The organism is Cobetia sp. 29-18-1 (assembly GCF_029846405.1).
Classification (GTDB): Bacteria; Pseudomonadota; Gammaproteobacteria; order Pseudomonadales; family Halomonadaceae; genus Cobetia; species Cobetia amphilecti.
The window spans coordinates 1-57,671 of record NZ_JARWKS010000009.1; the positions used below are offsets into that span (position 1 = coordinate 1).

Sequence of the window (57,671 nt, forward strand, 5' to 3'; positions counted from 1 at the left end):
GGTGCATCGAGCGTTTTGAGTTCCCAAAGTGTCAACCTATTTCAGGACTAGACACAGCCAGTCACAGCCCTTGCTCACGCGCCATCTGCCGCGCGATACGTGGGGCATTCCACAGACTGGGCAACAGCACCAGCGAGACAGGCACCGCGGTCACCACGATGAAGGATTGCAGCGCATTGATGCCGCCATTGCCCATCGAGATCAGGATCGCCGCCACGACCCCCATGATGAGGCTCCAGAACACACGCACGCTGCGTGGCGGGTTGTCGTGCCCACTCATCACCATCGAGATGGCGTAGGTCATCGAATCCCCGGTCGTGGCCACGAACAGCGCCGACAGAATCAGGAACAGCACCGACATGATGAAGCCGAACGGCAGCTGCTGAGTGATGGCGATCAAGGCCGCCGACAGATTGAAGCCGCTGAACGGGCCGGAGACGCTGCCCGGGTTTTCCAGCTCGAAGGCCAGGCCGCTGCCGCCGAGAATGGTGAACCAGAGACAGGTCGCGAGCGGCGACAGGATGGTGATCAACAGCACCATCTGGCGCAGGGTACGCCCCCGCGAGATACGTGCGACCAGCATCGCCATCAGCGGACCGAAGCCGATGAACCAGCCCCAGAAGAACAGCGTCCAGCTATCCAGCCAGCCGCTGTCGCCGCGGAAGACCGCCATCGGCACGATATTGTCCAGGTAGTCGACCATGCCCAGCGGGAAGGCCTTGAGCAGGAATTCGGTCGGCCCGAAGAGCACGATGAAGAACAGCATCGCGCCGCCGATCAGCACGTTGGCACTGCTCAGGAACTGGATGCCACGCATCACGCCACTGACGGCGGACAGGGTGTAGACGAGGGTCAGGATGGCCAGCAGCACCAGTTGCGTCGCGTAGGTATCGGGAATGCCGAACAGCGCATTGAGCCCGTAACTGACCTGGATACCGAGGAACCCGACCGGCCCCACGGTGCCCGCGATGACGGCCAGTACGCAGCAGGCATCGACCAGCGCGCCGATCGGCCCACGCATCACGCGTTCTCCGAGCAGCGGATAGAGCAAGGTGCGTGGCTTGAGCGGCAAGCCCTTCTCATAGTGCAGGTGCATGAAGACGACGCCCGTCAGACTGCCCAGCACCGCCCAGCCGAGAAAGCCCCAGTGCATGAAGCTCTGCGCCAGCGCATTGTAGGCGGCATCGAGATTGCCGACCGGTGCCTCCGGCCCGAAGACGGGCGGCGGCGAGGCGAAGTGCGCGATGGGCTCTGCGGCAGCCCAGAACACGCCACCACCGGCGAGCAGGGTGCACAGAATGGTCGCCATCCAGCGCGGCGTGGAGATGTCAGGCGTCGCCAACCCGCCCAATACCACGCGCCCTGTGCGCCCGAAGGTCATGCCGACGGCGACGAGGAAGGTCACGATCATCAAGCCCTGCCAATAGGCACCGAAGTAGGTGGTCGAGAAGTCGAAGGCGTGATTGATCAGGGCCGACACGCCGTTCAGGTCGATGAGCGCGGCGGCGACGAACAGCGCCATCACGCCTCCACTGAGGAGGAAGACCGGCCAGTCCAGACTGCGGGAGCTGTTGAGCGCTGTGAGCTCGGAATCAGGAAGTGCTGCGGCTTGATCGGGAGAGGATGTGGTGTGATCAGCAAGAGATGCGGCGTGATCGGAAAGGGGAGCTGCTTGGGTTGCGGAGCCGGACAAGGCAGTCCGGGTGGTATCCGTCATTAGTCAGCCTCGGGGCATGATCTGAGTGACGGGGCAGTCTAACAGGCGAGAAAGCGCCGAATATGACACAAGTGATTGTTTTTACACCCATGTAACGCGACGTATCATCAAGCCAACAGCCTCATTACATGCCTGCCACCCCGTAACCGCCAGCGAGAGGCTCGCCGCGGGAGCGCGCAGCTGCGAGGATGGAGTCTCACGGTGGCCAGCCTGCCGGTCGCCTTCGATCCACTGCCGCTCGCGGCCCCTGCAACGAACGCAAGCCATGACCTCGCCCCGTCGCCGCGACTTCACCCCCGCGATGAAGCGTCGCAATCAGCATCTGCTCAAGGACGTGACCTGTGCCCAGAGCGCACCGCTCAATGTCGCTTTCATTCTCCTGGAGCATTTCTCGATGCCCGCCTTCACCAGCGCCCTCGATGTGCTGGTCACGGCCAATCTGCTCCGCGATATCCCCTTCTATCGCATTCACACCTTCGGGGTGACGGCGGGCAGCGTGCGCAGTGATCTGGGCATCGACATCATGGCCAGCGCCGGGCTCGAGTCGCTGGGGCAGGCGCAGATCGACATGATCATCGTGTGTGGCGGCTACCGGGTGCAGCTGGACGAGATTCCCTTGCTGAGCGAGGTCTTGCGGCGAGCCGACCACCAGGGCTGTCGCCTCGGCAGCCTGTGGAATGGCAGCTACTTCCTGGCGGCCGCCGGCGTGATGGCGGGCCATCGCTGCACCATCCATCCCGAGAATGCGGCGCTGTTCAGCGAGTCATTCCCCCAGCTGGAGCTGTCACGCGCCCCGCTGGTAGTGGAAGCGGCGCGCTTCAGCTGCACCAACGCCGGCAGCGCCCTGAACATGATGCTGGAAGCCATGCGCCAGCGTCACGGCGATGACCTGGCGCGCAGTGTCGAGGAAATCCTCGCCTGCGAGCGCCCCGCGACGCCCAGCCCCTGGCATCCGGACCAGACCCTGCCCGCGCCGGACAGCCAGCACCCGGAGGCACTGCGCACCATCCTCGAGCTGATGAGCAACAACCTCGAGGAGCCTTTGAGCATGAGCGAGATCTCACACTGCGTGACGCTGTCACGCCGCCAGATCGAGCGCCTGTTCACCCGCCATCTGGATACCACACCCTCGCGCTACTATCTGGAGCTGCGCCTGACCCGGGCACGCCAGCTGCTGACACAGGGCAACGCCAGCATCACCGAGGTCACCGTGGCCTGCGGCTTCGTCAGCACCACCCACTTCAGCCACTGCTTCCGCGATTACTTCGGCATGTCGCCGACCCGCGCGCGTCAGCAGCGCTGACGATGCCCCGTTGCTGACGTGCCGGTGCCGTTCCACAGACTTTCCGCCACCGAAACACAAAACGCCGCCCCGAAGGGCGGCGTCTTGCGTTTCGGCTTGTACTCACGGGGGGGCTTGCCCCGCTTCAGGCCCACATCAGGCAGAAGCCGTCTGCAGCTCGCGGCGCTCATGACGCTGACCGAGCAGGAAGACGATCAAGCCCGCGATGGCCATCGCCACCCCGACCAGGCCGATGGAGGAATGCGACGGGCCATAGGCGAAGGCCATGCCGCCACACCAGGCGCCCAGCGCATTGGCGATGTTGAAGGCCGCATGATTGAGCGTCGCCGCCATGGTCTGGGCGTCTTCCGCCACATCCATCAGGCGCATCTGCAGCGCCGGTGCCAGGCCAATGCCGGTACCGACCAGCCCGACGAACAGGATGCCGCTCCAGACACCATCGGCGGCGAAGTAGAAGCCGCCCTGCACCAGCGCGCTCCAGATCAGCACGGCAGGAATGGTGCGCATCAGGTCGATGTCCGCGGCACGGCTACCGATCAGGTTGCCGATGATGGTGCCCACCCCGAAGACGGCCAGCACCATCGGCACCAGATTCTGGGACAGCCCGGCCTGGACGTTGAGCGTCTCCACCGCATAGCTGTAGACACTGAACATGCCACCGAAACCGATGCAGGCGATGCCGAGGGTATAGAGCACCCGCGGCTTGATCAGCGCCGCCAGCTCGGTGAGCGGGGTCGCGTCCTGATTGCCGGCCTGATAGGGCACGAAGCCGCGCACCAGCACCGCCGTGGCCAGCGCCAGCAGACCGACGACGAGAAAGGCGGAATGCCAACCGAACAGGCTGCCGAACCAGGTCGCCGCTGGCGCCCCGATCAGAATCGCCACCGTCAGGCCCATCATCACGCGACCGACGGCCCGCCCGCGCTCGCCGGCGGGGGCAGCATCCGCCGCCACCAGGGCCGCGACGCCCAGATAGACACCATGCGGCAGGCCGGCGATGAAGCGCAGCGCGGCAAAGCTGGTCAGCGACGGTGCCAGCAGGCTGGCCACGTTGCTGACCGCGAACAGCAGCATCAGGCCGATCAGCAGCCCGCGACGCGGCAGGCGTGCGCCCAGCGCCGAGATCAGGGGCGCACCGACCACCACGCCCATCGCATAAGCACTGATGGCGTAGCCGACCTGCTGCGAGGACACATTGAAGTCCGCCGCGATGTTGGGCATCAGGCCCATGATCACGAATTCGGTAGTGCCAATGGCAAAGGCACCGAGCGCCAGCGCCAGTTCGGCGATGCGCGGATGGCGCGCAACGGGGGAGGCAGACATGTCCGGGTCTCCTGAAACTTGAAAAGGGGGTATCACCCGTGGCCGTACTCAGCCGTGGCGCCGCTGTCAGGGGCAGGCCACGGCTGACATTGCCCGCGCATGGCTGGCGCTACGCAGGGCAAAAGACCGCGCGCCATTCATCATCAGCCGGAAGGCGGGAATGAATGGCGCGCGGGACAGGTAACGGGTGATGCGCTCGTGCGCGGCCTCTCTGGCGGAGGCCTGCGGCACGTCTGGCGCTGCTCTATCGACTTATGTACGCGTCTGGCAAGGCGCGATGGGAATCACGGGAGTGCGCAAGCTCAGGCCAGCGTGGCGAGGCGGCGGCAAACCCTGTGTCCCTTCAAGCCCCCAGGCCGGCTCGAGAACTGGCCGACGCTTGAGTGATAACTGAAATATACGACCATTGTTGCAGATAACGCCACGCCAACCCAGCCACTTCGCGACGACAACTGTGATGCCCGAGCTGCAACATTGCATCACGGGACTGTCACGCGCGCGTGCAGCGGAAACGGGGTGGATTATGCGATAATACCGCGATTCAGCGACAGCAAGCGGATCACTTCCATGTCTTCGACTTCTTCAGCATCTTCCTCGGCGGCCAGCAACGCACGTGGCACGCTCTACATCATTTCCGCGCCGTCCGGCGCCGGCAAGACCACCCTGGTCAAGGCACTGCTGGAGCGCATGGACGGTATCGGCGTGTCCGTCTCGCACACCACCCGCGGCCAGCGCCCGGGCGAGCAGGATGCCGTCAACTACCACTTCGTGGATGTCGATCACTTCAAGACCATGATCGAGCAGGGCGACTTCTTCGAGCACGCCCAGGTCTTCGACAACTTCTATGGCACCTCGCGTCCGGCGGTCGAAGCTCGCCTGAGCAAGGGCGAGGACGTCATCCTCGAGATCGATTGGCAAGGCGCCCAGCAAGTGCGCGCCCAGGTGCCGGAAGCCGTCTCCATCTTCATCCTGCCGCCGTCACGTGAAGCGCTGCTCGAGCGTCTGTCCGGCCGTGGTACCGATGGCGAAGACGTGATCGCGCGTCGCATGCGCGATGCGGTCAGCGAGATGTCCCACTACGACGAATACGACCTGATCGTCATCAATGATGACTTCGAGCAGGCACTCGACGAGCTGTGCGGACTCGTCAATGCCCAGCGTGCGCGTCTGCCGCGCGTGCAGCATCGCCACGCGGCACTGCTCGATTCCCTGCTGGCCGACTGATGACGGTGGCGGGAATCCCGCTGCTCGCTCAGACGCTCAGTCAGCCGCGCGGCCGGCCGTTCTGACAGCAGTTCGGACAGCCTGACAGTCGGGCAGGACTTGCCGGCTTTCGTCCTGATCATGCGCGCTGTGGTCGCGTACGCCGCCGACAGACGCGCCAGGCGAAGGAGTTGATCGCGCCTGACTTGTCATGCAACAACGGCGTCGAGTAGACTCGATTCCCTTTCAGAATCATTGGCCGCTGAGCCGTCTCGCCCCTGGCGGGCCGGCTCAGCGGCATTGTGCTTGCGTCGTGTGCGAGATACTGTCAGATGATCAGGGTAAGTGACCCCTAGCGGTCGCGGCACTCTGCGCTGATTACACGCCGACAGCGAACCCCGAATATCCCGCTATTGATAGGTGCACCGCCATGGCTCGCGTAACCGTAGAAGATTGCCTCGAGAACGTCGACAACCGCTTCCAGCTGGTGATGATCTCCACTCGTCGTGCCCGTCAGCTGTCACGCGGCAGCCGCAACGCCCAACTGCCGTGGGAAAACGACAAGCCCACCGTCCTCGCCCTGCGCGAAGTGGCGGCCGGTCTGGTCGGTCGTGACATCCTGAACGAGCCGGTCGAAGCTCCGATCCAGCGCAAGCCGGTAATGCCGCAGATCGAAGACTGAGCCCACGCTCAACCTGCCGACTGCATGTGTGCTTCCGCACCTCTGCCACTCCCGCCCTCGTGGCCGGAGCACGGGGTGCGGGCCCGGAATCACTCTGAGCCAAGGCCGCTGAATGTTCACGATCGATGACCTGGCAGACCGCCTGGGCGGTTATCTTCCCGAGGAAGAGATCCGTCAGGTTAGGCGCGCCTTCTATTACGCCGAGCAGGCCCACGATGGCCAGCGCCGGCGTTCCGGTGAGCCCTATGTGACCCACCCGCTGGCGGTGGCGAACATTCTCGCCAACATGCACATGGACCATCAGAGTCTGATGGCCGCCATGCTGCACGATGTCATCGAAGACACCAGCGTGACCTTCGAGGCACTGGCAGGCCAGTTCGGCGAACCCGTCGCCCTGCTGGTGGATGGCGTCTCGAAGCTGACCCAGATCACCTTCGAGGACAAGGCCGTCGCCCAGGCCGAGAATTTCCAGAAGATGGTGCTGGCGATGTCCCAGGACATCCGCGTCATCATCGTCAAGCTGGCCGACCGTCTCCACAACATGCGTACCCTCGGCGCCCTGCGCCCCGAGAAGAAGCGTCGCATCGCCCGTGAGACGCTCGAGATCTACGCCCGCGTCGCCAACCGTCTTGGTATCAACACCATCCGCGTCGAGCTGGAAGACCTCTCCTTCCAGGCGCTGCACCCGATGCGCTCCGAACGCATCAAGCGTGCCGTCACCGCCGCGCGTGGCAATCGTCGTACCCTGATGCGCGAGATCCAGGCCAGCCTGCAGAACGCGCTGGAGCGCGATCAGCTGCCCGGCTCGGTGATCGGTCGTCAGAAGCATCTGCTGTCCATCTATCGCAAGATGCGTGACCAGCAGAAGCCCTTCAATGAATTGATGGACGTGTTCGGCTTCCGCATCATCACCGATGACGTGGACAGCTGCTATCGCATCCTCGGCGTGGTGCACAATCTCTACAAGCCGGTGCCGGGTCGCTTCAAGGATTACATCGCGATCCCCAAGGCCAACGGCTACCAGAGTCTGCACACCACGCTGTTCGGCATGAACGGCATGCCCATCGAGGTACAGATCCGTACCCGCGAGATGGAAGCGATGGCCAACAACGGCATCGCGGCGCACTGGCTGTACAAGGCCGGCCAGACCGACCGTCCCATCGGCGCCGGCAGCCATGCGCGTGCCCGCGAATGGGTGCGGGGTCTGCTCGAGATGCAGCGCCATGCCGGCAACTCGCTCGAGTTCATCGAGCACGTCAAGAACGACCTCTTCCCCGACGATACCTACGTGTTCACCCCCAAGGGCGACATCATGGAATTGCCGCGCGGTGCGACGGCGGTCGATTTTGCCTATGCGGTGCACACCGATGTCGGCAACAGCTGTATCGCCTGCCGCATCGATCGTCATCTGGCACCGCTATCCTCGCCGCTGGAGAGTGGCCAGACCGTCGAAGTCATCACCGCGCCGGGCGCCAAGCCCAATCTGGCGTGGCTCAACTTCGTCACCACGGCCAAGGCGCGCTCTGCCGTGCGCCATTACCTCAAACATCAGCAGCGCAGCGAATCCGTGACCCTGGGCCAGCGTCTGCTCAACAAGGCGCTCTCCGGGCTGGACTCTTCCCTCGAGCAACTGCCGCCCAGGCGTCTCGATACGCTGGCCGCGGAGCTGGAGCTGGAAGGCGGACGTGATGACCTGCTCGAGTCCATCGGACTCGGCACCCGCGCCGCCTACAGCGTCGCCCAGAGCCTTCTGAGCGACACGACCAGCACCACGGCGCAGCAGCCCAAGTTCTCGGCCAAGGACGGCAATGTCCAGGCGGAGAACAGCGGCAACAGCCCGATGCAGGTCAGCGGTGGCAACAGCATGGTCACCAGCTATGCGCGCTGCTGTCACCCGCTGCCCGGCGAGCCGATCATGGGCCATCTGTCGGCCGGCAAGGGGCTGGTGGTCCATCGTCAGGAATGCAGCAACATCACCGAACTGGCCAGCGACCCGGAACGCGTCTTCCCGCTGACCTGGGCCGATCAGGTCGAAGGCGACTTCACGGTGGCGCTGCGTATCGAGGCACAGACCCAGCGCGGCCTGATCGCCGAGCTTGCAGAACTGGTCACCGATGCCGAAGCCAATATCGAGCGCATCGGTATCGAGGAACGCGACGCCCATCTGGCCATCGTCAATCTGACGCTGGCCGTGCGTGATCGCATTCATCTGGCGCGCATCATCAAGCGCATGCGCAACCTGTTGCACGTGGAGCGAATCACCCGCGTCCTCAGCTGATCTACCGTACTGGCCGCGTCGTCCGCCACTGGCGGGCGGCGCGGTTTTTGTTTTCAAGGCTGCCGCAGAGCGGCCATCGGACACGTTCTTCTGAACACCCGTGTCGCGGTCAAGGCTGACTGCAGTGCAGGACCTTGACCGCGACCGAACTCGCCGTGGACGGCGAGGCCCTATAACCACAATCGCAACCCGCTGCTGAAGGCCGCCACCGCACAACACTCGCAACCGGCAAGGCTTGAGCGCAGTCACAAGGAGCATGTCATGAGCAATCGCGCGATCATCAACACCGACAAGGCCCCTGCTGCCATCGGTCCGTATTCCCAGGCGATCAAGGCGGGCAACACCGTCTATCTGTCCGGCCAGATTCCGCTGGACCCGCAGACGATGGAAGTCGTCGAAGGCGGTATCGAGGCACAGGCGCGTCAGGTCTTCACCAACCTGAATGCCGTGTGCGAAGAAGCCGCCGGCAGCCTGGGCGACATCGTCAAGCTCAACCTCTACCTGACCGACCTGGACGACTTCGCGCGCGTCAACGCGGTGATGGAAGAGTTCTTCACCGCGCCCTTCCCGGCGCGTGCCGCGGTCGGCGTCAAGGCGCTGCCCAAGGGCGTGGCCTTCGAAGCCGAAGGCGTGATGGTCATCGGTGACTGAGCACCCGCTCACTGACGATGGCAGGTCACCCGCGAGAAGTTGCTGACGCAGAGACGACAGTGCCCGCCCCGGGATTCCGGGGCGGGCACTGTCAGTTGGCGCTTCGCCTGGGCACTGCGTCACTCAATAACTGGCCGCTCGTCAGCCAGTCTCGGCGAGCAACTTATCCACACCCGGTCAGACAGCTCGATGAACAACCGGATGTGGATAAGTGAAAGCGGCGACGATCAGCGGCCCGACAATTCGCTCTTCGGCACCGTCACGCCGTGCTCCTTGAGCACCTCGGCATAGCCCTCGCGGAAGGTCGGGTAACGGAAGGTGTAGCCGCTCTCGAGCAACAGGGCATTGCCGCAGCGCTTGCTGGAACGCCGCCGCAGCGGTGATTGGATCACCTCTGTGGACTCGACCTTGAGCTGACGCGCCAACCAGGCCATCACTTCGTGCAGCGGTGCGCCGTCACAGTCGGTGGCCAGATAGATCGGCTCGACCGGCTTGCCCTCGAGGCTCAGCGCGATCAGGTGTGCCAGCACGCCCGCGCAGTCGTCACGGTGGATGCGGTTGGAGAAGAGTGGCGGGTTGCTGGCGGCGATGCGACCATCACGCGCCTGGCGGATCAGCATGTCGCGGCCCGGCCCGTAGATGCCGGAGAAACGCACCACGGTGCCGTTGAGCGAGGAATCGAGCAGTGCCTGCTCGCCTTCGCGCATCAACTGACCCGAGAAACTGGTGGCATCGGTGGGCGACTGCTCGTCGACTTCCTCGCCATCCTTCTGGGCGTAAACCGAGGTCGAGGACACGAACAGCACGCGGGTCGGCGGCTTGGCGCGCGACTCGAGCTCCGTCACCAGCGCCCGAATGCCGTCGACGTAAGCGGCGCGATAGGCCTCTTCGTCGAAACGGTCGGCGCTCAGCACATGTACCACCGTGTCGGCATCTGGCAAGCTGGCCAGTGCACCTTCGGCAGTGATGTCCAAGGCCAGCGTCTCGATGCCGAGATCCGCGAGCTTGGACACATCGCGCCTGACACCAATGACGTGCTGACCGGCCTTGAGCAGTTCGCGCGCCAGCGCGCTGCCAACGTCGCCACAACCGAGGATGAGACTCGTCTTCTTCACCTTTGCCGTGCTCCTTGGTAAAACGAATCGGTACCCACCGCATCCCAGGATGCCAGTTCCGGGCAGGAATCATGACTCTAACAGAACTCCGCTACATCGTAACCTTGGCCCAGGAGCGTCATTTCGGACGCGCCGCAGAGCGCTGCTTCGTCTCGCAGCCCACCCTGTCGGTGGCCGTCAAGAAGCTTGAGGAAGAGCTGGGAGTCGCACTGTTCGAGCGTTCCAAGTCCACCGTACAGGTCACACCGCTCGGCGAGAAGATCGTTCAGCAGGCTCAGCGCGTTCTGGAGCAGTCCAGCGTGATCAAGGAACTGGCCAATTCCGGCAAGGATCAGCTCTCCAGCCCGTTGCGCATCGGCGCCATCTATACCATTGGACCGTATCTTTTCCCGCACCTGGTGCCGGAACTGACGCGGCGTGCGCCGAAGATGCCGCTCTACATCGAGGAAGGCATGACCGGCGACCTGCGTCGCAAGCTGCGCAATGGCGAGCTGGACGTGATCATCGTCGCGCTGCCGTTCACCGAGACCGACGTGCTGACGAAGATCCTCTACGAAGAGCCCTTCGAAGTCCTGCTGCCGGCCGGCCACCCTCTGCTCGAGCAGGACAGCATCGCCAAGGAGCAGCTGATCAACGAGCGTCTGCTGATGCTCGGCGAGGGCCACTGCTTCCGTGATCAGATTCTCGAGGCCTGCCCGGCCATCGGCAACCAGATCAACAACCCCGAGAATACGCTGATCGCCGAAGGCGGCTCGCTGGAAACCATCCGCCACATGGTCGCCTCCGGCCTCGGTATCACCGTGCTGCCCTACTCGGCGACCGGTACCGGTCATTACGAGAGCGGCGTGCTCGAGACGCGTCCCTTCAAGGACCCGGCACCCAGCCGCAGCGTGGCGCTGGCATGGCGTGCCAGCTTCCCGCGCCCCAAGGCCATCGACGTGATCAGCCAGGCGATCGCCGAGTGCTCCAATCGTGCGCGCCAGAGCAACGAGAACGGCATGCAGGGCTCCGCTTCCCAGAGCCACGAACCGGCATGAGCAGGGCGGGCACGGAAGCCTCATCTGCCGGGCCCGCCAGCGCCGGTGTCTTCGCCACCGGCGCGCTGGCCCAACCGCTGGACAGCCTGAGCGGCGTCGGCCCCGCTCTGAGCGAGAAGCTGTCGCGCCTCGGGCTGGAGCGCGTCGCAGACCTGCTGTTCCATCTGCCGCTGCGCTATCAGGACCGGACCCGCGTCACGCCCATCGGCACGCTCAAGAGCGGCATGGAGGCGGTGGTCGAAGGCGAGGTGACAGCCTGTGACATCGTCAAGGGCCGTCGCCGCAGTCTGCTGGTGCGCCTGCGCGATGGCAGCGGCATCCTCAGCCTGCGCTTCTTCCACTTCTCCCCCGCCCAGCAGCAGCAATTCCAGCGTGGCCACAGCGTGCGCTGCTTCGGCGAGGCACGCGCCGGGGCCACCGGTCTCGAGATCTACCATCCGGAATACCGCCTGCTCGGCCAGGGTGCCGCGCCGGTGGAAGACCACCTCACGCCCATCTATCCGGCCACCGAAGGCCTCAATCAGGCACGCCTGCGTGCCCTGATCGCCCAGGCGCTCAAGCAGCTCGAGGAAACACCCCATGAGCTGCCGGATCTGATCCCCGAGGCGCTGCGCACGCGCTTTCGCCTGCCCGGCGTGATCGAGTGCCTGCGCTTTCTGCACGAGCCACCGCCGGATGCGCCGGTCGATCAGATGAGCGACGGCGTGCACCCGAGTCAGCGCCGCCTCGCCCAGGAAGAATTGCTCGCCCACCAGCTGAGCCTGCGTCAGGTGCGCGCGCGTATCCAGCAGGATGGCGCGCCCTCGCTGAGCGCCAGTGGCGGCCTCAGCACGCGCTTTCTCGCCCAGCTGCCCTTCTCGCTGACCGGCGCCCAGCATCGCGTGCTGGAAGATGTGCGCCGCGACCTGGCGCGCGAAGTGCCGATGCTGCGTCTGGTGCAGGGCGATGTGGGCTCGGGCAAGACGGTGGTCGCCGCACTGGCGGCGCTGATCGCGATCGGCGGCGGCTGTCAGGCCGCCTTGATGGCGCCTACCGAGATTCTCGCCGAGCAGCACTATCGCAACTTCCGTGAATGGCTGGAGCCATTGGGCATCGAGGTGGCGTGGCTGGCCGGCAAGCTCAAGGGCAAGGCGCGGCTGGATGCCAAGGCCGCCATCGCCGATGGCCGGGCCCGCATGGTGGTCGGCACTCATGCGCTGTTTCAGGCCGATGTGACCTTCCAGCGCCTGGGGCTGGCGATCGTCGATGAGCAGCACCGTTTCGGCGTGCATCAGCGCCTCGCATTGCGGGCGAAGGGGGAAGCCGGTGGCCTGACACCGCACCAGCTGATCATGACCGCGACGCCGATTCCGCGCACCCTGGCGATGAGCGCCTACGCCGACCTCGACCTGTCGGTGATCGATGAGCTGCCGCCGGGGCGCACCCCGGTGCAGACCGTCGCGGTGGCCGACCCGCGCCGCCCCGAGGTGGTCGAGCGCATCCGCGCCGCCTGCTCCGAGGGTCGTCAGGCCTATTGGGTGTGTACGCTGATCGAGGAATCCGAGGTGATGACCTGCCAGGCCGCCGAGGTGACGCGTGACGAGCTGACCGAGGCGCTGCCGGAGCTGTCCATCGGCCTGGTCCATGGCCGCATGAAGGCGGCCGAGAAGGCCGAGGTGATGGCGGCGTTCAAGGACGGCGAGCATGACCTGCTGGTGGCGACCACGGTGATCGAGGTCGGGGTCGATGTGCCGAATGCCAGCCTGATGGTGATCGACAATCCCGAGCGTCTCGGCCTGTCGCAGCTGCACCAGCTGCGTGGCCGTGTCGGGCGTGGCAGCACCGAGAGCTTCTGTGTGCTGCTCTATCATCCGCCGCTGTCGCAGCACTCCAAGCAGCGCCTGGCGGTGATGCGCGAGACCACCGATGGCTTCAGGATCGCCGAGAAGGACCTGGAGCTACGCGGACCCGGCGAAGTGCTGGGCACGCGTCAGACGGGGCTGGCGGGGATGAAGATCGCCGATCTCGAGCGTGACAGTGACCTGATCGCTCCGACCACCACGCTGGCCGATGCCATCCTCAGCGAGGCCCCGCAGGCCGCGGAGCCCTTGATTCGCCGCTGGCTGGGCGAGGCGGCCGGGCAATACGGCGCCGTCTGAGCGCGCCGTCCGCTGCTTCTCTGTTCATCCAGGTACTCGATCACCCAACCAGCCGCGCCAGTCGCTCAGACAGCACTTGTCTTATAGCACTTGTCTTTCAATACAGGTCAGTCAGTACAGGTCAGCTGGCGCGGCTGGCCTTGATCAGCTGGGTGCCGGCGCTTTCCAGCGGCTGCAACAGCCGCAGCACCAGAATCAGCTGTGACAGCGCCAGGCGCCCGGTAGTGGATTCGACCTGCTCGACCTCGGCTTCCAGTGCCGCGATCTCATCTTCGCTGTCCAGCGTGAGGGCGATCTCACCGCCCGCCTCCAATTGCTCTCCCAACGCCGTCAGCTGCTGACTCAGGCGCTCGCCATGACGCAGCAGCGTCTCGATGCCGCTGCTGGCCGAGGCGGTCGATTCCAGTTCGCCACGATGCGCTGCCAGTGCCGAGAGATAGCCGAGCACGGTGTGCGCGTGGAGCAGGAAGCCGAAGCCCGGCTCGACATCGCGCCGGAAGTGGCCGGGCTCCTTGCGGGCCGTGGCCAGCAGATTGGAGAAGGCCGCGTCGGCGTTGTGGGCATTGCGGCGTGCCAGGCGGTAGGCCAGATCATCACGCTTGCCGTGGCGGTACTGGGACAGCACCTCGCCCAGATAGCGACCGCTGGTCTTGAGGCTGACGCCGGCCTGACGATAGAGCTTGCGACCCTGCCAGTCCGGCAGGATCAACACCACCGAAAGCCCGGCCAGCAGGCCACCGACCAGCGTATCGAACAGCCGCGGCCAGATGAGATCGAAGCCATCGCCGACCTGATTGAAGCACGCCAGCACCATCAGCGTGATGGCGGCGGTGGCCAGGGTATAGCGCGAGCCACGCGTGGCGAAGAACAGCACCCCCGCGACCACGGCGATCCCGGCCTGGATCGTGGGCGCCGGGAACAGACTGATCAGCGCCCAGCCGGCGACCAGACCGATCAGCGTGCCCAGAATCCGCTGCGCCAGCGTACGGCGCGTATCGCCGTAGCTGGGACGGCACACGAACAGCCCGGTCAGCAGAATCCAGTAGCCCTGGGTCGGGTGCACCGCCAGCAGCACGCCATAGCCGGCCACCAGCGTCGCGGTCAGACGCAGCGCATGGCGGAAGATCGGCGAGCGCGGCGTCAGGTGGCTGCGGATACGCTCGAACATGTCGCGCGTGCCGTGGGGCGAGCGGTCCAGCAGGCTGTTGTCGCTTTCATTGCTGACGGCTTCGAGATCATTCAGGCGCGCGATCTGACCTTCGATCAGGCGCAGGTTGCTGGCGAGGGCTTCCAGCGCCTGCATCAGATGATGCCACTCGGGCCGCTGTTGTTGCTTGAGATAGACGAGCGAGGCGTTGAGGTCTTCCAGCGCCTGCTGGCTGTCACTGGCATCGAAGGGCTGGCGCATCAACAGCGCCTTGCCAAGCCCGCGACAGGCGCGCCCCTGCTGCTCCAGCAGGCGCTGACAGCGGAACAGGATGTCGTGATGGAAGAAGGCGTCGGTGAGCTGGCCGTAGGGATAATGGCTGGAGCTGGCGCGCTCGTGGAGGTCCTGGGCGATGAAGTAGAGCCGCAGGTAGCGGTCGAGCTTGGTGGTATCGCGCCGCCCGGCGAGGCGCCGGAAGACCATCTCCTTGGTCTGGTTGAGCGCCACCACCACGCGACCGTTCTGCTCGGCCAGCGCCAGACGCCGGGCAGACTGGTCGACATTGCGTAGCGGCTCGAACAGCTGCGCCTTGAGAATCAGGTAGCGCCCCAGCTCACGGTAGAGCGTCGCCATGCTGTGCTTGAGCGGCTGGCGCGAGAACAGCGCACACCACACGACCGAGAGCAGGCCATACCAGGACGCCCCCACCACCAGCAGCAACGGCTGAACCAGATTGATGCCCAGCCCCGGCTCCCGCAGCCATTCGGGCAGGCTGCGCTCCAGCACCGCGATCTGACCATCTCCATGCTGCTGCTCGAGGCTGATCATGGTGTAGACGGCCAGAATCAACGAGGCGCGCGCGATGGCGCCGTAGCGGGCATCGATGGCGCCCAGCATCGGCATCGCGAAGGTAGCCAGCGCCAGCCCGATCACGAAGGGCAGCGGCATGCCGAACAACAGCTCCACCGAGACGGCGGCGATGCTGAAGCAGGCCAGCGTCATGCCCAGCGCGCGCAGTCGGCCCCGCCAGTGATCATCGGTTTCCGCCAGCCCCGAGGCGATCACGCCCAGAAACAGCGGGATCACCACCGCCATCTCGTCGAGCCAGAACCCCACCGCCATCACGCCACCCAGCGCGATCAACATGCGCAGCGAATAGCTGAAGGCATCCAGCGTCCACAGACGACGCAGGGAGTGCATGAGGGAGTCCAGGAGAGAGCGTGTCATGAAGTGTTCCGTGACCAGGGCGCCGGGCAGCGCATTAGACTTTAGATTTATATCGCTAGCATAACACCCCGTTCTGCCGTGTCCGAGAGCCATGGCGCATGCAAGCGTTGGCGGGCGCGTCGAATGTCGAATCGCCGCGACGTGCCACTCTGAAGACTCCTGACCTCATTGGCTTTCATGGAGAATACCGATGCATCCTCTTATCGAACGCGTCACTGGCTCCCTCGGGCTGTCACCGGAAATCGCCGAGCAGGCGGTCGGCATGGTTCTCAAGTTCGTGCGTGAGCAGGGGCCGGATGGCCCGGCCGCCTCACTGCTGGGCGCCATCCCGGGAGCGGAAGGCCTGATCGGCAGCGCAGGCGAGGAAGCCGCCGAGTCCGGTGGCGGTGGCCTCATGGGCGGCCTGATGGGCGCCGTCAGCGCCTTCACCGGCGGCAGCGGTGGCGGTGCGCTGGAACTGGGCCAGAAGCTGATGGGGCTGGACCTGAACATGGACCAGGCGCGCGGCGTGGCCGATGAGACGCTGAGTTATGCCCGCGAAGAAGCCGGCGATGGCGTGGTCGACCAGGTGCTCGAAGGCATTCCGGGCCTCAAGCAGTTGCTGTGACGCCTCGAGGGCGTTGAGAGGGGCTTCTCCAACAACCCCTCGCAAGTAAAGGCTCGCAAGAAAGGCTCGCAAGAAAGGCTCGCGACAACTGCTCATGACAACTGCTCATGACAACTGCTCATGACAACTGCTCGTGACAAAAGAACGCCCCGCTGATTCTCTCAGCGGGGCGTCTTTCGTTCATGCAGGTACGGCACCGGGTCATTCAGCGAATGCGCTTGAGCAATGACTGCAAGCGGTTGAGCTGGGCCGAATCGCCGACCAGACGCACGCGCTGGTCCATCAGGCCTTGCAGGAAGGCACGCGGCGAGGGCTTGAGCAGAAAGGCCACCGCACTGTCGCTATCGGCGAAGCGCAGCTCAAGCTCGGTATCCACCGGCAGGCCACTGCCCGTGGTGACGCCCGCGTGGGACATGCGGTAGTGACGCGCGATGCTCATGTCTTCGGTCGCGACGCCCCAGTCCAGCGGACGCTTTTCCAGCTCGGCACGAAATTCGGGGTCACGCTTGAAGGCCCGCTTGAGCAGCAGACCCAGCACCCACAGCAATATCTTGAGCTTCATGGTGTCATTCCTTGAATCGCGAAGCGTCGGTCACGCAGGCCATATGAAAATGCCACCGGCCCCGCAGGGCGGAACCGGTGGCATCAGCATGACAGCCGACAGGGCTTTTGATGACGACGATTGAAAGCCATGGCGACAGCCACCCCGGGTCTGCGCTGAAGCACGAGCCGAGGTTACTTGGTCACTGCATCCTTCAACGACTTGCCGGGTTTGAAGGCAACGGTCTTGCTGGCCGGGATGGTCAGCGGCTTGCCTGTCTGAGGGTTCTTGCCGGTACGCGCCGCACGCTGGCGCACGGTGAATGACCCGAAGCCGATCAGTGAGACGTCATTGCCTTTGGCCACGGTATGAGTGATCTCGTCGAGAATCACGTTCAGTACCTGACTGGCCTTGTCCTTGGATAGATCCGCACGCTCGGCGATGGCCGCAGCGAGTTCTGGCTTGCGCATGAAAAGCCCTCCTGGTTTGGCATTCTGCACGGGCGGCCAAGCCGCCGTTTCCATTGTTGTTCTTGCACTTGCTAGCGGTGGCGTATGGCGGCGACGCAATCCGCTCCCGGCAAGCTTTGCCGTATCAAACCTGTCGATGACAGCATTCTGTCAGACTCCGCCCGCTGAGCAGCATGTCTGACGGAGCATTCACTATCGTGCCTGACCGCGCTGGCAGCAAGGGATTTACGACCATCGATCATGGCATCGCCTAGCCTAGCAACGGCGGCGCCTGCCGCGCTAGCTCGACTTTCCTGCGAACGGCGGCGCCTGTCAACGCATATCCAATCAAGCGTTCGTTCATATCCAGTGCACGCGCTTCGAGGTCATCGCCTTCACCGGTGATTTCCCAGCGCGCCACGGCCGAACGCGGCGGATAGGCCACCACCGGCAAGACCGGTGTCTTGACCAGCACCGGCCACGCCTTCCAGTCGAGCACGCTCGGCTCGCCACACAGGTTGGCCGCCAGGGTGCGCGCGGCCATCTGCAGCGGCTGGACATACATGGCATTGACGCCCTCGACACTGGCGCAATCGCCCAGCGCCCAGATATGCGGCTGTGAGGTGGCCAGGTGGCGGTCGACACGGATGCCATCACCGCCGGCGCTCAGACCCGCGGCCTGCGCCAGACGAATGCGCGGCGCCAGCCCGGTGGCCAGCAGAACCACGGAGCCCGTCAGGCGACGACCGCTCTGCAGGCGCACCTCGACCGGCGCGGCCTGGCGTTCGGCCTCCTCGCCTGAGTTTGCGGCGATGGTCTCGACCATCTCGCCCTGGCGACGCGTCACACCGAGCCCATCCAGCGCCGCGCCCAGACGCTGCCCCAGCGCTTGCGGCAGCAGTCCATCCAGCGGAGTTTCCTCTGGCGCGACCAGCGTGACGCGGTGGCCGGCGGCCGTCAGATCATTGGCGTATTCACAGCCGACCAGTCCGGCACCGACAATCACCACGTGCCCGCCTTCCCCACGCTCGCGGGCCTTCGCCAGCGTCGCGCAGAAGGCCGCATAGTCGTCAAGGTCATTGATGCTCTGCACGCGTGAGGCCACTTCTGCGGCGACGGGGAAGGGACGACGCGGCGCGGCGCCGAGTGCCAGCACCAGCTCGTCATAGGCCAGACACTCCTCGCCCAGCCATAGCTGGCGGGCATCACCGTCGATGGCGGTGACGCGTTGATGGATACGCAGCTCGGCATTCAGCTCGTCCACCAGCGCCACCGGCGCCTGACGCGACAGGTCGGTGGCCGACATCTTCTTGGCGAAGGCGGTGGACAGCATGGGCTTGGCGTAATCGTGGCCGCTGTCCTGGCTGATGAGAATCAGCCGGCTGTCCTTGTCACGCGCACGCAGCGCGCGCGCCAGACCAATGCCCGCCATGCCGGTACCAATGATGACAAGGGTGCGAGGGTCGCGCATGGCACCATCTCCTGAGATCGATCCGAGGGAAGCGCTGATGAAAGAGCGCCAGCAGCGTCCGTCATGAACGCCGATGAATGCGCCCAGCATACCAGCCCGCCAGCAGTGCAGGCATGCCTGAGCGGGAGGCCTGGCCGCCCGGCCATGCTAGACTCGCCATTTCGTCATCCTGACAGGGAATTCACCGTGGTCCGATGCCCAGCAGGCGAGCCTCATCGCGCAGCGCTCACGCCACAGACCTCCACCTGTGAGGCGCCTCATTCGTCAACCGAGCCCCTGTGCCAGCCTGCGCCTCGCTGGCCTTTGCCCACGCGCGCCGCACCCGCTGCTTCGGCGGCGGTGCGCCGTCATTGGCAGCCGGCTGCCGCGCTGCAAGGTGTCATGCCGGCCGGCTGGTGGGCGTGGCTCTCCTCGACGGACTCGCTGACCCAGCGTCTTGCCAGCGCCATGCAGCAGCAGGATGAACGCGATGGCCAGCCAATCCAGGGCCTGCGCGTGCGCCTGCTGCTGCAGGACACCGGCCCCGCGCGGCTGGATGAGGCACGCCTGCTGGGCATCGGCCCACGCCGGCATGTCTGGCGGCGCGAAGTGGCGCTCTGTCATGGCGATACGCCATGGGTGATCGCACGCTCGCTGGCGGCGCTGGACCTGGCCCACGGTCATCGCCTCTCGACGCTGGGCGAGCGCTCGCTGGGCCATTGGCTGTTTCGCCAGCCCGACCTGACCCGCAGCGCCATCGATGTCAGCCGCGCCCCGCTGGTGCTTTCGAGCCCCAGGCCGCTGGCCCGCACCACCAGCCTGTGGATGCGCCGCTCGATGTTCTCGCATGGTCGCTTCAAGGTGCTGGTGCAGGAGGGCTTCACGCCGGCCTTCCAGCACGCGCTGCAGCTGGCCTGAGCCTTGCGCCCGACTGGCCTCGTTTCCCTCTCTTCCCTTGCCCACTACCACCCGCCCAGGAGCCCCGATGACCGCGTCATCCACTTCCGCCGCTTCGCGTCCTTCCAGACTGGCCGACTACCTCGCCCTGACACGGCTGGACCGCCCCATCGGCACCTGGCTGCTGATGTGGCCGACCCTGTGGGCACTGTGGCTGGCGGCAGATGGCATTCCCGAGCGCACGACCCTGCTGATCTTCATCGCCGGGGTCTATCTGATGCGCGCCGCCGGCTGCGTCATCAACGACTACGCCGACCGCCATTGGGACAAGCATGTCGAGCGCACGCGTGACCGGCCGCTGACCTCGGGTCGCATTTCGGAGCGCGAGGCGCTGACGCTGTTCGGGGGGCTGGTCGCGGCCGCCTTCGTGCTGGTGTGCTTCACCAACCTGACCACGGTGCTGCTGTCGATCGTCGCCGTACTGCTGGCGGCCAGCTATCCGTTCATGAAGCGCTTCCATCATCTGCCCCAGGTGGTGCTGGGCGCCGCCTTCGGCTGGGCGATTCCGATGGCCTTCGCCGCGACGCTGGAGGAGGTACCGACCTACGGCTGGTGGCTGTTCGCGGCCAACCTGATGTGGACGGTGGCCTACGACACCGCCTACGCGATGGTCGATCGCAATGACGACCTCAAGGTAGGCATCAAGTCCACCGCCGTGCTGTTCGGGCGTGCCGACAAGCTGATGATCGGCCTGTTGCAGCTGGGCATGCTGGTGATGTTGATCGGCATCGGCCTGCACCTGGCGCTGGGCATCTTCTACTGGCTGGGGCTGGCTGCCGCCGCCGTCACCTTCGTCTGGCAGCAACGTCTGATCCGTGAGCGTGAGCGTGCGCCCTGCTTCCAGGCGTTCCTCAACAATCATTGGACGGGGCTGCTGATCTTCGCCGGTATCGCCCTTGCGACCTGGCCGATGAGCTGACTCCTGCATAAACATTAGTATTATTTAAATTAAAGCGACCCCTGCCCTCTGTTGCTTCCCAGCCCACGGATCATGCCTGCCTGCCGCGCCTCCAAGGTGGCTGGCAGGCTTGCGTGCAAGCTGCCATGCTGGCAGTTGTCATCTCGTTGTCATATAAGCGGGTTGTAATCGTCATCGACTTGTCATTCTGGCGCGTGCGCCGACTGCTGCATGGGATCTAGCGATGAGCTCCAAGACCGTACTGATTGTCGACGATGAATCCTCGATTCGCGAGATGATCGCCGTTGCCCTCGAAATGGCGGATTACCGCGTGCTGGAGGCAGACAATGCCCAGGACGCCCACGCCATCGTCGTCGATGAAAAGCCCGATCTGCTGTTGCTGGACTGGATGATGCCGGGCACCAGTGGCCTGGAGCTCGCGCGGCGTCTCAAGCGTGACGAGACCACCTCGGAGCTGCCGATCATCCTGTTGACCGCCAAGGGCGAGGAAGACAACAAGATTCAAGGCCTGGAAGCCGGTGCCGACGACTACATCACCAAGCCCTTCTCGCCGCGCGAGCTGGTCGCCCGTCTCAAGGCCGTGCTGCGTCGCACCACTCCCAAGGGAGTCGAGGAGGCGGTGGAAGTCGAAGGCCTGATGCTCGACCCGGCCAGCCACCGCGTCACCGCCCACGGCAACTCGCTGGATGTCGGCCCGACCGAATATCGCCTGCTGCAGTTCTTCATGACGCATCAGGAGCGTGCCTACACGCGCAGCCAGCTGCTCGATCAGGTATGGGGCGGCAACGTCTATGTCGAGGAGCGCACCGTGGACGTGCACATCCGTCGCCTGCGCAAGGCGCTGGGCACAGGCCATCAGCATCTGATCCAGACCGTCCGCGGCACCGGTTACCGCTTCAGCGCTCAGGCCTGAGGGATTCATGCGCTATTGGACCAACGAGCTATGGCGCCTCGGCTACCTTGCCGGTGGCTTCGGCCTTATCGGTGGCCTGCTGGGCCATCTGGGCTGGGGCCTGGCGCTGGGCCTTTCGCTGTATCTGTTCGTCCATCTCAAGCACTTGAAGAGCCTCTACACCTGGCTGATCACCAATCCCCATGAAGAGCCGCCGCCCGGCGATGGCGTCTGGGGAGACCTGCTCGATCGTCTCTACCGCTACCAGAAGGGCCAGCGTCAGGCTCAGGAGCGACTGCGCAGCATCCTCAACCGTATCCAGGAATCCTCCGAGGCCATGCGCGACGGCCTGGTGATGCTGGACAACCACGGTGACATGGAATGGTGGAACAGCGCTGCCGAGCAGCTGGTCGGTCTCAAGGCCAGCCACGACCGTGGCCAGCACATCACCAATTATCTGCGTGACCCCGTCTTCATCGACTACTTCAATCGGCTGGCCTACCGCGAGCCGCTGACGCTCCAGTCGCCGCTGTCTGACAACCTGACGCTGCAGATCTCCATCACCCTGTTCGGTGACAACGAGCGTCTGGTCATGCTGCGTGACGTCACCCGCCTCTATCGTCTGGAAGAGATGCGCCGCGACTTCGTGGCCAATGTCTCCCATGAGCTGCGCACGCCGCTGACGGTGCTGGCCGGCTATCTCGAGACCTACTCCGATTACGCCGATGACCTGCCACCTCGCTGGCAGCGTGGACTGGGCCAGATGCAGAGCCAGACCGACCGCATGCAGCACCTGGTCGAGGACCTGCTGACCCTGTCACGCCTGGAAACCGACGAACTGTCCGACAACGGTCGCTGCATCGACATGAGCGCCCTGCTCGGCCATATCCGCGACGACGCCGAAGGCCTGTCCCAGGGGCGCCACACCTTCTCCATCGAGGCCGATGCCAGCCTGTCACTGCGCGGTGAGGAGCAGGAACTGCGCAGCGCGATCTCGAATCTGGTCTTCAATGCGGTGCGCTACACCCCCGAAGACTGCCATATCACCCTGCGCTGGAAGGCGGATGACCCGGGCCTGCTGGTCGAGGTGGAAGATGATGGGGATGGCATCGACCCGGTGCACCTGCCGCGCCTGACCGAGCGCTTCTACCGCATCGACAAGGGCCGCAGCACCGCCACGGGAGGCACCGGCCTCGGGCTTGCCATCGTCAAGCATGTGCTGATTCGCCATCAGGGCCATCTGGAGATCGACAGCCACCCCGGCGAGGGTGCGCGCTTCCGCTGTCACTTCCCCGACGAGCGCGCCTGTCAGGCAAGCGCTCCCCAGGCCAGCAGTGCGCTAGCCCAGTGATGGGCTGACTCAGTGATGATCTGACCCGGACGCCAGCCCAACGCAGAACGCCCCGCAGCCACCTCGAAAGGAGGCGACTGCGGGGCGTTTCGTTTGGTCAATCAGACGACGCTGCGGCTATTTCAGCGACAGGCTGTCTCAACGACGCGGTGCCGGCAACTGACGGTAGTGGCTCTGCCACATCAGTACCGCCCCGGCGACGGCGCCCGGGATGAACAGCAGATTGGCCAGCGGCACCAGCGTCATGACGAACACCGCGGCGCCGAAGGTCAGTGAGGGCCACCAGCGCGCCTTGAGGCGCTGCTTCATGTCACCGAAGCTGACCTGATGGTTGTCCATCGGGTAGTCGAGGTACTGGATCGACATGCTCCAGGCCGAGAACAGTCCCCACAACAGCGGCGAGAGCAGGTTCAGGCCCGGGATGAAGCCGATGATGAACAGCGCGATCATGCGCGGGATGAAGTAGCCCAGCTTGGCCATTTCACGTCCCAGCGAATCGACGCCGATCTTCATCAGGCCGCGGTCATCATCGATCAGGGTGCCATCCAGACGATGCTCGACCTTCTCGGCCAGAATGCCGTAGAAGGGCGCGGCGATCAGGTTGGTCACCAGGCTGAAGGTGAAGAACACCACCAGCAACAGACTCACCACCAGCACCGGCCAGATCAACCAGCTGAGCCACTCCAGCCACGCCGGTACCTTGAGCATCCAGTAATCGATCCAGCCACCGAACTGGTTGAACAACACCCACAGCGTGATGCTGTAGAGCACCAGGTTGATCGCCAGCGGTACGAATACGAAGCGGCGCAGCCCGGGGGTATAGACCATGCGGGTCCCGCGGACCAGCGCCGATACGGCATCAATCATGCGACGTCCTCGTCATCTCAAAAGAACCGGCCAGCCAGCGGGCTGGCCGGAGCCACACCCTAGCACTCCCGCCTGCGCGGCGCAGCTGTCGGCCGCCTGACACCGTTCGCGCTCCCACGACGCAATCGCCCCGCGGCCTGCCGGTGGGCAGGTGCGGGGCGAAAGAGGCGCCACAGGGGCAGAGAAGCGCGTCAGCTCACTTCTTGTCCAGGTCCTGCGGCTTCAGGTCATGGGTATCGGTGTGACGCACGTCCACGCCCTTGACCAGGAAGATGACGTACTCGGCCAGGTTGTCGGCGTGGTCACCGATGCGCTCCAGCGCACGCAGAATCCACATCACGTTGAGCACCGGCGTGATCTGGCGCGCGTCTTCCATCATGAAGGTCATCAGCGAGCGCATCGCGCTCTGATATTCCAGATCCACCGAGGCATCTTCACGCAGCACCTTGAGGGCAAGGTCGGTATCGAAGCGCGCGAAGGCCGTCAGGGAGTCACGCACCATGCTGCGCACGTGCTGGCTGAGGTGACGCACCTCGACCATGCCGCGCGGGCTCTGGCCATTCTCGACCAGCGAGATGGCATTGCGTGCGATCTTGCTCGATTCATCACCGATACGTTCGAGATCGGAGGTGGCGCGGATGACGGCCAGCACCAGGCGCAGGTCGGAGGCCGCCGGCTGACGGCGGGCCAACACCCGGGTGCACTCGTCATCGATCTTGAGCTGCATGTCGTTGACAGCCTTGTCGTTGTCGCGCACCCGCGTGGCGGTTTCACTGTCGCCTTCCAGCAATGCCGTGACGGCATCCTGCAGCTGCTTCTCTACCAGTCCGCCCATGGCCAGCAGGTGTGTCTTCAGTGCATCCAGCTCGTGATTGAACTGCTCTGAGATATGCTTGCCGTGCGAATCGCTGGTGATATCCATTTCCCTCTCCCGGAAAGTCGCCCACCGAGTCAGGGGGCGTGACATGAATGACGTGACAAGTATGGCCCACTACTGACTGACACAGCGGGCTCCCCCTCAGCATGCCGACACTTGATTGCAGTTATGTTTCACCCATGGCGCAAAGGCGGTATCTGGCCGCCATCGTCAGCAATATCAGGGCGAAAAGGCTAACTGGCTGCACGTTCGCGCATGAGCGCGCTAACCGAAACGCCCCGTGATGTAGTCTTCCGTCTGGCGGCGCCGCGGGTTGGTGAACAGCTGATCCGTCGGGGCGAATTCCACCAGGCGGCCCTCATGCAGGAAGGCGGTATCGTCTGACACCCGCGCGGCCTGCTGCATGTTGTGCGTGACGATGATCAGCGTCAGACGCGAGCGCAGCGAACGGATCAGCTCCTCGATCTTGAGCGTCGAGATGGGGTCCAGCGCCGAGGCCGGCTCATCCAGCAGCAGCACCTCCGGCTCGACCGCCAGCGTCCGCGCGATCACCAGCCGCTGTTGCTGGCCACCCGAGAGCCCCAGCGCGCTGTCGTGCAGGCGATCCTTCACCTCTTCCCAGAGCGCCGCGGAGCGCAGACAGGATTCGACCTTGTCATCGAGGTGGCGCTTGTCATTCTCGCCGACCAGCCGCAGCCCGAAGGCCACGTTCTCGTAGACCGACATCGGAAAGGGATTGGGCGTCTGGAAGACCATGCCGATCCGGCGGCGCAGCATCGGCACGTCCACACCGCGCGCATGAATGTCCTCGCCCTCGAGCAGCACCTTGCCGGAAAGACGTGACTGTTCGTCGAGATCGGTCATGCGATTGAAGGTACGCAACAGACTCGACTTGCCGCAGCCGGAAGGGCCGATGAAGGCCGTCACGCGCTTGCGTGTGATCTGCAGGCTGACATCCTCCAGTGCGCGGCGCGTCTGGTTCTCCTTGCCGACACGTGCCTGATAATCGAGGCTCAGGTGGCGGGTTTCCAGGCAGATATCCTCAGCCGGCCGCGCAGGCGTCTCCTGAAGAAACAACTGTGGCTTGGGCTGTTCAGAGTCACGCCTCATTCGGTGGCTCCCTTGTAACGTTGTGCCAGCATGTGACGCAGGCGAATGGCACTCAGATTGAGGCATAGAATCACGACCACCAGCACCAGCGCGGTCGCGTAGACCAGCGGCCGACTGCTGAAGGCATCGCTGCTCTGGAAGGCCAGATCATAGACCTGATGCCCCAGATGCATGAATTTGCGGTCCAGATGCAGCCACGGGAAGCTGTCATCCAGCGGCAGGTCCGGGGCCAGCTTGACCACTCCGACCAGCATCAGCGGCGCGACTTCACCCGCCGCACGCGCCACGGCCAGAATCAGCCCCGTCATCAGCGCCGGCGAGGCCGCCGGGATCACCACGCGCTTGAGCGTTTCCAGGCGTGTCGCCCCCAGCGCCAGCGCGCCTTCGCGCAGACGACGCGGCACGCGCGCCAGCCCCTCTTCCGTGGCGACGATCACCACCGGCAAGGTCAGCAGGGCCAGCGTCAGCGAGGCCCACAGAATGCCGCCGGTCCCGAAGGTCGGCGTCGGCAGCCGCTCGGAATAGAACAGCTCATCGATTCCGGCGCCCAGTCCATAGACGAAGAAACCGAGGCCGAATACGCCATAGACGATGGAGGGCACCCCGGCCAGGTTGCGCAGCGCGATGCGCGTCAGGCGCGTCAGGCGTCCCTGATGGGCCACCTCGTGCAGATAAAGTGCCGCCATCACGCCGAAGGGCATCACCATGATCGACATCAGTACCACCATCAGCACGGTGCCGAAGATGGCGGGCCAGACGCCACCGAAGCCCTCGGTAGGCGCGCCGGCCACGAAGTCACGGAAGCGCTTGAAGGTCATCATCAGCCGGCCGCTGAAGCCCATCGCATTGGGCCGCCAGGCATTGCGGATATCATCGAGCGCGATGCGGCCTTCGTAGCCGCCATTGCCGCCCAGCAGCAACTGACCGCCCGCCAGGGCGTCACGCAGGGCACTCAGTTGACCTTCACGCTCGATGAAGGCGCTGCGCACCTCTTCCAACTCCTCCTGCATCTGCTGCTCGAGCTCAGCGTCCTCATGTGTCTGCGCCGCGTCACCGTCAGCAGTGGCACTGCGCCGGGATGCCAGAGACTGCTGCAGCGCCTGATAGCGACTGCTCAAGGCTTCACTGTCCAGGCGCAGTGCCTGCAGCTGGCGGCGCTCGCTCTCGATCATCTTCAGGCGGGCAAACAGTGGCTCGGCGTCCTCGGACAAGGGCCGGCCAGGCCCGTCGCCGACATCGGGCGTGTGGTCCATCTCCCCCGTCATCGGGTCACTCAGCGCCCGTGGCATGCCGTAGAGAGTGCGGCCGTCGCGCATTTCCAGCATCAGCGCCTGGCTGGGGAAGGTCATCCTGTCGAGCAGCGTATCCGGCAGCCACTGCCAGCTGGCCGCGGCCCCGTCACGTGAGGATGTCTGCAGCAACCACCATTGCTGGCGAGCGTCATCCCCCTCGCCCGAGGCGACACGGCGCATCTCCTCGTGCATCAGCTCGCCGAGCAGATGGCGATTGTCGGCCGCCGGCTCACCGCGCGTGGTGGTCAGCGCCGTGGGACTCTGGCCCGGCTGCGCCGTCAGCTCCACCTCGACCAACCGTGAGGGCCAGAAGTGACTGAAGGAGCCCACCACCAGCAGGCTGAGCAGGCCCAGCACCAGCACCAGCGAGACACTGACCGCCATGGCATTCAGCCAGCCCCACGGGCCGCCGTCGCGCCAGTAGCGCTGCAGGCGCCCGACCAGCGGCTCGCGCGGGCGCAGCAATGAGGAGCTGGCGCGATTGGTGTCAGGGTGACTCATCCCCAGCTCCCCTGATTGGGTGGCGTGAAGCGCTGTCGCAGCACTTCCGCCAGCGTATTGACCACGAAGGTGAAGACGAACAATGCCAGGGCAGCGAGGAACAGCAAGCGGTAGTGGCTGCTGCCGACCTCGGCCTCCGGCAGCTCGATGGCCAGGGTCGCGGCCAGTGAACGCAGGCCCTCGAACAGGCTGGCATCCACCAGCGGCGTATTGCCGGCCACCATCAGCACGATCATCGTCTCACCGACCGCGCGCCCCATGCCGATCATCATCGCCGAGAACAGCCCGACGGCGGCGGCAGGCAGGATGACGCGGCGCAGACTCTGCCATGGCGTCGCGCCAAGCGCCGCGGAGCCGGCGGCCAGACCGCGCGGCACTGATGAGAGGGCGTCCTCGCTGAGCGTGAACAGGGTCGGCATCACCGCCAGCCCCAGCGCCATGCCGGTCACCAGGGTGTTGCGCTGGGCGTAATCGATGCCGTAATGGCTGAACAGCCACTGGCGGAGGTCGCCGTCGAACCACCACTGCTCGACCTGGCCGGCGATGGTCACATCCAGCCACAGCAGCACGAACAGCAGCGGCAACAGCCCGAAGGCCGCCATGTTTTCCGGCAGCAGATTGCGCCATACGCGCGGCGACAGGGTCCACAGGAAGCCGGCCACCATGGTGCCCAGCGGAATCAGGACCAGCCCCAGCAACACCGCCATCAGCTCACGCTCGACGAAGGGTGCGACCACCAGGGCGGCGATGAAGCCGATCACCACGGTCGGCAGTGCCTCCATCATCTCCAGCAGCGGCTTGATGCGGGAACGCTGGCGCGGTGCCATGAAGCAGGCGACATGGATGGCACAGCCGAGCCCCAACGGCACGGCAAACAGCAGCCCGACCAGCGCCGCCTTGAGCGTGCCCCACATGATGGGCACCAGCGACAGACGGGGTTCGTGGGTGCCGGTGCTCTCCAGCTGCCAGATCCACTCCGGCGCAGCGCGCCCCTCATACCAGACCTTGCCGAAGATGGCGTCGAGCCCGACGGCCTGATGAGGATCGTGTATCGCAAGCCCGGCATAGGCCTTGCCGAGCGCCCCCAGCGGCGCGTCCTGAGCGAGCTGGCCGGGCAGCCTCGCCTCCCGGGCCGCCGATGCCAGCAAGCGGCGGTCATCATTGTCAAATTCCAGCGCCACGCCTGCCGCGACCCGGGTGGCATCCAGCCAGTCCAGCACCTGACGGCGACGCTCGCTGGTGGCCAGATAGAGGCCAAGGCGGCCGTTGGCGTCCAGCGCGGCAAAGCCGAGGCTGTGATGGGCGGCGGCCATCGTCACCACCGGCGCCGACAGGTCACTGTCAAAGACGCCGGCCTTGACCAGCGGCTGCGCGTGCGCCGGCAACAGGTAATGGCTCAGGCCACCTGCCGCGTCCCCGACGATCAGGCTTCTGCCGCCACGCAGGACGCTGATCGCGGTGATCGCCGGCGATGACGCGGAGGCAGAAGAGCTCACAGCGTGATGTGCCAGCTTGCGCGCCAGCGGCTTGGTTCCGGTGGAAGCCTCGCTCAGTTGCCACTGGGTGAAGCCATCGCGGTCAGCGGTGACCAGCAGACGCCCCTGCTGCGAAGACAGCCTGGCCGTGCCCGGCAACCACTGCTGCTGCCACTCGGAGTGCGGGGGCTGACTTGCTGCATCGTCATCCAGCGCGCCGGCGGAGGCGTGTGGAGATGACAAGGCCAGACGCGCCAGCCACAGGCCATCGCCCTCCTCGAACGGAATGCGCAGCCACAGCTGGCCACGGCTGAGCACCAGGCTTGCCTGGCGGCGCTCAAGCCCAGCGGGAACCTCGATGGCACTGCCGCGCAGTCGCACGCCAGCGGCGGACTGCTGAACCACCTGCAGGCGATCATCCGCGAGCCAGACACCCGCCAGCGGCGAGGTGCGCGAATCCGCCGTCGAATCATCACTGGCCAGCACGGGAGGCAGCCCGTCACGCGCGGCAAGCGGCATGTCAGGCAAGGCGCTCAGCCAGTCAGGGGCGGTCTGAGCGGCAGGCATCTGCTGGTCGCTCGCTTGCTGTTCGAGCGCCTGCTGAGGAAGCGACGTGACGCTGGCGGGCTTGAGCAGCGGCCACGACACGCTGACCAGATAGGCCAGCATCACGACGACGATGACCATCACGCCCAGCCCGGCCGCTGTCAGCCACAGACTGGCAAGACGGTCATGCCGCAGACGACGACGCTGCATTCGGGAGGCATCAACTGCCGACATGAAATATCACCACGAAAGGATGTGCGCCCTGGAGTGTCGACTCCGCAGACGCATGAAGCGGGTATGGCACCGAGATTATGTCCAAGTGATGACAGAGAGATGACAAAGGCGAATCAAAGGGCATCCACATCCTCCAGCCCCAATTGCTGACGCCAGTGCAGCAGCTGCTTTTCCGGCAGTGGCACATAGCCACCGCGCAGGATGGCCTGCTGGCCCTGGCGCGACATGATCAATGACAGGAAGGCCTGCTCCAGCGCCGGGAGCGGCTCGTCAGGCACGCGATTGACGTAGATGTACAGCGCGCGGGTCAGCGGATAACGGCCATCGCGAATGCTGGCCCGGCTCGGGAAGACGGCGTGGCCACCCGCCTCACGGCTGACGGACAGCTGCTTCACCAGCGGCGAAGAGGTGCTGAAGCTGGCATAGCCGATGCCATTGGGTGAGGAGCCCACCGCACCGATGATGGAGGCCGAGCCCGGCTGTTCGCTGACATCGAGGCGGAAGTCACCATCGCACAGCGCGATACGGCGGAAGGCGCCGTAGGTGCCCGAGGTGGCACTGCGCCCGAAGCGCGTGATCTGGCGGTCATTCCACTCATCGCTCAGCCCGAGCTGGCCCCAGCGATTGGCCGCCTGGCCACCACAGTTGTGCGTGGCGGAGAAGATGGCATCCAGCTGCGCGATGCTGATCTCCTCCAGCGGATTGCTGCGATGCACGATGATGCCCATCGCATCCAGCGCCACGGGCACACCCAGCGGCGGATAGCCGAATTCACGCGTGAAGTCCTGACGCTCCTGATCGCTCATCGGACGCGACATCAGGCCGATGCGGGTGGTGCCGGCGATCAATGCCGGCGGTGCCGTCGAGGAGCCCGCGGCCTGCAGCTGCACGCGCACCCCCGGATGATAGCGGCGCAGCTGGGCAGCCCAGCGTGTCACCAGCACCGACAGGGTATCCGAGCCCACCGCCGTCAGGTTGCCCACCACCCCGGACACCGGGCGATATTCGGGCACCTTGTCGGCCAGTGCCGGAGCCGAGAGCGCCGAGAGCCCCAGCAGGCAGGCAAGCGACATCAGCCGCAGCGACGGCAGCCCTGAGCGCAGGCGGAGCGCGCATGAGGAGGACACATATGAGGAGGACGCGGATGACCCGCGACGCGACGCGAACACGGCGCGAAAGCCTGAACGGACAAGCGACCCGACGGAAACTGACATGGCGACTTCCCACCAGAGAATGAACAAGATGACGATGCGACACGGAGCTGGCCACTGCTTGCCACGCCCGTGGCGACGGGCACGCGACGGTGCCTCAGGGCGGCCCGTGCAGCATGGCGAAAGACAGCGAGTATCCGTCATTGCTGCGTTGAGGAACGATACTCCATGCTGCAGCGCAAAAAAATCTCCTGACAGTCCCTTGTCAGTGAGGACAGTGCTTTGTCCGCCGGAGTAGGATACAGGAGATGATGAAGCCGCTGCGGCTCATCCGCCATGGTCTGCGTCGCGCTGATGCTATCGATGGCACCCGGTGACTTTCTTCGGCAATTGCCGAAGTGCCCTGTGCAAGGCAGCGCCCTGCGCCAAAAGACGCACCTTTTTCAGATGGAAGGGTGCAGAAATGAAATGACCATTTTATAACAACAAGATAGCGAGTCATGACATGCAAGCTCTGGATGATATCCCGACGCCGAACGGCACACTGACGCTCAAATTGATTGCCCAGCGCCAGGACACCAATCTCTATGGCGACATCAGCGGCGGCTGGCTGATGCACCGCATGGACGAAGCCTGTGAGCTGGCCGCCGGGCGCGTCGCCCACGGACGCACTGCCACCGTGGCCGTCGAAGGCCTCGATTTCCTGTCGCCGGTGCGTATCGGCTCGGTGGTCAATATCTTCACTCAGGTGGCCGAGGTCGGGCGCAGTTCGATCAGGCTCGCCGTCGAGGTCTGGATCCGCCCGCCGCAGGAGCGCAATCAACACGCGCTGACCAAGGTGACCGAAGCCTGCTACGTGATGGTGGCACTCGATGACAATGGCCGCATCCGCGCCGTACCGGAGCAGGCCAGCACCGCCATCATCGAGGAGCAGGACTGATCCTGAGCAGGACTGAGCCAGGCGCCTCGCCTCTCTTCCTGTCAGCCACACGCCAAGAAAAAGCCGCCCTCAGGGGCGGCTTTTTCGTCAACAATCAGTCACGCGCTCAGACAGTCAGACAGTCAGGCAGACAGTGCGGCAGGCAGTCGGAAAGAGGCACGCTCAGGCTTCGCCCAGCACCCGACCACGCGCATCCAGATAGGCTTGCTCACCGATACGCGACCAGGGCGCGACCTGCTGCTGGAAGGCGCGATAGGACTCATAGACGCGCCTGGCGTCCTCATCCTTGGCGATGAACTCGTCCAGCACCTCGTTGGAGGCATCGAACAGCGCCGCATAGACGTCCTGAGGGAATTCACGCAGCTCCACACCGTGCTCCTCGACCAGCGAGGTCAGCGCGGTGGCGTTGCGCAGCGCGAATTCATCCACCATGGCGTGATTGGCGATTCTGGCCGCCTGGATCACCACCTGCTGCAGGTCTTCCGGCAGTGCCTGCCAGGCCTCGAGATTGACGGTGCCTTCGAGGATGGCGGAAGGCTCGTTCCAGGCCGGCGAGTAGTAATACTTGGCCACCTGATGCAGGCCGAAGGCCAGATCATTGTAGGGGCCGACCCAGTCGGTGGCATCGATCACGCCGGTTTCCATCGCGGTGAAGATCTCGCTGCCCGGCAGATTGACCGCGCTGGCGCCGATGCGATTCATCACTTCGCCCGCCAACCCCGGCAGGCGGATCTTCAGGCCCTTCATGTCCTCGAGACTGTTCACTTCCTTGTTGAACCAGCCGGCCATCTGGGTGCCGGTGTTGCCCACCGCCAGCGGCTTGAGGTTGTGGCGCGAGTAGATCTCGTCCCACAGCTTCATGCCATCGCCGTGATACAGCCAGGCGTTGGTCTCGGTGGTGTTCATGCCGAAGGGCACCGCAGTGAAGAACTGGGCCGCGGGCACCTTGCCCTTCCAGTAGTAGGAGGCCGAGTGGCCCATCTGGGCGGTACCGGAGGACACGGCATCGAAGACTTCCAGCGCCGGCACCATCTCGCCGGCGCCATAGACCTTGACCTGCAGGCGACCACCGGAGAGCTGACCGATCAGGCTGGCGAATTCATTGGCGCCGGTGCCCAGTGCCGGGAAGTTCTTCGGCCAGGAGGTGACCATCTTCCAGTGGATGGTCTCGCCCTCGGCGGCATTGGCGGTGGACACGAAAGGCGCGGCGGCGAGACCGGCAGCACCGGCCCCCAGAGCAGAGAGAAAACGGCGGCGTTGCATGGGACTTTCCTTGTTCGAGTTGTGGGCAATGCATGACGCGGCATCAAGACAGCTGATTGTCTGCCACTATGCCGCGACCCATGGATGGCCCACAACTGCACCAAGGCCGTAATGGCGCACGAATACCGCGCCCCCTGCGCCGCTTTTCACCTCTTGCCAGCGCCCGCTGTCAGCGCCTCATGGCTGCGTCTGCCATCAATGCAGGTTCAGCTCAGCACTTCCAGCTTGGCAAAGCCCAGCACCAGCCACTTGTCGCCTTCGCCCTCGAAGCTGATCTGCACACGCGCGCGCTCGCCCTGGCCTTCGGCATTGATGACCACGCCTTCCCCGAACAGCGGATGCCGCACCAGGCTGCCGAGCGAAAGTGCCGGCATGTCGCCATTGGCCTCGACACTCTCCTGACGCGGTCCGGAAGGACGGCGATTCGGCGTGGCGCGCTGGGTCGAGACCGGACGCGAGACCTGGCCACGCAGACGCACCTCTTCCATCAGCTCTTCCGGCAGTTCACGCAGGAAACGCGACGGCCGCTGGAAGGTCTCCTTGCCGTGCATGCGACGCAGCTCGGCGTAGGTCAGGTAGAGGCGCTGCATGGCGCGGGTGACACCGACGTAGCACAGGCGACGCTCTTCCTCGAGACGCCCCGGCTCTTCCAGCGACATCTTGTGCGGGAACAGCCCCTCCTCGACCCCGGCGACGAATACCACCGGGAATTCGAGCCCCTTGGCGGAGTGCAGCGTCATCATCTGCACGCATTCCTCGCCTTCGGCGGCTTCGTGATCGCCGGCATCCAGCGCGGCTTCGGCGAGGAAGGGTTCCAGCGCCTCGGCCCCTTCACTGGGGGCTTCCGGGTCCATGCGTTCGCCCTGACTGAAGGCGCGGCAGGCGTTGACCAGCTCCGAGAGGTTCTCGAGGCGCGCCTGGCCCTTCTCGCCCTTCTCGGCGGCGTGATGCTCACGCAGGCCCGAGACATGGATGACATGCTCGACCAGCTCATGCAGCGCCATGCCGGCGGTGTCGTTGTCGAGGCCATCGATGATGTCGGCGAAGGCTCGCACGGCGGTGGCGGCGCGTCCCTTGAGGGCGCCATCGGAGACCGCATCGCTCATCGCTTGCCACATGGTCAGGTTGCCGTAGCGTGCGCGCTCGCGCAGCTGCTCGACGGTGCGCATGCCGATGCCACGCGCCGGCACGTTGATCACGCGCTCCAGGGCGGCATCGTCCTCGCGGTTGTTCATCAGACGCAGGTAGGCGAGCGCGTTCTTGATCTCGAGACGCTCGTAGAAGCGCTGGCCGCCATAGATGCGATACGGCATGCCCTGGCGGATCAGCGTCTCCTCCAGCACGCGTGACTGGGCGTTGGAGCGATACAGGATCGCGATCTCGTCGCGGCTGTAGCCATGCTCATTGACCAGTTCACGGATGGTATCGGCGATGTAGCGCGACTCGTCGATGTCATTGAAGCCGGCATAGACACGAATGCGCTCGCCGCGACCGCTGTCGGTCCACAGCTCCTTGCCCATGCGCCCGCCATTGTGGCTGATCAGGGCGTTGGCGGCCTCCAGAATGGCGCTGGAGGAACGATAGTTCTGTTCCAGGCGCACCACGCGGGTGTTGGCGAATTCCTCGGTGAAGCGCTGGATATTCTCGACCCGCGCGCCACGCCAGCCGTAGATGGACTGGTCATCATCGCCGACCACGGTCATGCACTCGCGATCACCGGCCAACAGCTTCAGCCAGGCGTACTGCAGGGTGTTGGTATCCTGGAACTCGTCGACCAGCAGGTGGGCGAAGCGCTCGCGGTAATGCGCCAGCAGGTGCGGCGTATCGCGCAGCAGCTCCAGCGAGCGCAGCAGCAGCTCACCGAAATCGACCAAGCCGCCGCGTTCACAGGCGAGCTGATAGAGCTCATACATCTCGACCATCTTGCCCATGTAGGCATCGCCGTGGGTCTGCACCTGATGGGCGCGCAGACCTTCCTCCTTGCAGCCGGCGATGAAGTACTGGACCTGCTTGGGCGGCCAGCGCTCGTCATCGACGTTGTGCTCCTTGAGCAGCCGCTTGACCATGCGCAGCTGGTCATCGCTGTCGATGATCTGGAAGTGCTCGGGCAGGCGCGCCTCCTGCCAGTGGGTGCGCAGCAGACGGTGACTGATGGAGTGGAAGGTGCCGACCCACATGTGGCGCAGGCTGCTGCCATTGAGCGCCTCGAGACGCGTGCGCATCTCCCGCGAGGCCTTGTTGGTGAAGGTCACCGACAGGATGGCGTAGGGCGAGAACTGGTATTGGTCCATCAACCAGGCGATGCGGTGAACCAGCACGCGGGTCTTGCCGGAACCGGCCCCCGCCAGTACCAGCATGTTGCCCGGCGGCGCGGACACGGCCTCACGCTGATGCGTGTTGAGGTGATCGAGGAGGGGCGATTCGGACATGCAGGGCTCACCACAGGGCAGAGGAGTCGAGGAGCGGAGCAGCGTGAGATTCGCTGCCCCTGTTCAGGCATCCACCTTATCACAGCGGCCTGCCCTGCTCTTCCCCGCGCCGGCCTTCCTTGCACATACGTGCCTTGCACTTGCCTTCAAGACAGATGATGCCCGGGCGGCGCTCAGTGGGTATCGAAGTCGTGGTCGTCGATGCGCAGGGTGGCGAGGCTCTTCTTGACCGCCTCCAGCTGCTCCTTGAGCTTGGGTCCACGCGCCTTGGCGACACCGACCGCCAGCGTATCGACGATCACCAGGTGCGCGATACGCGAGCTCATCGGGGTGTAGATCTCGGTGTCTTCGTGCACATCGATGTGCAGCGGCAGCGTGACTTCATCCGCCAGTGGCGAGCCACTCGGACACAGCCCGATGACGGTCGCGCCGGCGTCCCGCGCCAGACGCACGCTGGCGATCAGCGCCTTGGTGCGGCCGGTCTGGGAGATGGCCACCACCACATCGCGCGGCCCCAGCGTCACCGCTGACATGTTCTGCATATGCGGGTCGGTGTAGGCGGCGGTGGAGATCTGCAGGCGGAAGAACTTGTGCTGGGCATCGTGAGCCACGGCGCCCGAGGCACCATAGCCGTAGAACTCGACCCGGCTGGCGGAGGCCAGCGAGTGGATGGCGCGCGCGACGGCTTCGGCATCCAGGCGGTCACGCACCGACAGCAGGGTGCCGATGGTGGAATCGAACAGCGAGTGCGAGAACTCGGCCACGCTATCGGAGTCATTCATGGAGAACTGGGCGAACTGGGTGCCGGTGGCGAGGCGTTGCGCCAGCTGCAGCTTGAAATCCTGGAAGCCGGCGAAGCCCATTGCCCGACAGAAACGCACGACCGTCGGCTCACTGACCGATGACTCGCTGGCCAGATCGACGATCCGCATGTGAATCACTTCCTCCGGATGGCGAAGGACATAGCGTGCGACCTTTTGTTCAGAGCGGCGGAAATTCTCCATCCGGCTCCTCAGGTCGTCGAAGATGGCATGGCTCACGGCACACTCCTTGCAGACTTCATGGGCATGCCTGAGCTTACGTCATCCCCCCAGGGGTGTCGCCTGCACAGGCAGGCGATAGTCACAATTTTGTCAAGTGAGCTATAGTAAAACGGTGTGGCGCCAGTGAAAGCCCACATCCTTTGGATGCCATGGAGGTCGAATCATGCGTAATTCAGAGCAGGTAGATACGCTCAAGAAAGAGCTTCTCGATATTTTCATGACTCTCGGTGCCGACGAACATCAGGCCCGCAAGAAACAAAGCGCAGTCCGCCATCTCCGCGCCCGTCGTGGAATAGAATTGCACAACGAAATCAAGCGCCTAAGCGAGGATTTAAGCGACATCGAAGTGCTGGAAATGGATACTGAAAGCGATATCGACACCCACTGATTCCAGGCGGGGAGGCGATACGCTCCCCGCCGATCAGTGATGTTTTCACGCTCTGATCCGACAGGGTTCGGGCTCCATGCGACACCTTCCACCATCTCTTTCGAGCATGGTCGTACCCCCCTCTGGCGCAATTTCAGCATCATCCCCCCCTGACTGAAGTGCCTTCTGCGCTGTCATGCCCGGTGTCCTGCTCATCAATCCCGAAATATTCGTTTTTTCTCACCTCATTTTCCGCCCCACCGCTCTTCTTTTGTTTGTCACATTTCTCCTCTATCGCGTGCCGCCATCATCCTTGATGCACCATTTCAGTGCGTATCCGCCGCCATGCGCCTCTCAATACCTGAAACCAGGCTCACGCCTGATGCCGACTTTCCCTCTCGGAAAGGATGAATCTTCTACGTCAAACGCATGACAGACGACGGCCACGCAGCGCAGCGCTACCCAGCCATGACGCCTGCCAGGCAAGCACGCGACCGGGTCGAGATTCTCCAGGCTCAGAAACAGGAAAGGCCCGCCGGATGGCGGGCCTTTCGCATTGCCTGCCATGACAGGCCTGAGACAAGTCATGGCAAGTGTTTCACAAGATCTCTCGAGATCTCACTAGACCTACAGGCTGGACGCGAACACCACGACCACACCGATCGGGGCGATATAGCGCGCCACGAAGCTCCACAGCGAGAAGGCCGAGTCGCTCATGTTGAGCTGGCTGCGCACCTCGTCACGGCCCATGAACCAGCCGACGAAGACGATGGTCGCCAGACCGGTCAGCGGCAGCATCAGCTTGCTGGTCGCGTAGTCGAGCAGGTCGAAGATGGTCATGCCTTCGAACTTGGCGAACATGCCCAGCGGCGCCACGTCACTCCACAGGTTGAAGGACAGGATGGTGGCGATGCCCAGCAGCCAGGTGGCGATACCCGCGACCCAGGCCGAGCCGACGCGCGACATCGGCGTCTTCTCTTCGAGCCATTCGACGATGGGCTCCAGCAGCGAGATGCCCGAGGTCCAGGCCGCGAATACCAGCAGCACGAAGAACACCACGCCGAAGACTTCACCGCCCGGCATGTGACCGAAGGCCAGCGGCAGGGTCTGGAAGATCAGGCCCGGGCCCGCGGCGGCGTCGAGGCCGTTGGAGAACACCACCGGGAAGATGGCCAGACCGGCCAGCAGGGCGATGACGGTATCCAGCACCACCACGACCAGCGCGGTACGTCCGATATTGACGTCATCGGACAGGTAGGAGCCGTAGGCCATCATGATGCCCATGCCCAGTGACAGGGTGAAGAAGGCATGCCCCATGGCCGCCAGCACGCCATCCTTGTCGAGCTTGGAGAAGTCCGGCGTCAGCAGCCAGGCGGCGGCATCAGCGAAGCCATCCGTGGTGGCGGCGTAGCCGACCAGCACGATCAACATCACCGCCAGCAGCGGCATCAGGATCTTGGCGGCACGCTCCAGGCCACCGGCGACCCCGCCGGCCACGACCAGGATCACCATCAGCATGAAGGCACTGTGCCAGGCCAGCAGTGTGGTCGGGTCCCCCAGCAGACCGCCGAACAGGCTACCGGCCGTATCAGAGGTCAGGGTTTCGAAACTGCCACTGGCCGCGTCGGCGATGAAGGCCAGCGCCCAGCCGCCGATGACGCTGTAGAAGGACAGGATCAGGTAGGCGCCGAGCACGCCGGCCACCCCGATCAAGACCCAGGCGGGACTGCGTTTGAGCCGGGCACTGATGTGGCTCATGGTCGAGATGGGGTTCTTCTGCCCCAGACGACCCAGCAGCCATTCCGACATCAGGATCGGCAGACCGATCAGCAGGATGCAGATCAGATAGACGAGGACGAAGGCACCGCCGCCGCTCTCACCTGTCATGTAGGGGAATTTCCAGATATTGCCCAGACCGACAGATGAACCGACGGCAGCCAGGGTAAAGGCCAGGCGAGAAGACCACTGTGCGTGGGAATGCGGTTTGGATGACATGTGAATCCCTGATTCGTCGCGAGGGTGCCAGTCGCTGGTAGCGACTTCGGGCACCTTGTTGTGCTTGTTGCATCATGCTGCCAAGGCGGACGGATCATCCGTGGCCAACACGATGGCGTCGCAGGATCACTGCTGTGGTGCTCCCGGCATTCACGCTGACCGGGTAGGTCGTGGGGAATGACAGGCAAGTGCCGATAGGCACGCCGGAACGGGCAGACTGCCCATCTCCGGTAAATATCGCCGCGGTAACGGCAACATGTGGCTAAAGCTACTCGATTGAGAGGCCATCTGCCAGCAAGCCACCATCAGACCATGGCCTCACAGGAGAAACCTCACGGCCAGGTGGAGCGTCAGAACAGGCTGCCCTGCCCCTCTCCCGGAAAGGCCCCGATCAAGGGGCGGTCCAGTTTCGCCAGCACCTGGTTGGCCAACAGGCGTGCCAGCGCGGGCGCTGCCTTGTTGTCCGGTGTATGTACAAAGAGAAACGGGCTTTTCCCCTGACTTATCCACAAGAAAAGTCGCTCTACCCAGGGAGCGAACAGTGCCCGGTTGGTGACTTCATCGTAATGACCGATGAAGCGCACCACGGGATGTTGTCCGCTGGAGAACACATGCAATGGGCGGTGAGGCTTTTCCGAGCGCGCCACCGCAAGGCCCGGATGCGCGGTGGTGGGGCCACTGAAGAGTGGACGCACATCCAGCATCACGCGATCGACTGCGTGAGTTATCAACAAGCGATTCAACTGTCGTTCCGCCTCGCCCTTGGCGAAGAATACCGGGTCGCGGGGCTCCACCGACCAGGCAAGCCCTGCTCCCTTCACCGACTGCAGGAATTGCTCGAGGCGTGGCAGGACTTCCGCCCCGAGGTCACGCGGTAGCTGAATCATGATCGGACCGAGGCGGTCCTTTATCGGCGCCAGGCAATCGAGAAATTCCGCCAGCTGGTGCTCGATGCCCTGAAGGCGCAATTCATGAGTCAGTCGACCCGGCAACTTGAAGCAGAAGCGAAAATTGGCCGGCGCCTGACGAGCCCAGCTGGCGATGGCAGCAGGCGTGGGTTGGGCATAGAAGCTGGTATTGCCCTCGACGCTATCGAAGACCCGGGCGTAATCCGCCAGATGTTCCCGCGGGCCGCTGCCCGGCAACAGGCTGCCGCGCCAGTCGTCATTGGCCCACATCGCGAGCCCGAGATGAAGATGCCCCGCCGAGTGCGAGGCATCCGACGGTGCGGAGGCTGCATGAAAATGGTGCATGAAGAGGCCAGAGCTAGAGGAATATAAGGGTCAAAGAGCCAACAAGCCGAAGAATATCGTCTGCCAGAGCGACGTAAGCACAATAAAAACTGTCATCACGGCGTGCTATGGTCCGCATCCTGCATGACACGTCAGCAGGCGGTCCACCCACCGCCCTGACTCCGCTTCCTGCCAGCCACAAGCCGCGCCGGAAGACACTCTTGTTGACTGCCCATACCCCGGAGCCTGTCATGACTGCTTTCCAACGACTCATTCTGCGCGCCAGCGGCAGCCGCTCACGCGCGGCAAATGCCATCACCCTGCGCAGCCTGATCACGCTCATCGAGGGCTGCCTGCTGGTGGCGCTCGGCGTACGCCTGCTGCAGGCCGGTGGCCTGCTGGTCAGTGGCACTGCCGGCATGTCGTTGCTGGGCGCCGACCTGACAGCACTGAGCTTCGGCAGCCTGTTCTTCCTGATCAACCTGCCTTTCTACGGCCTGGCCTGGAAACAGCTGGGGCTGAATTTCACCCTGCGCACGCTGGGCTGCGTCAGCCTGCTCTCCGTACTGTCCGATGTGTTGGCAGTCAGCTTGCCGCTGGGCGCCGTCAGCCTGCCGGTCGCGGCGATTGCCGCAGGCCTGTTGATCGGCCTGGGCATCACGCTGCTGTTTCGCGAGAACGCCTCGCTGGGCGGCCTGAACATTCTGGCGCTGCATCTGGAGCGACGCTTCGGCATCCATGCCGGTCGCACCACCTTCGCCTTCGACCTGCTGCTGATCGCGATCGCCGCGCTGGTCTACCCCTGGCCACAGGTCATCTGCTCGGCGCTGGCATTCGCGACACTGTCCTTCGTGCTGGGCCGCTACCATCGCCGCACGCCTCAGACCGCTCAGCCTGCCTCACCGGCGCATGACAAGCAGGTGCAGACGGCTCACTAGCGGCGACCGCGTCCCCCGTTGGAAGAACCGCCACCCTTGTACGAGGCGCCCTTGCCAGCCGGGCTGTTTTTCCCCGAGCTCGTGTTGCCGTAACTCTTGCTGCTGCCGCCCTTGTTGGCAGAGGTCTTGCTGTTGGCCGCGCCACGCTCATTGCGGCCATCGCTGGCATTGCCACGCGTGCGCGGCTTGAGGCCGCTGGCGAGCTTGCCGGCGCCGCCCGCACTCTTGGTGGCATTCCTGCTGGAATTCCTGCCGTCGCTTCTGCCTTCCTGATTGCCACGACCCGTGGTGCGCTCATCTGAACGCTCGCGACGCCCTGCACCCTCTTGCTTGGCTCCTGCCTGAGGAGCACCTGAACGCTGGCCCGGATGGCGTTGATCAGCGCCGCGCTGACGTGTCTCGCGTTTATCAGGGCTGCGCTGGCCGGATCCGCTCTTGCCGCCCTCATGACGTCGAGTGCCGCTATGCCGGCCAGCGTCCGTATCCTGGGCGGCGCGCTGATGGCGCGCCGCCGTCGCATGCTGGGAAGGAGGCGGTGCCGCCGCCAGGCGCGAGGCTTCCTCAGTACCGCTGGAGCCCTCGATCATCTGCTGGATATCCGCCATCTCGCGCTGGGTGAGATACCGCCATTCGCCGACTCCCAGCCCGTCCAGGCTGACATTCATGATGCGCACCCGCTTGAGCTTGAAGACCTCATAGCCCAGCGCCTCACACATGCGACGGATCTGGCGGTTGAGGCCCTGGGTCAGGATGATGCGGAACACATAGGTCGAGATCTGCTCGATGCGACACGGCTGGGTGATGGTGTCCAGAATCGGCACGCCAGCGGCCATGCGCTTGAGGAAGTCGCCGTTGATCGGCTTGTCGACCCGCACCACGTATTCCTTCTCGTGGGCGTTGCCGGCACGCAGGATCTTGTTGACGATATCGCCGTCACTGGTCAGGAAGATCAGGCCATCGGAGGGCTTGTCGAGGCGACCGATCGGAAAGATCCGCTTGGGATGACCGATGTAATCGATGATGTTGCCATCGACATGGCGCTCGGTGGTACAGGTGATGCCCACTGGCTTGTTGAAGGCCAGGTAGACCGCTTCCTGCTTGGCTTTCAATGGCTTGCCATTGACCAGCACCTCATCGCCCGGCGCGACCTTGGTGCCCATTTCGGGCACGACACCATTGATGGTCACTCGTCCTTCGGCGATGTAGCGATCCGCCTCGCGCCGCGAGCAGAAGCCCGTTTCGCTGATGAACTTGTTGAGGCGGGTAAGCGATGCGTCGCGATCAGTCATGGCAGGTCACGTGCGTGCGCCGGGCGATGAACGCGCAGCGGACGGAAGGGGATAAGAAGGCAGGCGCACAGGATACCAAAAACGGCAGCCCTGAGGCTGCCGTTGGCACAATGAGACTGGGCTCATCTGCTGCTGCGCCAGACATGGCGAAGCAGTCTTGCATCGCAGATCACTCGACCGTGACACTCTTGGCCAGGTTGCGCGGCTGATCGACATCGGTGCCCTTGAGCACGGCGACGTGATAGGACAACAGCTGCAGCGGCAGGGTGTAGAGAATCGGCGCCAGCACTTCGCTGACATGCGGCATGCGCAGCACGCGCACGCCTTCGCTCTCTTCAAGGCTGATGTTCTCGTCAGCGAACACATAAAGCTCGCCGCCACGCGCACGCACTTCCTGCAGGTTCGACTTGAGCTTCTCGAGCAGCTCGTCGTTCGGTGCCACCGCCACTACCGGCATGTCGGCATCGACCAGTGCCAGCGGGCCGTGTTTCAGCTCACCCGCCGGATAGGCCTCGGCGTGGATGTAGGAGATTTCCTTGAGCTTGAGCGCGCCTTCCAGTGCGATGGGGAACTGGGTACCACGCCCGAGGAACAGCGCATTGTGCTTGTCGGCGAAGGCCTCGGAGAGACGCTCGATCTCGCTGTCCATGGCCAGTGCCTTGGTAACCAGCGACGGCAGCTGACGCAGCTCGCGTACCACCTCGGCTTCACCGGCCTCATCACCGCCACGCACACGACGCAGCGACAGTGTCAGCAGCATCAGGCCGACCAGCTGGGTGGTGAAGGCCTTGGTGGAGGCGACGCCGATTTCCGGGCCAGCCATGGTCATCAGGCTGAGGTCTGATTCCCGCACCAGCGAGCTGCCCGGGACGTTGCAGATCGCCAGGCTGCCGAGGAAGCCACCCAGCGACTGGGCATAACGCAGCGCGGACAGCGTATCGGCGGTCTCGCCGGACTGGGACAGGGTGACGAACAGGGTGCCATCGGCGACCACCACCGGACGGTAGCGGAACTCGGAGGCGACCTCGACCGCCGCCGGAATGCCGGCCAGACGCTCGATCCAGTAACGCGCGACCATGCCGGCGTGGTAGCTGGTACCACAGGCGACGATCTGCACCTGCTTGACCTGGCGGAAGAGGTTTTCCGCCTCGCTGCCGAAGCTGCGCACCAGCACGTGATCACCGTTCAGGCGGCCTTCCAGCGTGGCGGCCAGCACACGCGACTGCTCATGGATTTCCTTGAGCATGAAGTGACGATAATCGCCCTTGGAAGCGGCATCCTGCGAGTGCTCGAAGGTCTGCACCGGACGCTCGTTGGCCTCGGTGACCAGACGCTCGCCCTGCTCGAAGATCTCGATCTGCTCGGCGGTCATGCGCACCAGATCGCCTTCCTTCAGGTAGATGAAGCGATCGGTGACCTGCAGCAGCGCCAGCTGATCGGAGGCCAGGAAGTGCTCGTCGATCCCGACACCGATCACCAGCGGGCTGCCCTGACGCGCGCCGATCAGCACGTCCGGCTGGGCACGATGCACCACGCCCAGCGCGAAGGCGCCATCGAGCAGCGCCACGGCTTTCTGCACCGCGGTCAGAAGGTCCTGACTCAGGGTGTATTCCCGCGCCAGCAGGTGAGCGACGACCTCGGTGTCCGTCTCGGAGGTGAAGACGTAGCCCTGGCCTTCCAGCTCGCGCTTGAGGGTCTCGTAATTCTCGATGATGCCGTTGTGGACCACGGCCAGGCTATCGCCGGACTGGTGCGGGTGGGCATTGGCTTCGCTCGGTGCGCCATGGGTGGCCCAGCGGGTGTGCGCGATGCCGACACGACCCTTGAGCGGAGCTTCCTCGAGGCGGCTCTGCAGCGCCCCGACCTTGCCCAGCGCGCGCACGCGGTTCAGGCGACCCTCTTCGGAGAGGACGGCCATGCCCGCACTGTCGTAGCCACGGTATTCGAGGCGATGCAGGCCCTCGAGCAGGATGTTCTGGACGTTACGACTGGCGACGGCGCCGACGATGCCACACATGAGCGATCTCCTTATGCAGTTGCTGGCTCGATGAGCGGGGCGATCAACACCTCGACGCCATGAGCACGAATCTGGTCACGCGCAGCATCAGGCAACGCGTCATCGGTTATCAGGGTACTGACGCTGGACCAGGCCAGCTCCAGGTTGGGAATGCGGCGGCCCAGCTTGTGGGATTCCGCCATCACCACCACTTCACGCGACACCTCGGCCATCACGCGCGACAGGCCGATCAGCTCGTTGAAGGTGGTAGTGCCACGCTCGAGATCGAGACCATCCGCGCCGAGAAACACCTGATCAAAGTCATAGCTGCGCAGCACCTGCTCCGCCACCTGACCCTGGAAGGAATCGGAGTGCGGGTCCCAGGTGCCACCGGTCATCAGCAGCACCGGCTCGTTTTCCAGCTCGCGGATGGCATTGGCCACGCTCAGCGAGTTGGTCATCACGATCAGGTCATCCCGGCCCTTGAGCTCGGGAATCAACACCACCGTGGTGGTGCCGCTGTCGATGATGATGCGCTGGTGCGCGCGGATACGGCTCGCGGCGAGACGGGCGATGGCCTGCTTGGCGGCGCTGACCGGCTCGTCATGCACCAGCAGCTCACGCGGTATGGCCACGGCGCCGCCATAGCGTCTGAGCAGCAGGCCACTCTTCTCGAGGAAGGCCAGGTCCTTGCGGATGGTGACCTCCGAGGTGGCAAGCTCCCGCGCCAGTGCCTCGACACTGACCTCACCGTCACGCGCCAGCTGATCAAGGATCTGGTGACGCCGTTGTGGTGTCAGTCGCTTTGACATCGGGGACTCCCATAAAGTTTCGAACCGAAAGATAAGAGAGATGAATCGAAACATCAAGTGAAAGACGCTAGAGGATGAGGCGATTCACTCCCGGCAGGCCGCCCAGCACAATCGGCCGTGACGAAAAACGGGGAGACACCTGTCGGTGCCTCCCCGCCGGTGATGCTCATCTCCCCTCAGGGGCAAGCATCACTACCACAACTGCCGATCACTTCTTGGTCGGACGCGGCCATTCCGGCTTGTCGATACGCTTGCCACGCGCCACGCTCAGAGCGCCCTCGGCGACATCGCGGCTCAAGGTAGAACCGGCACCCACGGTGGCACCGGCACCGATCTTGAGCGGTGCCACCAGCGCCGAGTTGGAGCCGATGAAGGCATTGGCGCCGATTTCGGTGCGGAACTTGTTGGCACCATCGTAGTTGCAGGTGATGGTGCCGGCGCCGACATTGACGGCCTCACCGAGGGTCGCATCGCCGACATAGCTCAGGTGATTGATCTTGGCATCGACGCCGACCTGGGCATTCTTGGTCTCGACGAAGTTGCCGATGCGTGCGCCACGCGCAAGCTCGGTGCCCGGGCGCAGACGCGCGAACGGGCCGACATTGTTGTCGCCTTCCAGCACGGCGCCGTCGATGACGCTGTGCGGCGCGATGTTGGCGCCGGCACCGATGGTGGCGTTGCGGATCACGCAGTGGGCGCCGATGACCACATCATCCGCCAAGGTGACGTCGCCTTCGAAGATGCAGCCGACATCGATGCTGATGTCAGTGCCGATGGTCAGCTTGCCGCGCACGTCGATGCGTGACGGATCGGCCAGGCTGGCGCCTTCGGTCATCAGGCGGTTGGCCTCACGACGCTGGAAGGCACGCTCGAGATCGGCCAGCTGCAGGCGGTTGTTGACGCCCTGCACTTCCTCGACCGCCGCCGGCTGGGCGGTGGCGATGTTGACGCCTTCGCTGGCCGCCATGGCGATGATGTCGGTCAGGTAATACTCGCCCTGGGCATTGTCGGCGGACAGCGCCGGCAGCCAGCGCTTGAGCTGGGCACCAGTGGTGGCGAGGATACCGGTGTTGCCTTCCTGGATGGCCAGCTGCTCCGGCGTGGCATCCTTGTGCTCTACGATGGCGCTGACGCGGCCTTCGGCGTCACGCACGATACGGCCATAGCCTGTCGGGTCTTCCAGAATCACCGTCAGCAGGCCCAGGGTCTGCTCACTGACTTCGGCCAGCAGCGCCTCGAGGGTCTCGCGACGAATCAGCGGTACATCGCCATACAGGATCAGCACCTTGCCATCACCGATGGCGTCCAGTGACTGGGCCACGGCGTGGCCGGTGCCCTTCTGCTCTGCCTGCACCGCGAAGCTGGCGCCGGTATCGGCCAGCTGCTGCTGGACGCGCTCACCACCATGACCGATGACGACATTCAGATGCGCACCGTCCAGGCCAGCAGCGGTGTCAGCCACATGACGCACCATCGCCTTGCCTGCCAGCGGGTGCAGCACCTTCGGCAATTTGGAACGCATGCGGGTGCCCTGGCCTGCGGCAAGAATGACGACGTCGGTACGCTCTGCGCTGCTCATCGGTGAACTCCTGTAGAAAGCGGGTCTTCATACCTGAAGCCCTGAAAATAGTGGCGCCATGATAGCAGCTGATCCGTGACCTGCCAGTGACGAGGTTTACCCACGGGACTGTCGCCGAGAACAGACCCGAGAAAGTAGCAGTGCTCCCGCAAGGGCTCTCAGCCAACCGGCTCAGCGCTCAATGTGCTGACGGATGAGCACGCTCAACCTTGAATCGCGCCAGGCTGCCCCAGCGGCAAGACTGTCCATTCCCGGGTGATGAGCACAAAAAAAGGCGACCCGAAGGTCGCCTCTTTCCTGTCACTGGCCGTCATGGCCCAGTGCATCTCAGCGCGTGTGACGACGCATCTGCTGCACGGTGCGCAGCTTGGCCATCGCCTCGGCCAGTTCGGCCGTGGCGCGTGAGTATTCCAGTTCGGAAGCCTGGTCGTTCATGGCCTTCAAGGCCACTTCCTTGGCTTCCTGGGCTGCCGCCTCATCCAGATCGTCGGCACGTACTGCGGTGTCGGCGAGGACTGAAACGAGGTTCGGCTGCACTTCGAGGAATCCGCCACTGACGTAGTAGATTTCCTCGGCCCCACCCTGACGCTGAACGCGAATCGGGCCGGGTTGCAGCTCGGTCAGCAGCGGAGCGTGACCCGGCATGATGCCGAGGTCACCTTCGCTGCCGGCAGCCACGAGACGCTCGACCAGGCCGGAAAAGATGCCTTTCTCAGCGCTGACGATGTCGCAATGGACGCTCATAGCCATACCTGTTTCCTCATGCCTGAACAGGGAAATTACATGCCCTTGGCTTTCTCGACAGCTTCGTCGATGGTGCCGACCATGTAGAACGCCTGCTCCGGCAGTGCGTCATATTCGCCGTCCAGGATACCCTGGAAGCCGCGGATGGTGTCCTTGAGGGACACGTACTTGCCCGGCGCGCCGGTGAAGATTTCCGCAACGAAGAACGGCTGTGACAGGAAGCGCTGGATCTTGCGCGCACGTGCCACGGTCTGCTTGTCTTCGTCAGACAGCTCGTCCATCCCGAGGATGGCGATGATGTCTTTCAGCTCCTTGTAGCGCTGCAACACACCCTGAACGTTACGGGCAGTGTTGTAGTGCTCTTCGCCAACGACCAGCGGGTCGAGCTGACGAGAGGTGGAGTCGAGCGGGTCAACGGCCGGATAGATACCCAGCTCGGCAATCTGACGGGACAGTACGACAGTCGCGTCAAGGTGCGAGAAGGTGGTCGCCGGAGACGGATCGGTCAAGTCATCCGCGGGGACGTAGACGGCCTGCACGGAAGTGATCGAGCCAGTCTTGGTAGAAGTGATGCGTTCCTGCAGGACGCCCATCTCTTCCGCCAGAGTCGGCTGATAACCTACCGCGGACGGCATACGACCCAGCAGTGCGGACACTTCGGTCCCCGCCAGGGTGTAACGATAGATGTTGTCGACGAACAGCAGAACGTCACGACCTTCGTCACGGAACTTCTCGGCGATGGTCAGACCGGTCAGTGCCACGCGCAGACGGTTACCCGGCGGCTCGTTCATCTGGCCATAGACCAGGGCAACCTTGTCGAGAACGTTGGATTCCTTCATTTCGTGGAAGAAATCGTTACCTTCACGAGTACGCTCACCCACGCCCGCGAACACGGAATAACCGCTGTGCTCGGTGGCGATGTTGCGGATCAGCTCCATCATGTTGACGGTCTTGCCGACACCGGCGCCGCCGAACAGACCGACCTTGCCGCCCTTGGCAAACGGGCAGACCAGGTCGATGACCTTGATGCCGGTTTCCAGAAGCTCGTTGGACGCTGCCTGTTCCGCGAAGCTCGGGGCTGCACGGTGAATCGGCATGTGCTCTTCAGCACCCACGTCGCCAGCTTCGTCGATCGGCTGACCCAGCACGTTCATGATGCGACCCAGAGTCGCCGTGCCGACCGGCACGGAGATCGGAGCACCGGTGCTCTCAACTGCGAGACTGCGCTTGAGGCCTTCGGTCGAACCCATTGCGATAGTACGGACCACGCCGTCGCCCAGCTGCTGCTGGACTTCGAGTACGGTCTCGCTATCGGCGACGTTCAGGGCGTCGTAGACCTTGGGCACTGCGTCCCGCGGAAACTCGACGTCAATCACCGCGCCGATGATTTGTACGATACGTCCGCTCATTCCTGGTTCCTCTTAAACCTGCGATTGAAACCTGCTTGCCTGTTGCCACGCTGTCATCAGACGGCGGCGGCACCGGATACGATCTCGGAGATTTCCTGAGTGATCGCTGCCTGGCGGGCCTTGTTGTAGACCAGCTGAAGGTCGTCGATCAGGTCGCCGGCGTTATCGGTCGCACTCTTCATTGCGATCATTCGCGCTGCCTGTTCGCAGGCGATGTTCTCGACCACGGCCTGGTAGACCTGGGCCTCGACATAGCGCTTGAGCAGCTTGTCGAGCAACGAGACGGCATCCGGCTCATACAGGTAGTCCCATGTAGTGGGACCGGTTTCTTCGTCATTCAGATCAGCTTCGAGAGGAAGCAGCTGACGCACGACCGGCTTCTGCGTCATGGTGTTGACGAACTCGTTGAACACCACGTACAGACGGTCGAGGCTGCCCTCGTCGAATGCGTCCAGCATGGCCTTGACGCTACCGATCAGATCCTGGGTACCCGGGGAATCCCCGAGACCGGACTTGGCGGCAAGCAGGTTGCCACCGTAGTTGCGGAAGAAGGTACCGGCCTTGGAGCCGAGGGCACAGAAGTCCACCTCGACACCCTGGTCGCGCCAGCTCTTCGCATGCTTGGTGACAGCCTTGAACAGATTGGCGTTCAGGCCACCACACAGGCCGCGATCACTGGAGACCACGATATAACCGACACGCTTCACATCGCGTTCCATCAGATACGGATGGCGATATTCCGGGTTGGCCCGGGCGATGTGTCCTACAACCTTGCGGATCTGATGAGCATAAGGCTGGCTGGCCGCCATGCGATCCTGCGCTTTACGCATCTTGGACGCAGCCACCATTTCCATGGCGCTGGTGATCTTTTGCGTATTTTTGATGCTCCCGATCTGGGAGCGAATCTCTTTTGCAGCTGCCATAGCGATCTGCCTTATTCATGCCACCCGAAGGGAAACGACAGGGCCCGGACTGGCCGGGCCATGCCACTTACCAGCTTTGAGTCGCCTTGAACTTCTCGACGCCAGCCTTGAGACCATTCTTGATCTCGTCATCGTAGCCGCCGGACTGATTGATCTTGTCCAGAAGATCCGCGTGCTCGGAGCGCATGAAGTCCAGCAGCGCCTTCTCGAAGCCCAGCACCTTGGCGACGTCGACGTCGTCCAGGTAGCCTTCGTTGGCCGCGAACAGCGAGATCGCCATGTCGGCCACGGACATCGGAGAGTACTGCTTCTGCTTCATCAGCTCGGTGACACGCTGACCATGCTCGAGCTGCTTGCGGGTCGCTTCGTCCAGATCAGAGGCGAACTGGGAGAAAGCTGCCAGCTCACGGTACTGAGCCAGTGCCAGACGCACACCACCACCCAACTTCTTGATGATCTTGGTCTGAGCAGCACCACCGACACGGGAAACAGACAGACCCGCGTTGATGGACGGACGGATACCGGAGTTGAACAGGCTGGTCTCGAGGAAGATCTGACCGTCGGTGATGGAGATCACGTTGGTCGGAACGAACGCAGACACGTCGCCACCCTGGGTCTCGATGATCGGCAGCGCAGTCAGGGAGCCGGTCTTGCCTTTCACTTCACCCTTGGTGAACTGCTCGACATAATCGGCGTTGACGCGTGCGGAACGCTCAAGCAGACGGGAGTGGAGATAGAAGACGTCACCCGGGTAGGCTTCACGGCCCGGCGGACGCTTGAGCAGCAGGGAGATCTGACGATACGCCCATGCCTGCTTGGTCAGATCGTCATAGACGATCATCGCGTCTTCACCGCGGTCACGGAAGTACTCACCCATGGTGCAACCGGCGTACGGTGCCAGGAACAGCATGGCAGCCGGGTCGGAAGCGCCAGCCGCGACGATGATGGTGTGTTCCATCGCGCCGTGCTCTTCGAGCTTGCGCACGACGTTGGCAATGGTGGACTGCTTCTGGCCGACGGCGACGTAGACGCAGGTAATGCCCTTGCCCTTCTGATTGATGATGGCATCAATCGCGATGGCGGACTTACCAATCTGACGGTCACCGATGATCAGCTCGCGCTGACCACGGCCGATCGGCACCATGGCATCGATGGACTTCAGACCTGTCTGCACCGGCTGGTCGACCGGCTCACGGGCGATGACGCCCGGAGCGACCTTCTCAACCGCGTCAGTCAGCTTGGCGTCGATCGGGCCTTTGCCGTCAATCGGGTTACCCAGCGCGTCGACCACACGGCCGACCATTTCCGGGCCTACCGGCACTTCGAGGATACGACCGGTGCACTGCGCGGTCATGCCCTCTTCGAGCTGGAGGTAGTCACCCAGAACGACAGCACCGACGCTGTCGCGCTCAAGGTTAAGCGCCATACCAAAGACGCCACCCGGGAATTCAATCATCTCACCGAACATGACGTCTGCGAGGCCGTGGATCTGCACGATGCCGTCGGAGACGCTGACGATGGTGCCCTGATTACGGGCTTCGGATGCGACGTCAAGCTTTTCGATACGCTGCTTGATGATGTCGCTGATCTCGGAAGGATTCAGTTGCTGCATGCCATGTCCCTCGGACTCAGGAGTTCAGTGCTTCGGAAAGCCGGGCCAGCTTGCCGCGCACGGAGCCGTCAATGACGGTATCTCCGGCACGGATGATGACGCCGCCGAGCAGCGTACTATCCACCTGAGTGGTAATGGAGATGTCGCGGTTCAGACGCTTGCGCAGGGCAGTGGCGAGCTTTTCTTCCTGCTCACTCTCCAGTGCAAAGGCAGACACCAGGGTCACCTCGACACGCTGTTCCTGCTCGGCCTTCTGGGCCTCGAACAATTCGGCCACGGAGGGCAGGGCCGCAAGGCGGTCCTGCTCACCGAGAGTCCGGATGAAGTTGCGGGCGCTGTCATCCAGCGCCTCACCGCACACGTCCAGGAAGGTGCCAACCTTGTGCTCGGTGGAGAGCTTGGGGTTGTCGAGCACCGCCTTGACGTTTGCGTCGACAGCGACGAGCGCCGCTGTCGACAACATGCCGGACCAGGCCTCTAGCGCCTGCTGGCCGCGTGCAAACTCGAACGCCGCCTTGGCGTACGGGCGAGCCGCGGTGGAGGTAGACGTTTCAGCCATGGAATCAGTCTCCTCAGAGCTCGGCAGCGAGCTTGTCAATCAGCTCGCGGTGCTTGGCTTCGTCGATGGAGGATTCCAGGATGCGCTCGGCGCCGACCACTGCAAGAGCAGCGACCTGACCACGGAGCTCGTCCTTGGCCTGGTTGATCTCCTGGGAGATTTCGGCACGGGCCTGCGCAACGAGACGCTCGCCTTCCGCACGTGCAGTTTCACGTGCTTCCTCGATCATCTGGTTGGAGCGCTTATGGGTCTGCTCAATGATGCGTGCTGCTTCATCCTTGCTTTCCCGCAGAGTCTCGGTGGCTTTTTCCTGCGCCAGTTCGAGGTCACGGGTAGCACGGCTGGCAGCATCCAGACCATCTGCAATCTTCTTCTGACGTTCTGCCAGAGCCTGTGTGACCGGCGGCCAGACATACTTCATGCAGAAATAAACGAAGACCGCAAAGGCGATGGCCTGACCAATCAGGGTTAAGTTCAGATTCACGCCAGCACCTCTCGCTTCACGATTGTTGGGTCAAAAACACGGTAGGCCGGAGGCCAGCCGATGTTTAACCGACAAACGGGTTGGCGAAGGTGAAGAACAGCGCGATACCAACACCGATCATGGTCACGGCATCCAGCAGACCAGCGACGATGAACATCTTGACCTGCAGCTGCGGGATCATTTCCGGCTGACGCGCTGCGCCTTCCAGGAACTTGCCACCGAGGATACCGAAACCGATGGCGGTGCCCAGGGCGCCCAGGCCGATCAGCAGGGAGACGGCGATAGCGGTCATGCCAAGAACTTGTGCTTCCATTGTGGAACTCCAGTTTTAGTCAAGTTTAAGTCAAGGGTTGAGGGTGTGAGCAGAGCTCGGAAATCTTGCCCCACGCCACGGATGGCGTGGGGCGAATTACATCAGTGGTCTTCGCTGGCCATGCTCAGGTAGACGATGGTCAGCATCATGAAGATGAATGCCTGCAGGGTGATGACCAGGATATGGAAGACCGCCCACGGGAAGTGCAGGGGCAGCTGCCAGATACCGACCAGCGAGATCAGGATGAAGATCAGCTCGCCTGCATACATGTTACCGAACAGACGCAGCGCCAGAGAGATCGGCTTGGCGATCAGCGTCACGAACTCAAGCAGGAAGTTGACCGGAATCAGTGCGATCTGTGCCAGCTTGTTCGGGGTGTTGAACGGGTGCAGCGTCAGTTCGGCCAGGAAGCCCTTGAGGCCCTTGACGCGAATGGAATAGAAGATGATCAGCGCGAACACGGACAGTGACATGCCCAGCGTGGCATTGATGTCAGTGGACGGCACCACCTTGAAGAACACGTGAGCCGGATCGGCGCCGAACATCTCACCGACCTTGGCAGCAACGCCAGGCAGCCAGTCGACGGGGATCAAGTCCATCAGGTTCATCAGGAAGATCCAGCAGAAGATCGTCAGTGACAGCGGTGCGATCAGGCGTGAACGACCGTGGAAGGTCTCACGTACGGACTGATCGACGAACTCGACCATCAATTCGACGAAGTTCTGCAGACCGCTGGGAACGCCAGTGGTGGCGGACTTGGCGACCTTGCGGAACAGGCACAGGAAGATCAGGCCCAGACCGATGGACCAGCCCATGGTGTCCAGGTGGATGGCCCAGAATCCCATGTCGGCCGCTTCCTGAGCGCTGTGCGCCAGTGACCATCCGTGTTCCGGGTGGTTGCCGTACGTCAGATTCTGCAGGTGGTGCTGAATATATTCGGAGGGACTCGGGTTGGTGCCTGCCATGACTCTGCCTCAGGTTCGTGTGTACGGTGTTCGCTTCACCAGCCAGGGGCCCAGCCAGTGAACCGCCATTGCCGCCACGTAAGCGCAAAAAAATAAAGCGGGGTTTGAGGGCGGCACTGCGATGAAGAAGAACGCAAACAATACGGCCGTCAAACCGAACTTACCGGCCTCGGCCTGATAGAAGGCCTTGACCATTGCCTGGGCGTAGCGTGCACCGGTCACACGCAGTGAACGCCAGGCGAAAAACAGATTGGGCAGCAGGCAGACCAGCCCACCACACAGCGCGGAAAGCGCCGCACCACTGCCTTTCATCACTCCCGCCAGCAAGACGGCAATCACGATGACCAGCGCCTGGCCCCAGAGCAATCGAGCCACCTGAGGGCGTTGTAGAGCAGCGGGTGTCGTCTTGTGCATCTTGGACCTGTGTCTCGCAATGATGGCCTTCGCCATTTCTGGCGCTGCGCTGGACACAGCCCGGGAGCAAACTCGCCGGATTATAGGGGAGCGCTTCACCGCCATCAACCAAACGACAAGCTAAATTCCTTGATCTTTCGCAAGCTTACGACCAAAGCCTCACTATCTTGCGGGAAACCGATGACAGTTTGCTTACGTTGACAGTCGCTTGCGGTGCGAGCGACACAGGGTTGCATGAATCACAACCTGACGTCAGCAACATCCTTCAATATCTTGAATGTCAGATGCATTTCGCGCCCCTGCGACAATGAGTCACAGGGGCGCGAAAGAAGATCGTGATCCGTCATGCGGAAAATTGCCGTCAGGGGAGGTGTGACGCGCGGTCAGCCCTCCCCTGCTCACCCACTAGTGGATATGGCCGAGAATGCCGTCCAGCTCATCCAGACTGGTGTAGGAGATGGTGACCTTGCCCTTGCCACTCTTGCCGTGACGGATATTGACGGCAGCGCCCAGTTGCTCCGAGAGGCGCGTTTCCAGACGCTGGATGTCGGCGTCCGGTCGCACCGGTGCCGGCTTGGGCTGCTCACCCTTCTGCACGCTTTTCACCAGCGCTTCGGTCTGGCGCACGGTCAGCTCGCGCTCGACCACTTCATGGGCCAGCTTGCGCTGGCGTGCCGGGGTCAGGCCGATCAGGGCACGCGCATGGCCCATGTCGAGCTCACCGCGCTCCAGCAGGGTCTGCACTTCCTGTTCCAGCGTCAGCAGTCGCAGCAGGTTGGTGACCTGGGCGCGTGAACGCCCGACCGCGTCGCCCACCTGCTGCTGGGTCAGCTCGAATTCCTCGAGCAGGCGCTTGAGCGCCAGGGCTTCCTCGACCGGATTGAGGTTCTCGCGCTGGATATTCTCGATCAATGCCAGCGCGAGCGCGATCTCATCGCTGATGCCTTCGCGGACGACGGCGGGAATGGTATCCAGCTCCGCCAGCTGCGAGGCACGCCAGCGGCGTTCGCCGGCGATGATCTCGTAGCGCCCCTCCCCCACCGGACGCACCACGATGGGCTGCATCACGCCCTGAGCCCGGATGGAATCCGCCAGCTCCTCGAGCGCTTCCGGCTGAATGTCACGTCGTGGCTGATACTTGCCACGCTGCAGCTGCCCGAGCGGCAGGCGCTCGAGGCGCTCGCTGGGCAATTCCGCCGTGGCAGCGGCCGGATTCGCGGCCAGCGCGGTATCCGGTGACGCATCGATGGCGTCGCCATCGACAGCTTCTATATCGGCTTCGACATGGCGGCGGCGGTTTCCGGCGCCAATCAGGGCATCCAGGCCCCTTCCCAGGGCACGCTTACGCGTCATGGACCTTCCTCGGTGAAGTTACAGCGAGAGACGACGAATCAATTCCTTGGCGAGCACCCGATAGGCCTGGCTGCCACGCGACAGACGCGCATACTTGGTCACCGGCAGGCCGTGGCTCGGCGCTTCCGCCACCCGCACGTTGCGCGGAATGGTCGCCTTGATCAGGGTATCGCCAAAGTAATCGGAAAGTTGCTTGCTGACATCGCGGGTCAGACTGTTGCGAGCGTCGTACATGGTACGCACGATCCCGAACACGTCGAGGGCCGGATTCACGTTGCCTTGAATCTGCTCGACGGTATCGAGCAGCGCTGACAGACCTTCCAGTGCATAGAACTCGCACTGCAGCGGGATCAGCACGCCATGGGCGGCGGTCAGGGCATTGACGGTCAACATGTTGAGCGAGGGCGGGCAGTCGATCAGTACCACGTCATATTCCGCGGCGATCGGCGCCAGAGCTTCCGTGAGGCGGCGCTCACGCCCCTCGACACCGAGAAGATCGACCTCGGCGGCGGTAAGGTCGCCATTGCCGGGCAACAGGGCGTAGCCGGCATCGGGACAATCGAGAATCACGTCACTGGCACGCAGCTCACCCAGCAGCACATCCAGCACGCTGCCTTCGAGGTCGTGCTTGTCGATGCCGCTGCCCATGGTGGCATGGCCCTGCGGGTCGAGATCGATCAGCAGAACGCGGCGATCGAGTGCCGCCAGCGACGCCGCCAGATTGACGGCAGTGGTGGTCTTGCCGACGCCACCCTTCTGGTTGGTCAGCGCGATGATCTTGGTCACGAGCGACTTCCTTGGTTCCTTGAGAAGCGGGGCCATTGGCACCAGCCACATGCTCACGAGGACAGATCAATGATCTGCCCTCGTGAAAACATCAGGCTGCCTGCCTTTTGCGCCCGGCACAATCCCTGCGCACGCCTTGAGGCGCTTTATCAGTCGCGCTTGAGGCGCAGAAGGTGACGCTCCCCTTCCTCGCCCGGCACTTCCAGCACCAATGTCTCGACCAGCGAGACACCCATCGGGAGGCGGGCAATCTCATCACTGGGGATGCGCCCTTTCATGGCCAGCCATTCGCCGCCCTCGGCGAGCACGGCCGCCGACAGATTGACGAAGGCATCGGTATCGGCGAAGGCACGCGAGATGATCTGTTCGAACGGCGCGCCATCATAGGCTTCGATACGGACCTGGGTCGGGCTCAGATTCTTGAGGCCCAGCTCATGGCCGGCCTGAATCTGGAAGCGCACCTTCTTGCCATTCGAATCCAGCGGCACGACGGCGATGTCGGGACGCATGATCGCGATCACGATGCTGGGCAGGCCCGGGCCAGCGCCGACATCCAGAAGGCGTGGCCCACTGATATATGGCAGCACACTGAGGCTGTCGAGCAGATGGCGAGTCACCATCGCCTCCGGCTCACGTACCGCGGTGAGGTTATAGGCGCGATTCCACTTGTGCAACAGCACCAGCAACGTCATCAGCTGGGCGTGCTGTTCCTCGCTCAACTCTACTCCCATGGCGCTGGCACCACGACTGAGCAGCTGAGCGCAACGTTCACGCTGGGTCTCGTTGAGCGTCTGGCTCATTGCGCGACTCCTGTGTCAGTCGTTGCGGCATCTGCGGGTGTCTCCGCCTTGATCAGCTGACGCTTCTTCAAGTGAATCAGCAGGATAGAGACCGCTGCTGGCGTGACACCGGAAATGCGACCGGCCTGGGCCAGCGTCGCCGGGCGCGCTTCGTTGAGCTTCTGCTTGATCTCGTTGGAGAGACCATCGACGGAATCATAGTCGAGGCTGGTCGGCAGTTCGGTGTGCTCGTGACGGCGCAGGCGGTCGATCTCTTCCTGCTGACGCTGGATATAGCCTGCGTACTTGGCAGTGATCTGCACCTGTTCGGCGATGCGCCAGTCGTCGACCCCTTCCCCTTTCAGACCTGCCACATCCGGATACTCGAGCTCCGGACGCTTGAGCAG

General features: G+C 63.7%; 50 protein-coding genes (1 of these 50 running past the window's edge). 15 read left to right on the top strand and 35 right to left on the bottom strand.

Features of this window, described 5'->3' with window-relative positions:
• Positions 1-61: 61 nt before the first annotated feature.
• Entirely contained in the window at positions 62-1,717 is a 1,656-nt protein-coding gene (locus QD208_RS08710) for a BCCT family transporter (RefSeq protein WP_279836520.1), read from the bottom strand.
• Positions 1,718-1,982: 265 nt separating this feature from the next.
• Here QD208_RS08710 and QD208_RS08715 point away from each other — a divergent pair, with 265 nt between their 5' ends.
• Positions 1,983-3,020 carry a GlxA family transcriptional regulator gene (locus tag QD208_RS08715; RefSeq protein ID WP_043331759.1) on the top strand — a complete coding sequence of 346 codons (1,038 nt, stop codon included), beginning with the start codon at positions 1,983-1,985 and terminating at the stop codon, positions 3,018-3,020.
• A gap of 135 nt (positions 3,021-3,155) precedes the next feature.
• Here QD208_RS08715 and QD208_RS08720 read toward each other — a convergent pair whose 3' ends face one another.
• Positions 3,156-4,343, bottom strand: a complete 1,188-nt coding sequence (locus tag QD208_RS08720; RefSeq protein WP_043331757.1) for an MFS transporter — start codon at positions 4,341-4,343, stop codon at positions 3,156-3,158.
• 567 nt (positions 4,344-4,910) lie between these two features.
• Between QD208_RS08720 and gmk the strand changes: the two genes are divergently transcribed.
• The 4 genes from gmk (at position 4,911) to QD208_RS08740 (ending at position 9,157) form a co-directional block, all read left to right on the top strand.
• Positions 4,911-5,567, top strand: a complete 657-nt coding sequence (gene gmk, locus QD208_RS08725; RefSeq protein ID WP_052384319.1) for a guanylate kinase — start codon at positions 4,911-4,913, stop codon at positions 5,565-5,567.
• A gap of 409 nt (positions 5,568-5,976) precedes the next feature.
• Positions 5,977-6,228 carry a DNA-directed RNA polymerase subunit omega gene (gene rpoZ, locus QD208_RS08730; protein WP_043331755.1) on the top strand — a complete coding sequence of 84 codons (252 nt, stop codon included), beginning with the start codon at positions 5,977-5,979 and terminating at the stop codon, positions 6,226-6,228.
• A gap of 112 nt (positions 6,229-6,340) precedes the next feature.
• The gene (locus tag QD208_RS08735; protein ID WP_279836521.1) at positions 6,341-8,506 is read left to right on the top strand and encodes a bifunctional (p)ppGpp synthetase/guanosine-3',5'-bis(diphosphate) 3'-pyrophosphohydrolase; all 2,166 of its coding nucleotides are present in this window, start codon (positions 6,341-6,343) and stop codon (positions 8,504-8,506) included.
• A gap of 261 nt (positions 8,507-8,767) precedes the next feature.
• Complete coding sequence (locus tag QD208_RS08740) at positions 8,768-9,157, top strand: RidA family protein (protein ID WP_043331752.1); 390 nt, start codon at positions 8,768-8,770, stop codon at positions 9,155-9,157.
• Positions 9,158-9,384: 227 nt separating this feature from the next.
• Here QD208_RS08740 and QD208_RS08745 read toward each other — a convergent pair whose 3' ends face one another.
• A complete protein-coding gene (locus QD208_RS08745; protein WP_279836522.1) occupies positions 9,385-10,272 on the bottom strand; it encodes an SDR family oxidoreductase in 888 nt (295 codons plus the stop codon).
• A gap of 71 nt (positions 10,273-10,343) precedes the next feature.
• Here QD208_RS08745 and QD208_RS08750 point away from each other — a divergent pair, with 71 nt between their 5' ends.
• Together QD208_RS08750 and recG are read left to right on the top strand one after the other, a co-directional pair.
• A complete protein-coding gene (locus QD208_RS08750) occupies positions 10,344-11,309 on the top strand; it encodes a hydrogen peroxide-inducible genes activator (RefSeq protein WP_052384315.1) in 966 nt (321 codons plus the stop codon).
• On the top strand, positions 11,306-13,447 hold the full coding sequence (gene recG, locus QD208_RS08755; RefSeq protein ID WP_279836523.1) for an ATP-dependent DNA helicase RecG: 2,142 nt from the start codon (positions 11,306-11,308) through the stop codon (positions 13,445-13,447). The genes QD208_RS08750 and recG overlap by 4 nt, the downstream gene beginning before the upstream one ends.
• 121 nt (positions 13,448-13,568) lie before the next feature.
• On the opposite strand, the gene yccS is transcribed toward recG, so the two are convergent.
• Positions 13,569-15,821 (bottom strand): YccS family putative transporter, encoded by a 2,253-nt coding sequence (gene yccS, locus QD208_RS08760; protein ID WP_279836524.1) that lies wholly within the window; start codon positions 15,819-15,821, stop codon positions 13,569-13,571.
• Positions 15,822-16,011: 190 nt separating this feature from the next.
• Here yccS and QD208_RS08765 point away from each other — a divergent pair, with 190 nt between their 5' ends.
• A complete protein-coding gene (locus tag QD208_RS08765; protein ID WP_054556347.1) occupies positions 16,012-16,428 on the top strand; it encodes a DUF2780 domain-containing protein in 417 nt (138 codons plus the stop codon).
• 205 nt (positions 16,429-16,633) lie between these two features.
• On the opposite strand, the gene QD208_RS08770 is transcribed toward QD208_RS08765, so the two are convergent.
• The 3 genes from QD208_RS08770 to QD208_RS08780 form a co-directional block, all read right to left on the bottom strand.
• Entirely contained in the window at positions 16,634-16,990 is a 357-nt protein-coding gene (locus QD208_RS08770; RefSeq protein ID WP_054556348.1) for a hypothetical protein, read from the bottom strand.
• Positions 16,991-17,163: 173 nt separating this feature from the next.
• Positions 17,164-17,439, bottom strand: a complete 276-nt coding sequence (locus tag QD208_RS08775; RefSeq protein ID WP_024952843.1) for an HU family DNA-binding protein — start codon at positions 17,437-17,439, stop codon at positions 17,164-17,166.
• Positions 17,440-17,689: 250 nt separating this feature from the next.
• Positions 17,690-18,889, bottom strand: coding sequence for an FAD-dependent oxidoreductase (locus QD208_RS08780; RefSeq protein WP_279836525.1), 1,200 nt, complete (start codon positions 18,887-18,889; stop codon positions 17,690-17,692).
• Positions 18,890-19,228: 339 nt separating this feature from the next.
• On the opposite strand from QD208_RS08780, the gene QD208_RS08785 reads away from it, so the two are divergent.
• The 4 genes from QD208_RS08785 to phoR all read left to right on the top strand — a co-directional run bounded on the left by QD208_RS08785 (position 19,229) and on the right by phoR (position 22,987).
• Positions 19,229-19,786, top strand: coding sequence for a chorismate lyase (locus QD208_RS08785; RefSeq protein ID WP_267895343.1), 558 nt, complete (start codon positions 19,229-19,231; stop codon positions 19,784-19,786).
• A 67-nt stretch (positions 19,787-19,853) separates the two neighbouring features.
• Positions 19,854-20,744, top strand: a complete 891-nt coding sequence (ubiA, locus tag QD208_RS08790) for a 4-hydroxybenzoate octaprenyltransferase (RefSeq protein WP_279836526.1) — start codon at positions 19,854-19,856, stop codon at positions 20,742-20,744.
• A gap of 223 nt (positions 20,745-20,967) precedes the next feature.
• A complete protein-coding gene (phoB, locus tag QD208_RS08795; protein ID WP_043331741.1) occupies positions 20,968-21,657 on the top strand; it encodes a phosphate regulon transcriptional regulator PhoB in 690 nt (229 codons plus the stop codon).
• A gap of 7 nt (positions 21,658-21,664) precedes the next feature.
• Positions 21,665-22,987, top strand: a complete 1,323-nt coding sequence (gene phoR / locus QD208_RS08800; protein ID WP_279836527.1) for a phosphate regulon sensor histidine kinase PhoR — start codon at positions 21,665-21,667, stop codon at positions 22,985-22,987.
• A 138-nt stretch (positions 22,988-23,125) separates the two neighbouring features.
• Here phoR and cysZ read toward each other — a convergent pair whose 3' ends face one another.
• The 6 genes from cysZ to QD208_RS08830 form a co-directional block, all read right to left on the bottom strand.
• On the bottom strand, positions 23,126-23,854 hold the full coding sequence (gene cysZ / locus QD208_RS08805) for a sulfate transporter CysZ (protein WP_043331739.1): 729 nt from the start codon (positions 23,852-23,854) through the stop codon (positions 23,126-23,128).
• Positions 23,855-24,050: 196 nt separating this feature from the next.
• The gene (phoU, locus tag QD208_RS08810; RefSeq protein ID WP_043331737.1) at positions 24,051-24,776 is read right to left on the bottom strand and encodes a phosphate signaling complex protein PhoU; all 726 of its coding nucleotides are present in this window, start codon (positions 24,774-24,776) and stop codon (positions 24,051-24,053) included.
• Between the two features lie 219 nt (positions 24,777-24,995).
• Positions 24,996-25,841: a phosphate ABC transporter ATP-binding protein PstB gene (gene pstB, locus QD208_RS08815; RefSeq protein WP_279836528.1), complete on the bottom strand. Its 846-nt coding sequence runs from the start codon at positions 25,839-25,841 to the stop codon at positions 24,996-24,998.
• Complete coding sequence (gene pstA / locus QD208_RS08820) at positions 25,838-27,634, bottom strand: phosphate ABC transporter permease PstA (RefSeq protein WP_279836529.1); 1,797 nt, start codon at positions 27,632-27,634, stop codon at positions 25,838-25,840. Before pstA ends, pstB begins: the two co-directional genes overlap by 4 nt.
• Complete coding sequence (locus QD208_RS08825; protein WP_279836530.1) at positions 27,631-29,889, bottom strand: ABC transporter permease subunit; 2,259 nt, start codon at positions 29,887-29,889, stop codon at positions 27,631-27,633. The genes pstA and QD208_RS08825 overlap by 4 nt, the downstream gene beginning before the upstream one ends.
• A gap of 113 nt (positions 29,890-30,002) precedes the next feature.
• Positions 30,003-30,962, bottom strand: a complete 960-nt coding sequence (locus tag QD208_RS08830) for a phosphate ABC transporter substrate-binding protein (RefSeq protein WP_279836531.1) — start codon at positions 30,960-30,962, stop codon at positions 30,003-30,005.
• A gap of 583 nt (positions 30,963-31,545) precedes the next feature.
• On the opposite strand from QD208_RS08830, the gene QD208_RS08835 reads away from it, so the two are divergent.
• The gene (locus tag QD208_RS08835; protein WP_054556356.1) at positions 31,546-31,980 is read left to right on the top strand and encodes an acyl-CoA thioesterase; all 435 of its coding nucleotides are present in this window, start codon (positions 31,546-31,548) and stop codon (positions 31,978-31,980) included.
• A 162-nt stretch (positions 31,981-32,142) separates the two neighbouring features.
• On the opposite strand, the gene QD208_RS08840 is transcribed toward QD208_RS08835, so the two are convergent.
• The 3 genes from QD208_RS08840 to hexR form a co-directional block, all read right to left on the bottom strand.
• Positions 32,143-33,243: a TRAP transporter substrate-binding protein gene (locus tag QD208_RS08840; protein WP_043331733.1), complete on the bottom strand. Its 1,101-nt coding sequence runs from the start codon at positions 33,241-33,243 to the stop codon at positions 32,143-32,145.
• A 206-nt stretch (positions 33,244-33,449) separates the two neighbouring features.
• On the bottom strand, positions 33,450-35,672 hold the full coding sequence (gene uvrD, locus QD208_RS08845; RefSeq protein WP_043331731.1) for a DNA helicase II: 2,223 nt from the start codon (positions 35,670-35,672) through the stop codon (positions 33,450-33,452).
• Between the two features lie 173 nt (positions 35,673-35,845).
• Positions 35,846-36,712, bottom strand: coding sequence for a transcriptional regulator HexR (hexR, locus tag QD208_RS08850; protein ID WP_043331730.1), 867 nt, complete (start codon positions 36,710-36,712; stop codon positions 35,846-35,848).
• Positions 36,713-36,878: 166 nt separating this feature from the next.
• Between hexR and QD208_RS08855 the strand changes: the two genes are divergently transcribed.
• Complete coding sequence (locus QD208_RS08855; RefSeq protein ID WP_043331728.1) at positions 36,879-37,103, top strand: hypothetical protein; 225 nt, start codon at positions 36,879-36,881, stop codon at positions 37,101-37,103.
• Positions 37,104-37,709: 606 nt separating this feature from the next.
• Here the strand turns inward: QD208_RS08855 and QD208_RS08860 are convergent.
• Together QD208_RS08860 and QD208_RS08865 are read right to left on the bottom strand one after the other, a co-directional pair.
• Positions 37,710-39,077 (bottom strand): sodium-dependent transporter, encoded by a 1,368-nt coding sequence (locus tag QD208_RS08860; RefSeq protein WP_043331727.1) that lies wholly within the window; start codon positions 39,075-39,077, stop codon positions 37,710-37,712.
• 350 nt (positions 39,078-39,427) lie between these two features.
• Positions 39,428-40,330 carry a DUF72 domain-containing protein gene (locus QD208_RS08865; RefSeq protein WP_279836532.1) on the bottom strand — a complete coding sequence of 301 codons (903 nt, stop codon included), beginning with the start codon at positions 40,328-40,330 and terminating at the stop codon, positions 39,428-39,430.
• Positions 40,331-40,560: 230 nt separating this feature from the next.
• On the opposite strand from QD208_RS08865, the gene QD208_RS08870 reads away from it, so the two are divergent.
• Positions 40,561-41,247, top strand: a complete 687-nt coding sequence (locus tag QD208_RS08870; RefSeq protein ID WP_082388683.1) for a YitT family protein — start codon at positions 40,561-40,563, stop codon at positions 41,245-41,247.
• Here QD208_RS08870 and rluF read toward each other — a convergent pair.
• The 17 genes from rluF to mnmG all read right to left on the bottom strand — a co-directional run.
• Positions 41,244-42,536 carry a 23S rRNA pseudouridine(2604) synthase RluF gene (gene rluF, locus QD208_RS08875; RefSeq protein WP_279836533.1) on the bottom strand — a complete coding sequence of 431 codons (1,293 nt, stop codon included), beginning with the start codon at positions 42,534-42,536 and terminating at the stop codon, positions 41,244-41,246. The genes QD208_RS08870 and rluF overlap by 4 nt on opposite strands.
• Positions 42,537-42,705: 169 nt before the next feature.
• Entirely contained in the window at positions 42,706-44,553 is a 1,848-nt protein-coding gene (glmS, locus tag QD208_RS08880) for a glutamine--fructose-6-phosphate transaminase (isomerizing) (protein ID WP_279836534.1), read from the bottom strand.
• A gap of 11 nt (positions 44,554-44,564) precedes the next feature.
• Positions 44,565-45,344, bottom strand: coding sequence for a DeoR family transcriptional regulator (locus tag QD208_RS08885; protein ID WP_279836535.1), 780 nt, complete (start codon positions 45,342-45,344; stop codon positions 44,565-44,567).
• Positions 45,345-45,552: 208 nt separating this feature from the next.
• Entirely contained in the window at positions 45,553-46,923 is a 1,371-nt protein-coding gene (gene glmU / locus QD208_RS08890) for a bifunctional UDP-N-acetylglucosamine diphosphorylase/glucosamine-1-phosphate N-acetyltransferase GlmU (protein ID WP_279836536.1), read from the bottom strand.
• Between the two features lie 327 nt (positions 46,924-47,250).
• The gene (locus QD208_RS08895) at positions 47,251-47,673 is read right to left on the bottom strand and encodes a F0F1 ATP synthase subunit epsilon (RefSeq protein ID WP_054556360.1); all 423 of its coding nucleotides are present in this window, start codon (positions 47,671-47,673) and stop codon (positions 47,251-47,253) included.
• Between the two features lie 29 nt (positions 47,674-47,702).
• Entirely contained in the window at positions 47,703-49,076 is a 1,374-nt protein-coding gene (atpD, locus tag QD208_RS08900) for a F0F1 ATP synthase subunit beta (protein WP_043331716.1), read from the bottom strand.
• A gap of 56 nt (positions 49,077-49,132) precedes the next feature.
• On the bottom strand, positions 49,133-49,999 hold the full coding sequence (gene atpG, locus QD208_RS08905) for a F0F1 ATP synthase subunit gamma (protein WP_043331714.1): 867 nt from the start codon (positions 49,997-49,999) through the stop codon (positions 49,133-49,135).
• A gap of 67 nt (positions 50,000-50,066) precedes the next feature.
• Positions 50,067-51,611 (bottom strand): F0F1 ATP synthase subunit alpha, encoded by a 1,545-nt coding sequence (gene atpA / locus QD208_RS08910; protein WP_043331712.1) that lies wholly within the window; start codon positions 51,609-51,611, stop codon positions 50,067-50,069.
• A gap of 16 nt (positions 51,612-51,627) precedes the next feature.
• Entirely contained in the window at positions 51,628-52,170 is a 543-nt protein-coding gene (locus tag QD208_RS08915; protein ID WP_043331710.1) for a F0F1 ATP synthase subunit delta, read from the bottom strand.
• Between the two features lie 13 nt (positions 52,171-52,183).
• Positions 52,184-52,654, bottom strand: coding sequence for a F0F1 ATP synthase subunit B (locus QD208_RS08920; RefSeq protein ID WP_043331708.1), 471 nt, complete (start codon positions 52,652-52,654; stop codon positions 52,184-52,186).
• A 64-nt stretch (positions 52,655-52,718) separates the two neighbouring features.
• The gene (gene atpE, locus QD208_RS08925) at positions 52,719-52,967 is read right to left on the bottom strand and encodes a F0F1 ATP synthase subunit C (RefSeq protein ID WP_011508579.1); all 249 of its coding nucleotides are present in this window, start codon (positions 52,965-52,967) and stop codon (positions 52,719-52,721) included.
• A gap of 101 nt (positions 52,968-53,068) precedes the next feature.
• The gene (gene atpB, locus QD208_RS08930; RefSeq protein WP_043331706.1) at positions 53,069-53,932 is read right to left on the bottom strand and encodes a F0F1 ATP synthase subunit A; all 864 of its coding nucleotides are present in this window, start codon (positions 53,930-53,932) and stop codon (positions 53,069-53,071) included.
• A gap of 9 nt (positions 53,933-53,941) precedes the next feature.
• Complete coding sequence (locus QD208_RS08935; RefSeq protein WP_043331819.1) at positions 53,942-54,346, bottom strand: ATP synthase subunit I; 405 nt, start codon at positions 54,344-54,346, stop codon at positions 53,942-53,944.
• A 405-nt stretch (positions 54,347-54,751) separates the two neighbouring features.
• Entirely contained in the window at positions 54,752-55,699 is a 948-nt protein-coding gene (locus QD208_RS08940) for a ParB/RepB/Spo0J family partition protein (RefSeq protein WP_279836537.1), read from the bottom strand.
• 18 nt (positions 55,700-55,717) lie between these two features.
• Complete coding sequence (locus tag QD208_RS08945) at positions 55,718-56,485, bottom strand: ParA family protein (protein ID WP_043331702.1); 768 nt, start codon at positions 56,483-56,485, stop codon at positions 55,718-55,720.
• A gap of 149 nt (positions 56,486-56,634) precedes the next feature.
• Positions 56,635-57,285, bottom strand: coding sequence for a 16S rRNA (guanine(527)-N(7))-methyltransferase RsmG (gene rsmG, locus QD208_RS08950; protein WP_175088905.1), 651 nt, complete (start codon positions 57,283-57,285; stop codon positions 56,635-56,637).
• Positions 57,282-57,671, bottom strand: the final stretch of a protein-coding gene (gene mnmG, locus QD208_RS08955; protein WP_153636725.1) for a tRNA uridine-5-carboxymethylaminomethyl(34) synthesis enzyme MnmG. It continues 1,533 nt past the right edge of the window; only the last 390 of its 1,923 coding nucleotides appear in the window; its start codon lies off the right edge, out of view; the stop codon is at positions 57,282-57,284. The genes rsmG and mnmG overlap by 4 nt, the downstream gene beginning before the upstream one ends.

What these genes read in the sequence shown, in the direction of transcription:
- QD208_RS08710 (WP_279836520.1), bottom strand. Translation starts at nt 1,717, where the DNA reads ATGACGGATACCACCCGGACTGCCTTGTCCGGCTCCGCAACCCAAGCA.
- QD208_RS08715 (WP_043331759.1), top strand. Translation starts at nt 1,983, where the DNA reads ATGACCTCGCCCCGTCGCCGCGACTTCACCCCCGCGATGAAGCGTCGC.
- QD208_RS08720 (WP_043331757.1), bottom strand. Translation starts at nt 4,343, where the DNA reads ATGTCTGCCTCCCCCGTTGCGCGCCATCCGCGCATCGCCGAACTGGCG.
- gmk (WP_052384319.1), top strand. Translation starts at nt 4,911, where the DNA reads ATGTCTTCGACTTCTTCAGCATCTTCCTCGGCGGCCAGCAACGCACGT.
- rpoZ (WP_043331755.1), top strand. Translation starts at nt 5,977, where the DNA reads ATGGCTCGCGTAACCGTAGAAGATTGCCTCGAGAACGTCGACAACCGC.
- QD208_RS08735 (WP_279836521.1), top strand. Translation starts at nt 6,341, where the DNA reads ATGTTCACGATCGATGACCTGGCAGACCGCCTGGGCGGTTATCTTCCC.
- QD208_RS08740 (WP_043331752.1), top strand. Translation starts at nt 8,768, where the DNA reads ATGAGCAATCGCGCGATCATCAACACCGACAAGGCCCCTGCTGCCATC.
- QD208_RS08750 (WP_052384315.1), top strand. Translation starts at nt 10,344, where the DNA reads ATGACTCTAACAGAACTCCGCTACATCGTAACCTTGGCCCAGGAGCGT.
- recG (WP_279836523.1), top strand. Translation starts at nt 11,306, where the DNA reads ATGAGCAGGGCGGGCACGGAAGCCTCATCTGCCGGGCCCGCCAGCGCC.
- yccS (WP_279836524.1), bottom strand. Translation starts at nt 15,821, where the DNA reads ATGACACGCTCTCTCCTGGACTCCCTCATGCACTCCCTGCGTCGTCTG.
- QD208_RS08765 (WP_054556347.1), top strand. Translation starts at nt 16,012, where the DNA reads ATGCATCCTCTTATCGAACGCGTCACTGGCTCCCTCGGGCTGTCACCG.
- QD208_RS08770 (WP_054556348.1), bottom strand. Translation starts at nt 16,990, where the DNA reads ATGAAGCTCAAGATATTGCTGTGGGTGCTGGGTCTGCTGCTCAAGCGG.
- QD208_RS08775 (WP_024952843.1), bottom strand. Translation starts at nt 17,439, where the DNA reads ATGCGCAAGCCAGAACTCGCTGCGGCCATCGCCGAGCGTGCGGATCTA.
- QD208_RS08780 (WP_279836525.1), bottom strand. Translation starts at nt 18,889, where the DNA reads ATGCGCGACCCTCGCACCCTTGTCATCATTGGTACCGGCATGGCGGGC.
- ubiA (WP_279836526.1), top strand. Translation starts at nt 19,854, where the DNA reads ATGACCGCGTCATCCACTTCCGCCGCTTCGCGTCCTTCCAGACTGGCC.
- phoB (WP_043331741.1), top strand. Translation starts at nt 20,968, where the DNA reads ATGAGCTCCAAGACCGTACTGATTGTCGACGATGAATCCTCGATTCGC.
- phoR (WP_279836527.1), top strand. Translation starts at nt 21,665, where the DNA reads ATGCGCTATTGGACCAACGAGCTATGGCGCCTCGGCTACCTTGCCGGT.
- cysZ (WP_043331739.1), bottom strand. Translation starts at nt 23,854, where the DNA reads ATGATTGATGCCGTATCGGCGCTGGTCCGCGGGACCCGCATGGTCTAT.
- phoU (WP_043331737.1), bottom strand. Translation starts at nt 24,776, where the DNA reads ATGGATATCACCAGCGATTCGCACGGCAAGCATATCTCAGAGCAGTTC.
- pstB (WP_279836528.1), bottom strand. Translation starts at nt 25,841, where the DNA reads ATGAGGCGTGACTCTGAACAGCCCAAGCCACAGTTGTTTCTTCAGGAG.
- pstA (WP_279836529.1), bottom strand. Translation starts at nt 27,634, where the DNA reads ATGAGTCACCCTGACACCAATCGCGCCAGCTCCTCATTGCTGCGCCCG.
- QD208_RS08825 (WP_279836530.1), bottom strand. Translation starts at nt 29,889, where the DNA reads ATGTCGGCAGTTGATGCCTCCCGAATGCAGCGTCGTCGTCTGCGGCAT.
- QD208_RS08830 (WP_279836531.1), bottom strand. Translation starts at nt 30,962, where the DNA reads ATGTCGCTTGCCTGCCTGCTGGGGCTCTCGGCGCTCTCGGCTCCGGCA.
- QD208_RS08835 (WP_054556356.1), top strand. Translation starts at nt 31,546, where the DNA reads ATGCAAGCTCTGGATGATATCCCGACGCCGAACGGCACACTGACGCTC.
- QD208_RS08840 (WP_043331733.1), bottom strand. Translation starts at nt 33,243, where the DNA reads ATGCAACGCCGCCGTTTTCTCTCTGCTCTGGGGGCCGGTGCTGCCGGT.
- uvrD (WP_043331731.1), bottom strand. Translation starts at nt 35,672, where the DNA reads ATGTCCGAATCGCCCCTCCTCGATCACCTCAACACGCATCAGCGTGAG.
- QD208_RS08855 (WP_043331728.1), top strand. Translation starts at nt 36,879, where the DNA reads ATGCGTAATTCAGAGCAGGTAGATACGCTCAAGAAAGAGCTTCTCGAT.
- QD208_RS08860 (WP_043331727.1), bottom strand. Translation starts at nt 39,077, where the DNA reads ATGTCATCCAAACCGCATTCCCACGCACAGTGGTCTTCTCGCCTGGCC.
- QD208_RS08865 (WP_279836532.1), bottom strand. Translation starts at nt 40,330, where the DNA reads ATGCACCATTTTCATGCAGCCTCCGCACCGTCGGATGCCTCGCACTCG.
- QD208_RS08870 (WP_082388683.1), top strand. Translation starts at nt 40,561, where the DNA reads ATGACTGCTTTCCAACGACTCATTCTGCGCGCCAGCGGCAGCCGCTCA.
- rluF (WP_279836533.1), bottom strand. Translation starts at nt 42,536, where the DNA reads ATGACTGATCGCGACGCATCGCTTACCCGCCTCAACAAGTTCATCAGC.
- glmS (WP_279836534.1), bottom strand. Translation starts at nt 44,553, where the DNA reads ATGTGTGGCATCGTCGGCGCCGTCGCCAGTCGTAACGTCCAGAACATC.
- QD208_RS08885 (WP_279836535.1), bottom strand. Translation starts at nt 45,344, where the DNA reads ATGTCAAAGCGACTGACACCACAACGGCGTCACCAGATCCTTGATCAG.
- glmU (WP_279836536.1), bottom strand. Translation starts at nt 46,923, where the DNA reads ATGAGCAGCGCAGAGCGTACCGACGTCGTCATTCTTGCCGCAGGCCAG.
- QD208_RS08895 (WP_054556360.1), bottom strand. Translation starts at nt 47,673, where the DNA reads ATGGCTATGAGCGTCCATTGCGACATCGTCAGCGCTGAGAAAGGCATC.
- atpD (WP_043331716.1), bottom strand. Translation starts at nt 49,076, where the DNA reads ATGAGCGGACGTATCGTACAAATCATCGGCGCGGTGATTGACGTCGAG.
- atpG (WP_043331714.1), bottom strand. Translation starts at nt 49,999, where the DNA reads ATGGCAGCTGCAAAAGAGATTCGCTCCCAGATCGGGAGCATCAAAAAT.
- atpA (WP_043331712.1), bottom strand. Translation starts at nt 51,611, where the DNA reads ATGCAGCAACTGAATCCTTCCGAGATCAGCGACATCATCAAGCAGCGT.
- QD208_RS08915 (WP_043331710.1), bottom strand. Translation starts at nt 52,170, where the DNA reads ATGGCTGAAACGTCTACCTCCACCGCGGCTCGCCCGTACGCCAAGGCG.
- atpE (WP_011508579.1), bottom strand. Translation starts at nt 52,967, where the DNA reads ATGGAAGCACAAGTTCTTGGCATGACCGCTATCGCCGTCTCCCTGCTG.
- atpB (WP_043331706.1), bottom strand. Translation starts at nt 53,932, where the DNA reads ATGGCAGGCACCAACCCGAGTCCCTCCGAATATATTCAGCACCACCTG.
- QD208_RS08935 (WP_043331819.1), bottom strand. Translation starts at nt 54,346, where the DNA reads ATGCACAAGACGACACCCGCTGCTCTACAACGCCCTCAGGTGGCTCGA.
- QD208_RS08940 (WP_279836537.1), bottom strand. Translation starts at nt 55,699, where the DNA reads ATGACGCGTAAGCGTGCCCTGGGAAGGGGCCTGGATGCCCTGATTGGC.
- rsmG (WP_175088905.1), bottom strand. Translation starts at nt 57,285, where the DNA reads ATGAGCCAGACGCTCAACGAGACCCAGCGTGAACGTTGCGCTCAGCTG.